The following is a 57671-nucleotide window of genomic DNA, read 5'->3' as shown; positions in this document are numbered from 1 at the left end:
CGTGTGCTTTTGAATTCTCATTCATGGGCGGCTCAATGGGTTCTGTTGTAGGTGCTCGTTTTGTTAAAGCGGTTGATGCTGCAATTGAAAACAACTGTGGTTTAGTTTGTTTCTCTGCAAGTGGTGGTGCGCGTATGCAAGAGGCATTGATGTCTCTAATGCAAATGGCGAAAACCAGTGCTGCTCTAGAGCGTTTATCTGCGAAAGGCCTACCGTTTGTTTCAGTAATGACTGATCCAACAATGGGTGGTGTTTCTGCAAGTTTGGCGATGCTTGGCGATATCAACATTGGTGAGCCAAAAGCACTTATCGGTTTCGCTGGACGTCGTGTAATTGAACAAACGGTACGTGAAGACCTTCCTGAAGGTTTCCAACGCAGTGAGTTCCTACTAGACCACGGTGCTATCGACATGATTGTTGACCGTCGTGAGATGCGTCAGCGCGTTGCAAGCCTTGTTGCTAAAATGACCAACCAGCCTTCACCATTAGTAGTTTCTGTGAACGATTCACCGAATGAAGCTACTTATGAAGTACCAGAAGCGCCAGAAAAAGGGTAAAGTACCTTCTAACAAACCAACTTAATTATGGTTATGAGTTAGATGAGTCAACAACCTATTCCTCAAGCCACATCCTCTTTGGAGATGTGGCTTGATTATTTATCAAACATCCACACAAGCGCTATTGATCTTGGATTAGACCGAGTTCAGGCCGTCGCCTCTAAGGCAAACCTCACCAAACCTGCTCAACATGTTATTACTGTTGCCGGAACCAATGGCAAAGGCTCAACATGTGCACTGATGGAAGCGATTCTATTGGACGCTGGTTACTCAGTTGGTGTCTACAGCTCTCCTCACTTAATTCGCTATAACGAACGTGTTCGTATCAACGGCCAAGATCTCTCTGATGAAAAGATGGTTCAGTCTTTCGATTTTATTGAGAAAGAGCGTGGCGAAATCAGCCTGAGCTTTTTCGAATATGGCACTTTAGCGGCGTTACGTGCATTTCAAACTGAAGCGGTTGATGTTGTGCTATTAGAAGTTGGTTTAGGCGGACGTCTAGACGCGACCAATATCGTTGAGCATGATGTTTCCGTGATTACTAGTTTGGCTGTCGACCATGTTGACTGGCTAGGTGATGACATCAATGTGATTGGTTTTGAGAAAGCGGGCATTTATCGTAGTGGTAAACCCGCTATTTGTGGTCAACCTAAACCACCGGCAACGGTTGCAGCGCACGCTGATGACATTAAGGCTGAGTTCTATCAAGTTGGTATTCAATACACTTATGATGTTGACGGTGATACGTGGAACTGGCGCAGTGGTGCATTCCAGCTGGAATCGCTACCTATTCCGAGCTTGCCGTTACCTAACGCTGCAACAGCGCTGATGGCATTGGGCACATCAGAGCTTAATATTAGCGACGTGAACGTTGTTAACGGCATGAAGAATGCGAAGCTTCCTGGGCGTATGCAGCAAATTAGTGATCAACCCGTGATTGTGCTTGATGTGGCGCACAACCCGCATTCCGCTGAATACTTTGCGCAGCAAGTTACGAAAAAGTATGCGGGTAAAAATTTACACGTTGTAGTCGCCATGCTTCATGACAAAGATATTCCCGCGACATTGGAAGTATTAGCGCCAATCGCAACTCATTGGTATCCAGCTTCATTGCAAGGGCCACGTGCAGCGACAGCAGCTGAATTGTGTCAAAGCCTGCCTGAAGGTGTAGAGCAGTATCTAAACCCTGTAGCAGCGTTTGAAGCGGCTTTAGCTTCTGTTAAAGGTGATGATGTTGTGTTGGTGGTCGGTTCTTTCCATACCGTAGGCGAAGTCTTGGAGCATTGGCAGAAAAAAGGAAACTAAATGGCAAGTAAATTCCAAAGCCGATTAGTCGGCACCATCATTTTAGTGGCCATTGGCGTGATTGTATTGCCCGATGTGCTAGATGGTAAGAAGCTCCACTATAAAGAAGAGTTTGCAAGCATTCCGATTAAGCCAGAGCTTGATAGTAATGTTGAAGTGTTTGAAGTACTCGATCCCGTTGAAGATCAGATAGCGCTACCGGATTCTCCAGTTGAGCAAGTGGTTGAAAGTGGTCGTACTGATAGTTCAAACACGCAAACCGCGTCTTCTTCCAATAATAAAGAAGCTGACAAAGTGGCAGTAGTAGTTAAGCCAGTACCGGAAAAAAATGAATACCAAGACAGTGCTTGGATTATTCAATTGATGGCTTTGAAGAATGCTGACAACGCAAAAAACGTTGTTGAGGATCTGCAAAAGCGTGGTTATCAGGCTCACACCAAGCAAGAAAAAACTTTTACGCGAGTAATTATTGGCCCGGATGTCTCTAAATCCAAACTTGAGCGACAAATTAAGGAATTAGAAAAAATTACGGGTTCAAAAGGCCAATTGCTCAAATTTAAACCGTTAAATCCATAAGAAAACGTTTGCGTCAGCATTTTTTCTGTTAAAATGCGCGCCAACTTAAGATGAAGAATTCATGAATTGGTTAGATTTTGTCATTTTAGGCGTGATCGGCTTCTCTGCCGTGATCAGTTTAGTTCGTGGTTTCGCTAAAGAAGCCTTGTCACTCGTAATTTGGTTTGGAGCATTTTTTATTGCTAGCCAGTACTACGCTAAATTAGCGATGTACTTCACCAATATCGAAGATGAGATGTTTCGAAACGGAACTGCGATAGCAGCATTGTTTGTTGCAACGTTAGTTGTTGGTGCCTTAGTTAACTATGTCATCGGTCAGCTAGTTCAGAAAACAGGCCTGTCAGGTACAGACAGAATCCTCGGTGTCGTCTTTGGTGGCTTACGTGGTGTTTTGATTGTTTCTGCAGTGTTGTTTTTCATGGATGCGTTTACTGCATTCCCAAGTTCTGAGTGGTGGAAGAATTCGCAATTGGTTCCGGAATTTAGTCGAATCATTGCGCCGTTCTTCGAGCATTTACAAGCAACATCTAGTTTCTTATCTGGCGCGCTCTAGCGCCAGTTAATGTCGAAAAATCGAGGATTAGGACATGTGTGGTATTGTTGGAATCGTGGGTTCAACACCTGTAAACCAGTCTATTTATGACGCTTTAACGGTATTGCAGCATCGTGGCCAAGATGCCGCTGGTATTTGTACCATAGAAAGCAATCGTTTCCGTCTGCGTAAGGCGAACGGTTTAGTAAAAGATGTTTTTGAAGCAAAACACATGCAGCGCCTACAAGGTGAAGTTGGTATTGGCCATGTTCGTTATCCTACAGCGGGTAGTTCAAGTGCGTCTGAAGCTCAGCCTTTCTACGTAAACTCTCCTTTTGGCATTACGTTGGCGCACAACGGTAACCTGACGAACGCAAACGAAGTTCGTGAGAAGTTGTTCGAAAAAGACCGTCGCCATGTAAACACAACCTCTGACTCTGAAGTTCTACTGAACGTATTGGCTCATGAGATCGATACTGTTAAAGGTAACGTGACTTCGGATGATGTTTTCCGCGCTGTGGCAAATGTGCACCGCACAATTCGCGGTGCTTACGCCGTAACTGCGATGATCATCGGCCACGGTATGATCGCATTCCGTGACCCACATGGTATTCGTCCACTGTGTCTTGGTAAGCGTGAAGTTAATGGTAAAACAGAGTACATGGTTGCGTCTGAATCGGTAGCACTCGATGCTGTTGGCTTCGACTTCATGCGCGACGTAGCGCCAGGTGAAGCTATCTACGCAACATTCGACGGTGAGCTTTTCACTAAGCAATGTGCAGACAACCCACAACTAAACCCATGTATCTTTGAGTTTGTATACTTTGCACGCCCAGATTCATTCATCGATAAAATCTCGGTTTACAGCGCACGCGTTGAGATGGGTGAGATGCTTGGTAAGCGTATTAAAGAAGAGTACGCAGACTTAGATATTGATGTGGTTATCCCAATCCCTGAAACATCAAACGATATTGCGCTGCGAATCGCTCAAGCGATCAATAAGCCATACCGTCAAGGTTTCGTAAAAAACCGTTATGTTGGCCGCACGTTCATTATGCCTGGTCAGCAACAGCGTAAGAAGTCGGTTCGCCGTAAGCTGAACGCAATCCGTTCTGAGTTTAAAGGTAAGAACGTTCTATTGGTTGATGACTCTATCGTTCGCGGCACAACATCAGAGCAGATCATTGAAATGGCTCGTGATTCTGGCGCAAACAAAGTGTTCATGGTTTCAGCAGCTCCAGAGGTTCGCTTCCCTAACGTTTACGGTATTGATATGCCGAGCGCGACAGAGCTGATTGCTCATGGTCGTGATAACGAAACGATTTGTAAGCAGATTGGCGCAGATGCCTTGATTTTCCAAACACTACCAGATCTGATTTCGGCAGTGGGCATGGGCAATCAAGACATTTCTCGTTTCGATACTTCTGTATTTAACGGCGAGTATGTAACGGGTGATATCGACCAAGCGTACCTAGATTTCCTAGACTCTTTGCGTAATGACGACTCAAAGGTTCAGCGTGAGATTCAACAAGATCTAGCGAACCTAGAGTTACACAACGAAGGTGCTTAGTTTTCGTTAGTGGCAAGAATATAAAAAACCAGAGCATCGGCTCTGGTTTTTTTGTTTACGGAGAAGGGGATTGACCTTAATGAATGTGGTACGCGATCACAAAATCAATAAACAATCTAACTTTCTCTGGTAGATGGTCTTTGTGGTTATAAAGCATGTAAATATCACGAGGGTTAGCGCTCCAGTCTTCTAAGACTTGGACTAAGCTGCCATCTTCAATGTATTCACGGATCATCACGTCAGGCATTAGGGTTATACCTAGGCCTTCTGAACAGGCTTGTCTCACGACATTAAGCGCATTCGCATTGAAACGGCCTTTCTCGCTATTCACCACCGTCTCTTCATTCGAATTACTCAGCTGCCACTTAATCAGCGGGTAGCCTTTGAGTAGCGAATGGTTCGCTAGCTCTTCAGCATGGCTTGGTGCTGGGTTCTTCGCTAAATACTCAGGGCTCGCGATAAGAATATCTTTTACTTCACTGATTTTTCGAGCGATTAGGCTTGAATCACGTTGTGGGCCGACACGGAAAATCACGTCCCACTCAGTTGGGTCCAGCTGATCCGCTTGGTTGTTCATCATCAGCTCAATATTGATATCAGGGTATTGAGTCATGAAATCGCTGAACATTGGCATCATCATGCGCTTGGTCAGGTTGGAAGGTGCCGTAATACGAATCTTACCGGAAGCTCCTTTGCACACGTCAGTTAACTCTTCAGCAGTAGAAGAGAGACGCTGCAATAACGGAGAGCATTCATTGTAGAAACGTTCGCCAGCCTCTGTTAAAGAAAGTTTACGCGCGTGTCTATTGAGAAGCCTAAGGTTCAAAGAGTCTTCTAAGGCTTGGATGCGTCGTGTGATGGTCGCAACCGGAATCATAGTCTTGCGCGATGTTGCGGTGTAGCTCCCATTTTCAACGACGAGTCGAAAGAGGTTTAAATCATCTAATTTCATAAATCCAGACACATTTGTTTACAATCTCATCTAATTTATACGTAACAGTGAGATCAATGTTTGCGTTACGTCAACTCGTTGCACTATTTACAAGTATTCCAACCCTCGTCACGAATTACCAGCAAAGAGTGCAAATTTGTGTATTTAGCATTTTATTACTAAGTTTTATATTAGTTCTTAGAACAGATAACAATAATAATTCGACTTAGTTTTGTGAGGTTATAGATTATGTACAAAACTCACAGTCAGCCAGTAATGACCTCGGCTCAGGAAGTAATTAACCAAAAATGCGTGATGTTGGTTGATGATGATCCTATTTTTCGCCGGATAACCAGCGCATACCTAGACAAGGTTGGTTATAAAGTGGTTGAGGCTGAAAATGGGCTGGACGCTCTGCAAAAGCTCAGAGACTCAGCGCCAGATTTAATTGTGTGTGACTTATCAATGCCGATACTTGATGGCATCGAGCTTGTGGAAGAGCTCAGTTTAGAGTACCCGTCACTGCCTATGATCGTTGTGTCCGGCACAGATGACATGTCTGATGTGGCGAAAGCATTGCGATTTGGTATTAAAGATTTTTTAGCGAAACCGTTAGAGGATCACGGTCACTTAGGAAGTGCGATTGCGAATACATTGACAGATTCGTTCGATAACATTTCAGACCAACGAGATTTTTCAAGCCAATGGTTCTGCGTTGATGACGGGGGAGAGATCCCTGAAGACCAAGAGCTACATTGGCACCTGAATTACCTGCAAGAGAACCCTAGTGCGGCAAGAGACTTATTGCACGCGTTGCTACCAGAGAAAGACACACGACAAGGCTCATGGCGTTGCAGTTACCGACTACTGCAATCAACAGAGATGATGCCACTCGTCTTTGATTATGCTTGGATGATGAATGGGCAATTTGCTTTTTACCTCGTTGATTCGTCTTCTGCCGATAATGGCAGTTCAGCGTCAACACTTCTGGTGAGAGCCTTATTCCACGATTACATAAGAAATCGAAAAGATTTTAATGTTGATCTCAAAGATATTGCCGAGATTTTAGAGAAGGGGATTGAGTGCTCGAAATGCGCAACGCCCGTTAACGCTTTGTTTGGTGTCGCCAATCTTGCCGAGGGTACTATCTCTATTTTGCCTGCGGGTTTAGATGGACAATGGTCTAATGGTGAATTGAATCAACATATTGCCGCGGGCGAACGCTTAGGTGAGAATTGTAAGAAGAACTTCATTACACGGGATCTGCCGATTGAGCAGGGCTGCCAACTTTCGTTGAGCCTGCTTGGTTCGGCGAGTTTTAGCTTAGACATACATCAAGGGTCTACTGATTAACCCTATATTTCCTCGGTTTTTGTGAATAATTGATTAAGGTATAGTTGCGCAAATGGTGTGGCTATGCCTTTTTTGTTAAATGTCGATTTAGCAAAGCGGGTTTGGTTCGCCAGACACTTACCTTTACTAACAAAAACAAAGAAGCAATCATGGCAGATAACAAAGACTTTCAAGACCCGTTTAATGTATTCTACTTTTTAGGATTTTTAGCCGCATTTTTAATGATTCCATTGCTACCAGCAACACTTACGTTGATCCGTGTATTCAATGGTTACGCAACATTTTAGTGACGTTATCGTCGCCAATTGGCGATAGCTAGCTCAAGGAGGCCACAATTAGCGTTCGAGTTTTAAGCCTCAATATTGCTGGTGGCCTTTGTATATTTCTTGCAGTTTTAGGGATAGTTTTACCCGTTCTGCCCACAACACCTTTCCTCCTTCTTGCTAGCGCATGCTTCATGCGAAGTAACCCTAAAGTTCACAAATGGATGCATGAGCATAAAACGCTCGGTCCGTTACTGAACAATTGGTATCAGTACGGTGCTGTGACTAAACAAGTTAAAACGCGTGGCGTATTCTTTATCTTGTTGAGTTTTGCGTTATCGATCTACTTTGCCCCTATCATTTGGGTCAAGGCTTTCCTAATTTGCGTACTTGTTATTCTTCTCACATGGTTTATGCGACTTCCAACTCATGAGTTGGTTGCTGACAGCAAAGAAAATCACTACCATTAAGCCAGTGTGCCTGCTTGTATAGCGGGCGTTTATTATTTCAGCAACCAGAGTTATGACTCTCGTTGCAATGAATACCAATCGTACCTTTCCTTAATTTCGAACGTTGATGTTTAATTCGTTAACGAGAGTTTGGAAAGCGGCCTAATGAAGTGCATAAGATTATGAACACAGAAAAAATCTCTCTGATCAAAGCAAGCATCAAAAGCATTCCTGATTACCCTAAAGCGGGTATTTTGTTCCGTGACGTAACAAGCTTGATGGAAGATCCAGCAGCTTACAAAGCGACTATCGATCTGCTAGCGGAAACATACAAGGACATGGGCTTTACTAAGATCGTTGGTACTGAAGCTCGTGGTTTCCTATTTGGTGCGCCTTTGGCACTTGAGCTAGGTGTTGGTTTTATCCCTGTTCGTAAACCGGGCAAGCTGCCTCGTGAAACTGTGGCACAATCTTATGAGCTTGAGTACGGCACTGATACGCTAGAAATCCACACTGACGCTATCGTTGAAGGCGATAAAGTGTTGATGGTTGATGATTTGCTAGCAACGGGCGGTACGATTGAAGCAACAACAAAGTTGATTCGTCAGCTAGGTGGTGTGGTAGAACACGCTGCATTTGTTATTAACCTTCCAGAAATCGGTGGTGACAAGCGCTTACAAGGCTTAGGTCTAGAAGTGTTTAGCATCTGCGAATTCGACGGTCACTAATCCTTTTCGGAATTATTCATGAGCTATCTTGCGTTAGCGCGAAAATGGCGACCAACCAAATTTAAAGAAGTGGTTGGTCAAGCCCATGTTTTAACAGCATTAGAGAATGCACTTAGCCAAAACAGGTTGCATCATGCATACTTGTTCAGCGGGACTCGAGGTGTCGGTAAAACGACTATCGGCCGTTTATTTGCTAAGGGTCTAAACTGTGAAACAGGCATTACCTCTACACCTTGTGGTGAATGTGCAACCTGTAAAGAGATCGATGAAGGTCGTTTTGTTGACTTGCTAGAGATCGATGCGGCATCACGTACAAAGGTAGAAGATACCCGCGAGCTTCTGGACAATGTTCAGTACAAGCCGGCGCGTGGTCGCTTCAAAGTTTACCTTATCGATGAAGTACACATGCTTTCTAGGCACAGTTTCAACGCGCTTCTAAAGACGTTAGAAGAGCCGCCTGAGTATGTGAAATTCTTGCTCGCAACGACCGATCCACAAAAGCTTCCTGTGACTATCTTGTCGCGTTGTCTGCAGTTCCATCTTAAGCCGATCAGCGTTGATAATATTCACGAGCAGCTTGACCACATTCTTGAACAAGAGAGTGTGACGTCTGAGTCTCGTGCGCTTGGGATGATTGCTCATGCTGCTGACGGCAGTATGCGTGATGCGCTAAGCCTTACGGACCAAGCTATCGCATTGGGTAATGGCAATGTCGTGACAGACACCGTGGCTCACATGCTTGGCACGCTAGATACCGACCAAGCTATCCACTTGCTTGAAGCGATCAGCAGTAAGCAGCCACAACAAGCGATGGCGTGTATCCAAAGTCTTGCTGAGAATGGCGTAGAGTGGGATGGTTTGTTGAATCAGCTTGCGACTCAACTGCATCGTTTGGCGATGTTCCAAGCTCTGCCGTCAACCTTAGATAAAGCACAGCCGGATGCTGAGAAGCTAGAACTGTTGAGTAAGGCACTAAGCCCTCAAGACATTCAGCTTTACTACCAAATCGTGTTGAAGGGTCGTGAAGACTTACCATTATCGCCAACCGCTCGCGTTGGTATTGAGATGGTGGTTTTACGCATGTTGGCATTTAGACCGGCTGAACAAGCGGTTGCTACGGTAATCTCGACTCAGTCAACAAGTCCAGCGCCAGCAGCTCAAGCTCAGAGCGTTGCTCAGCCTGTTAGCCAATCTGCGCCAATGGCAGCTCCGAGACAGCCTCAGATGCAACAACAGGCGCCTCAACAGCAGCAACCCGTACAACAGGCTCCGCAGCAGAATCAAGCACAGTATTCAGATTCGCAAGGTTACGCTGATCACTCAGGCAACCAAGGTTATCCAGAGCAGGATTACCCGCATAGCCAGTATGACGCGCCTCCTGCTTATGATGAGCGTCCAAGTTACGGTGCAGAGCAGCCTCAGCAGCAACAAACGAATTATCAAAACCAGAGTCCGGTTCAACAGTCAAGCGCTGCACCTTCTGCTCCGCAAGAGCAGCCAGCGCGTGCAACTTCGCCTGTGAGTGGTTTACGCCACCAATTACGTTCTCAACGTAGAGGCAGTTCGGCAACAGAAAACAAAGGCTCGGCGCCAAAAAAGGCTAAAGCGACACCAGCTAAAACTTCAGTTCTTGATCGAGTTGCTCAGCAACACGGTGGTTCTGAGCGGGTGTCGCCAGCTTCTTTATCAGCCTCTTCGACAGAAAATGTGACCAACGATAATGAACCTTATCGCTGGAAACCGTCTAAACCTGTAGTGAAAGAGGTGAGCAAAGAGCTTACACCTACTCAGATCAAGCGTGCGTTAGAGCATATTAAGACACCAGAAATGGTCGATAAATTGCTTCAAGAGTCGATTGCTCAAGATGAATGGTCCGCTACGATTCAAAAGCTAGAGACAGCCAAGCTTGTTGAACAGTTAGCATTGAACTCAGTGTTTGCTAAAAACGACACATCAATCACTTTAACGTTAAGGGCGAGCCAAGCTCACTTGAATACGGACCGTGCACAGAGTGAGCTATTGCAGTCTCTCAATACAGTGCTCGGAGAAGAGTGTCATTTGAGTGTTGAAATCGGTGATGGTGGAGAAACACCACTAGAATTACGAGAAAGGTTGTACCAAGGCAAGTTGAAAGACGCGTTTACCAGTTTGGAAAACGATGCCAACGTACAGTTTATCGAAAGACGTTTTGCTGCAGAACTCGACAGAGACAGCGTTCGTCCTATCTAGAACATTTTCTCGTTTAGTGACTTGCATATCATCCCAGATAAGCAAATCTGAGAACTGAACATCGAGGGGTTGAATCGCACTGGCTTAACCCCCATTTAAGCACGTATAGCTTAATTAATTTTAATAAACCAATTAGACCAGAGAGTATTAACATGTTTGGTAAAGGCGGTATGGGCAACATGATGAAGCAAGCCCAGCAAATGCAAGAGCGCATGCAAAAGCTTCAAGAAGAAATCGCAAATATGGAAGTTACAGGTGAGTCAGGTGCTGGCCTTGTAAAAGTAACGATCACTGGTAGCCACAGCGTTCGCCGTGTTGATATCGATGAAAGCCTAATGGAAGACGATAAAGAGATGCTTGAAGATCTTATCGCTGCTGCTTTCAACGATGCGGCTCGTCGCGTTGAAGAAACTCAAAAAGAGAAAATGGCTAGCGTAACTGGCGGAATGCAACTTCCACCAGGTATGAAGATGCCTTTCTAAGAAACTATTTCTAAAGGTTTATTCAAGCTGCGGTTTATCTTGAGTAAATCGTTACTTGAAAATTAGAACGGTTAAATATGCGTACCAGTCATATGCTGGAGCATTTGATGGAGGCCTTACGTTGTCTACCTGGGGTTGGCCCCAAGTCGGCGCAGCGTATGGCCTTTCATTTGTTACAGCGCGATAGAAAAGGCGGCCTACAGTTGGCTGAAGCTCTTAGCCAAGCAATGACCGAAATTGGTCACTGTAATGAGTGCCGTACTTTTACTGAAGAAGATACTTGCCACATTTGTACCAATCCTAAACGTCAGGAAAATGGTCAAATCTGTGTAGTAGAGAGCCCTGCAGACATTGCAGCTATCGAAGCAACTGGCCAATACTCTGGTCGTTACTTTGTTCTTATGGGTCACCTTTCACCACTTGATGGTATTGGTCCAAGTGATATCGGTCTCGATGTGCTGGACTACCGCTTACGACGTGGTGATATCTCTGAAGTAATCCTAGCGACCAACCCGACAGTTGAAGGGGAAGCGACAGCGCACTACATTGCTGAGCTATGTAATGCCCATGAAGTGAACGCAAGCCGTATCGCTCATGGTGTTCCCGTTGGTGGTGAGCTAGAGCTGGTGGATGGCACCACGCTTTCGCACTCCTTACTCGGTCGTCATAAGATCTAAAAAAGCCGCTTGGTGAATTATCACTGAGCGGCTTTTTCTTTATTAAGGCAGTCTGAATATCTTCCCTATATTCACTTTAGCTGAATATCACTATCTAATTAGAAGCGGTAATCGACAGACACAGTAAACTCGCTGTTGTTTGGTACAGATAGTTCAATTAAATTGCCTTCAGAATATGATTCGAACATATGACGGTATTGGAAATCGGCAGAAACGTTTTTCATGATCTTGTATTGAACACCGGCTTGTAAACCGTACACAAAGTCAGTTTCTTTAGATTTAGCTGAACCATTCTCTGAAGAGTCAATTAGATCAATATACTCGCCTTTAAAAGTGTTTTGTGTCATACCAACCGTCGCGCCACCAAATACGGAGAACTGAGAGTTAATGGCGTGAATATAGTCATAAGATAAAAGGAACTCTGTCTGAGCTAAATCTAGATTAATTTCGTCCTGATCCCCACGGCTATGCCATAGTTCATTGTCACCAGTAAAGTTAATCGTACCAGTAATTCTGTGGTTTTCTTGAATGTAAGCACCGCCACGAATATGGAAAGCAGCGCCTTTGGCTGTTTTACTTTCTTTAAAGCCAGGTCCAGAGATTTGAGCTTTAGCTGAGTGGTAACCCAAACCACCACCAACAAAAAACTCGGTTTTAATTGGTTCTGGCATTAATTCAGGGGTTGGTGCCGATTCGTTAGCGAAAGCTGTTGTTGCCGTTAAAGAAGAAAGAGCTAGTACAAGTAGTGTTTTTTTCATTGTTATGTCCATCGGTATAGGGAATGGGGTGCATTATGCGCAGCACTGACAACTGCGGCTAATGATTCAATGGAATAGCCCTGTTAACCAAAAGTTATTAAGCTAGAGGTGACCGATGTGATAGGAAGATACAGGTAGAGCTTTATAAGTAACTAAACGACATAAAACACAAAGCCGCTAATTTAACGGCCTTGCATTTATTTAACGTAGGTTTTTATTGAGTTATAGGACTTAATCTGAACCTCTCACTGCTTTGTAGATCATTGCGCCAATCACGGCACCAATAATCGGTGCAACCCAGAATAGCCATAATTGCGATACAGCCCAATCACCGACAAACACAGCTACGCCAGTACTTCGAGCGGGGTTCACTGAGGTGTTGGTTACAGGAATGCTGATAAGGTGAATTAGGGTTAAACATAGACCGATAGCGATAGGTGCGAATCCAGCAGGTGCTTTTGAATCGGTTGCGCCCATAATCACGAACAGGAACACCATGGTCATGACTACTTCACAAACGAGAGCTGCTGTGAGCGAGTAGCCGCCCGGTGAGTGTTCGCCATAACCATTGGAAGCAAAGCCAGATGCAGCAGCATCAAAACCAGCTTGGCCTGAAGCAATAACGAATAAAACGCCACCCGCAATAATACCGCCAATTACTTGGGCAATAATGTAGGGTGCAACATCTTTAGCATCAAAGCGACCACCACTCCACAGCCCGATAGTAACAGCAGGGTTGAGGTGGCAACCGGATATATGGCCAATAGCGAAAGCCATGGTGAGAACGGTTAAACCGAAGGCGAGGGAGACCCCGAGTAAGCCGATACCTACATCTGGAAAAGCAGCGGCCAACACGGCACTACCACAACCCCCTAATACCAACCAAAACGTACCGAACATTTCTGCGATATACCTATTCATAACTATCCTTATTAATCTTTACCAGTATCAATAAGATAGTTTAGATCTATCAAAGTTGTGAAATCTTGGGCATATATAAAAAGAAAAGTATTGTTAGGTTATTGCTTCGAGTTCAATCAGGTTATCAAGCGCTTCTTGATCTGTTTTACCACAGATGACAGGGCAAGCTTTAAATTGGTGACACACCTTAGGGCGTGAAGGTTGACCAAATAACTTACACAGATCTTGCTCATTTAATTGGATGCAGCGTACGCCAGCAGGCTTACCATTAGGCATTCCAGGAATTGCAGATGTAATACTTGGAGCGATACAACATGCTCCACAACCTAGGCGACATTCCATCAAATTAAACTCACTAAATAACAGGGTGCGCGATAGTAGCAAAAAATGATGAGAGTGACAGCTGTTGATTGAATCAAAGAATGAACAATTATTATCCTTGAACTTTTTATGGGCTAGCGGTATAACACGCACCCCAGTAAAAGAGTAAGAAGTAATCCTATGACGAATCCATTTTGGCAAGAAAAGACACTAGAGCAGATGACCGAGAACGAGTGGGAATCACTGTGTGACGGTTGTGGTAAGTGTTGCCTACATAAATTAATGGATGAAGATAGCGATGAAGTTTACTACACCAATGTGGCGTGTAGCTGGTTAAACGACAAAACATGTTCGTGTAAAGATTACCCGAACCGCTTCACTTCAGGTGAAGAGTGTTTAAAGCTGACTCGTGACAAGATCGATGAGTTTCACTGGCTACCAGACACTTGTGCTTACCGCCTTCTATCAGAATCTAAGCCGATCCCTGAGTGGCATCCATTGATCACCGGATCAAAAACGGAGATGCATGCAGCAGGTGAAAGCGTTCGTAATAAAGTGGTATACGAAATTGATGTTGTCGATTGGGAAGACCGACTCCTGAATCACCCGAATCGCTAATTATTTTAAAACAGCCGCTCTTGAGCGGCTGTTTTGCTATTTGGCGTCACCTAAATTTAAACTTACTTAGTTTAAAGGTTTAAAGGTTTAAAGACTTAAAAAATTAAAACAAAAAACGCCCCGAAGGGCGCTAAGTGAAACGAGCAAAAGAGATTCAGGCTAGTTTACTTGTTGTTTAATGTACTCACCCAGTTCTGAGTGGTGCATGATTTTTGAAACTGGCAATATTTTCTCGGCAGGGCCCCAAGCAAACACGTTCACTGGTGTGTGAGTATGTGTACCTGTACCCCAAACGATGTTTTGGCCTGTTGCTTGTTCGCGAGCAAGCAAGTTGCCACGGTCGTTATATGGGAAGAAAGCATCGAAATCGTTGATAGCAGGCACTTCTTCTGCTGATAAATATTTGTGTTGAGCCAATCGGTATGGGTTCGGCTTACTTGCTAACACGTTTTTCGCTTGTTCCGCTGTGATAGGGAACTCACTACTTTTGTTAACGATTTCAGCGAGCTTTTCAGGTGTTTGCTGCGCTTTATCCAGCTTCTGAAATTCACTGATCATGCCGTAGTAGCTTTGCTTCTGATTATATAAACCATCAAGAATATTGAATGCGCCAAAGTTAAAGTTAGGTGCATAGTCGCGGTCGGCGAAGGCTTCACCAGAGCGTTTCTGTGGTTTTGGTAGGTCGTTAGAAGAGTAGCTGAAGCCAAAAGATCCTGTTTCGTGGTCTGCGGTCACAATCACGAGCGTGTCTTCACGATCTTTCGCCCATTCATACACAGTTTGGATCGCTTCATCGAACTTTAGTAATTCATGCAGCATCGTACCTGCATCGTTACTGTGGCCTGCCCAGTCTATTTGGCCACCTTCGACCATTAGGAAAAAGCCATCTTCATCTTTGGATAGGATGTTGAGCGCTTTTTGTGTCATCTCTTTCAAGCTTGGCTGAGTTCGTTCGCCACTCTTTTTCTTATTGCTATAAGCGATGCCATCGTCCATGCCTGAGTAGGCAAACAGACCAAGTAACTTTTCGTCTTTAGCGTCGTCTAGCATGTTGCGGTTAAACGCTAATTGGTAGCCGTCTTTCTCTGCTTCGGTAAGAAGGTTACGGTCGTCTTTACGCTTTGATTTTAGGTAAATGTCACCTTGAGTCAGTTGCTCAAGTTGCTTATAAGTTTCACCTTTGTCGTTGGTCGATTTAGGAATCCAATGACGTAGCCCTCCAGATAGCATCACATCGGCGCCCGTTGCTAGCATATCGGATGCGATTTGATTCTCTAAAGATCGGTGAGGTTGGTGAGCGGCAAAAGAAGCTGGAGTCGCGTGAGTTAAGCGCGTGTCGGAAACTAAGCCAGTCGCTTTGCCTGCTTTTTTCGCTTTCTCAAGTACTGTCTCAACATGGTTACCTTGGGAATCGATACCGATTACTTCTGAACCGCTGTAAATACCCGTTGCAAGCATGGTCGCAGAGCAAGCTGAATCCACTACGATTGCGTCTTCCGGATGTGTTAGGGATGAACCAATAACCCCTTCTTGAGCAAGTTGATAAAGGGCCGTTTTTTTCCCTTTATAGATGGAGTTTGGCGCTTGGTTTGCGTAGGTTTCCAATAAACCAACTTGCTGAGGTCCCATACCATCGCCAATCATCAGAATGACATTTTTGATTTCTGCTGAAAGTACGTTGAATGAGAGTGTAGAGGTTACCACTGCGGTAACAATTGGTTTGATAAAGTGCTTCATTAGTTATCCCTTTTTATATAAGCGGGATGATTAGAACACCGATTTGTGTCAAAGTCGTTTCATATTTATTTCATCAATATGAAATTGAGCATTAACTCAAGTTTTTAGAAAAGCATAAAAAAAGGCTCACATTTCTGTGAGCCTTTGTCGTATTTAGGAGGGTCCAAATCAATGGACAGCGTCATGGCTAATGTCAAGCAAGCGGTAAGTCTGCAACCACCTGATTGAACGTGATACGAGCATTCTGAGCTTGCTCAGATAACTCGATCTTTTTCGCTTGTGCGGCACTAAGATTATTCTCGGCCTGCTCAAGTGCTTGTTGTAGGTTCTCTGGTAACTCGTGAGTTTCCATTTGTGAACCTTGATCTAACACATAAGCGCGAATTTCTTTCTTCACTGCGGCAAGTTCTGTGTAAGCAACACGCTCAAGTTCGGCAGCTTCTTGCGCTGCATCTCTCTCTTTCTCAAACTGAGCCAACGCCATACCTTCTGCAGACCATGGATCCATGTCTGGCAGTTCTTCGATGTTAATCGTTGGTTCGATGTATGCGTCTTGATGGCGCAGGTCGAGGTTAGTTGCACGAACTGCAGAGATCATCAGCATCACAGAGATAGCCAATAGCGGTAAACCACCAACAATTGCTGCGGTTTGTAGCGTACTTAGGCCACCTAAGAACATCAGAATCGTTGGTAAGAACGACAGCGTAAATGCCCAGAACATACGGTTCCAACGCATTGGTTCTTCTGTCACATTGTTTTGAACCACAGACGCAAGGATGTATGAGATAGAGTCAAACGTCGTTGCTGTAAAAATAATACAAAGCAAAGTGAATACTGCGATAACTAGAGTGCTCATTGGCAACTGCGCTAGCATTGAGAAGATTGCTTTGGTTGCGCCTTCTGCATTCAGGATAGCAACCACATCTAGCTCACCAGAAAGCTGTAGTGATAAGCCGTAGTTACCTAGAATCATGAAGAATAAGAAACAACCCAGTGAACCGAAGAAGATAGAACCTGACACCATTTGTTTAATGGTTCTGCCGCGAGAAATACGCGCAACAAACAGACCCATACTCGGTGCAAATACTAGCCACCATGCCCAGTAGAAAATCGTCCAATCTTGTGGGAAGTGGGTGTTTTCAAATGTACCGTAGCCACCAAATGGTTCAGCCCATGTCGCCATCACGAAGAAGTTAGACAGTAGACGACCAATTGAATCTAGGCCGGTTTCAAGCATGAAAATAGTTGGACCCGCAATCAGTACGAAAACCAACAGACCCATCGCACCCCAGAAATTGATATTACTTAGAATCTTGATGCCTTTTTCCAATCCAGCATAAGAAGAGTAAGCAAAAATCGCGGTACAAACTAAAAGCACCATCACTTGCGTTAGGTTGTTTTTAGGTAGACCGAATAGGTGGTTCAAACCTTCAGTAATAAGAGGAGCGGCTAAACCTAATGTTGTTGCTGCACCGCCAAGTAGACCGAAAATGAATAGGATATCGACGATTTTTCCAGGTACGCCTTTACTGCGGTGCTCACCAAGAACTGGCATTAACGCGCTAGAGATCTTTAGAACAGGCTGTTTACGTACGTAGAAAAAGTAAGCAATAGGAATTGCAGGGATCAGGTAGATAGACCAAGCAATTGGCCCCCAGTGGAACAAACCGTAAGTAGCTGCCCAACGAACCGCTTCTTCACTGCCCGGTTCTAGTTGGAAAGGAGGTGATTGGTAGTAGTAAGCCCACTCAATACAGCCCCAGTACAGGATACTTGCACCGATACCGCCACAAAATAGCATTGCTGCCCATGATGCAGTTTTGAATTCAGGCTCTTCATCAGCTTCGCCTAGTTTAATTTGTCCCATATCACTGAACACAACGTAAACCATAAATGCACAGGCAGCGAGGCCTAGCGCAAGATATAAAAATCCAAGTTGGTCCGTCATGAATGTTTTCGCAACCGCAATCCAGTCTGCGCCCTGTGCAGGGAACAAAATGAGCGGGAAAACTATCGTGAGTAGGAGTGCAATCGCACCAAAGAAGGTAGGCTTATCAATAAGCTCAAAAGTGTTTTTCACGAGTATTATTCCATTAAAATGAGAGCGGAATTATGGAATGAACTCGTTTTTTAGACCAAATCTGGTCTGTTGTCGTGACGACAAATCGCTTTAATGCAGAGAGGAAGGTGCAGTAACAGAGGGGAAAGTTAGATTAAGGCAAGTAGAATGCCACCCACGGTTGCCGCTGCGGATAAGTATTGCCCAGCTGAATAAGAACCATCGTCCTCTTCTTCAATCTTATCTGGGTGATCCATACCTAAAGCGCCATGAGCAAATGACTCAACCTTATCGGTAACGGTCGCGTTTTCAGCTTCGACTTTCTTGGCTTCTTTATCGATTTCTTTAAGGGCAGATAATAGGGCTTTGCCTTCATCAGAAAGCTTGACGGTATTTTGCTCAACCTTTAGCGGTGCAGGCTTTTCAGCTTCAGTGCTTTTAGCTTGTGCATTCATTTGCGAAGGTGAATACAGCTGAGTATTACTCGTTCCTACTGGCGTCATATCGCTCTCCTTACCTATCCTTAAATATAGTATCGGCAGAGGTGTGAAAAACTTGTGCAATTAATCATCGGTAGTGATGTTTTTTATGCGCACATTACATTTTCATCTGCTTGGTTAAATCGTCTATTTACTAAGCAAATCTTGTGCCGATAAGAATGTTTGATTTTAGATAGAGTTAGGATGAATGATGGGAACGTGATCAAGTTGTGACGATGGACTAATTATCTAGGATTAGCCCACCGACTTTTCAGCTTAGAAGAGTGGTTTAGTCGCATTCTAGGCTAGCGCTGCGTTTTGATAGGTGCTTGTATGCCTTCATTCGGTTCTCTTTCTTAACAAAGCGAGCCGGTGGCGAAAGCACTTCAAGCTGATAATCGCTGCTATCTGATGAGATCTCTTCAACTGGGCTGATGATGGCGATTTTCAAATCAGGGTTACGACGTAGAATTGATGCCGCCGTCCCTAAACCACCTTCTGTGTGGAATTTACCGGCTACATGAATCACTTGTTTCTCTGGGGTTGATGCTAGGTAATCCACAATCGATTCGGCCATGGTCTCGTCCCATGTGACCTGAGCGGCAAACTGCTTTTCCGTTTGTTCTGGTGTACCGTGATGCATGGAAGCCATAAACTTTTCTTTGTAAGGGCTATCACCCGTATCGACTTCTGCGGCAATCCATTGGCGTTGCTCGGTCGATAACTGATCTAAGTAAGGTAACCCTTTACGGCCAATACACTGAACGAAAGGCTTTGGTGCGTTTGCTGCAATAACATCGATGTCGTTGGTTTTGGCGAACTCAACGAGCGCACGGTAATCACTTTCGTAGTTTGGCCACGCTGCCGCTTGAGACAGGAGAATTTGTTCGCCAATTTCACCGTTTAAGTATTGGTCGAGTGTGGCTTGGTGCTCTCGAGTGAATTGTTCCATTGAAAGCGCAATGTTTGATGTCGCGTTAAAGCGCGCTTTTAAAAAATCGGTTTGGAAGCGGTGAATAGCAGAATGAGTGTGCCATTCGCCAATAAGAATTACATCAGCGTCAATTAGCTGTTTAGGTAATGCATCGAGAGAAAGCGTTTCGCCTTGTGGAGAAGCGAACTGGTAGTCATAGAATGTGGAAACAGATTCCTTTTGAGTCACTTTTTGAGAAGTGTCTTTTGCTGGTTGACTAGCACAAGCCGTGAGAAGAGTCGCTAATCCGATAAGAATAATACGTTGCATGAAATGCCTCCTTGAAGAACACGCATACTAAAGGAGGCAAGATAAGAATTCAATGCAAACGATAATCAATATCAATTAATTTTGTTTGCGATACACCCGCAGCATAAAGTCAGCTTCACAGTTGAATTGCTCGGCTTCGGTGAGTTGTTGTTTAAACTCTTCACTCGCCTTCCAAGCAAACGGCGTCATCTGTAGTAGGTCGAATGCATCTGACCCCGATAGTTCCATCATATAGTTTAGTTGCTCTTGATGCTCAAGCATAAAACCTTCGATCATCTCTGGATCTTCATCGTGCAAACGAACGCCATCATAAATCGCATCACGCAGCTGATAAAGGTGTCGGCTAGCGGGTGTTACGGTGATCACCACACCATTATCTTTGATGGTGCGTTGTAACTCTTCAGCCTTGCAAGGTGCGTAAATGCGTAGAATGCCGTCTAAGCTATTTTCCGCAAAGGGAAGACGATGGCTTGATGCAACTGAGAAGTCGACAGCAGGGTAGCGCTTAGCGGCGTATTTGATAGCAATTTTAGAAATGTCTAGGCCAAAAGTAGCACCATTCTTTTCTTGAAGATTCACAGCAATTTCGTTGGTGTAATACCCTTCGCCACAACCAATATCCAATAGGCTAGGCGCCTCTTCTGGTAGGTAGCGAGAACACAACGTCACCACCGCTTGGCGCATTGGGTCATAGTGGTTACCTTCAAGGAAGCGACGACGTGCCTGCATCATCTCTTTGTTGTCACCTGGATCTTTTGAGCGTTTGTGGTGCGCAGGCATCAAATTGACATAGCCTTCTTTCGCTAGGTCGAACTGATGGTTCTTTTCACACTTAAACGTACGATCGTTTTGAGATAAAGGTTGGTGACACAAAGGGCATTGGTAAGTCATTGCGAACTCGAGGTAGAAATTTCAAGTCCAAAATTTTAACAGGAAGCATAGTGGGGCGCTAGAATAAACGCAGCTGTGTTGATTAACGGCAATCCTAGAGTCGATAGAGCCATCCGAGAATAGATAGAGCCAACGCATGGTTGGCTCTATTGGTATTAGCGAGTCACTGATAAAACAGAGAGTTCAGCTTCTAACTAAAGAAGTTAACTTGATTCTTCAACGATTCCGCTTGTTTTTGAAGTTCATCAGCACTGTGAGAGGTCTTAGCGCTGGTTTCACGGCTCTGCTGGTTCAAATCACTGATCGCATGCGCGTTAGCTGCTATCTCTTGAGAAACCTGAGCTTGCTCTTCGGATGTCGCAGCAATGGTTTCAGCTTGAGAAGCAATAGATTCAACTTGAGAGGCAATCGACTCTAGTGCGGTGCCTGCTTCTTGCGCTTTATCGAGTACTTGGTTGGCATTCGATTGGCTTTGCGTCATCAGGTTTACGGCATTGTGGGTTGACGATTTCAGCTTTTCGATGATGCTTACCACGTCTTGGACTGACGTTTGTGTACGATGAGCCAATGTTCTTACTTCATCAGCTACCACGGCAAAGCCACGACCTTGCTCGCCCGCACGCGCCGCTTCTATTGCAGCGTTTAATGCAAGCAAGTTGGTTTGCTCTGCGATGTCATCAATCATCTTGGTGACGGTTTGAATACTTTCGCTATCAGAGCTCACTTGTTCAATGGCCGATGCCGATCTGTCTAATTGATCGTTGAGTTGGGCAACATCAATACACACACCTTCAACGACTTCTAAACCTTTCTGGCTGTCTTCATTGGCAAGGCGAACATTTTCAGCAATGCTGTTTACTTGCTGCGCCACTGATTCAGCAGAGGTGGCCATCTCTTCTATGGCTGTAACGACTTGTTCAACCTGTGCTTGCTGGCGGTCAGATTGGCTTAAGTTGTGGCTTGCATCTTGTGACACACTGCTCGAGCTATTCTGGACTTGGTCACTGGTCGCACGAATCTCGCCCACGAGTGTATTCAACTGGGCTGCCATGTTGGCAACGCCGGTATTTAGGTTACTGATTTCGTTCTTAGTCTGCTGACCATTGTTTGGAATATGTAGGCTTACTTCGCCTTTTCCTAAACGCAGCATGTACTCGTTTAACGTGGTTAGTGGTGTCAGTGTGCGGTTTAACACGAAGGTTAACGCTACGATTGTCGCGGCGGCAATCAAGGCCGAGATGATCGCGATAAGTTTTAGTAGATCGTCACTGCCTTTGGTCACTTCTTTAATGAATGTACCGCCAAGCAGTTTCCAATCCCAACCTGGAACTTCTGTGTATACCAGGTATTTCTCTCCAACCGTTTCTTGATACTGATATGGGTATCGAATTAGCCCCGATGGCTGTTCAAAGATTTGATAGAAAGGTTTGTTACCGTCGTAGTCAGCCACGTCAACAATCGATTTACCACCGCCAACGTTAGTCGGGTGCAATAAGTATTGGCCTTGGTGTTCTTTCTCGTTATCAACAATGATGGTATAGCCAGTATCACCCCATGATACAGAGCGTAAAGATTCAAATAGGCTTTGTGTTGCTTCCTCAACCGGTAAGCCGATGAAAGAAACACCGTTTACTTTACCCTGTGCATTCGTTAAAGGTGCATAGTAGGTAATGTAGCGTTGCCCGAAGAGCTTCACTTGAGCGTAGTAGGGTTGGCCATTTTTGAGCTTGTTATAGCCCGGATGGTTTTGCCCTAGTGTGGTTGCAACAACTCGCTCACCAGAAGGTTTCTTAAGAGAGGTAGACACACGAATAAAGTCATCGCCAAATGGAGCAAATAGGGTTGCTACGGCGCCGGTGTCACGGGTAAAGCTATCAACCAGTTTGGTGTCGTTGATTAGGCTCTCACCGTATTGAGTCATGTTAGGAATAGAATGACCGTTGAACTCAACGTCATAACTTTCAACATAAACACCTGCTAGGTAACCGTTACGAAAAGTGGACTCTAAAACTTTGGCGGTATGCAAGTAGGCATCGAACTGACCAGAGATGGTTTTGGCCATCGCTTCAACTTTGGATTGGTGTTCTTTTAACGTGTTGTCTAATAACACCTGAGAGGCATTTCTATACACGAGTGTCGCAATGGAGCCAAAAGCGATAAGCAAGCACAGCAAAATGACCAACTTAAGTTGGAAGCCAACACTTTGATTTTTGTATTTCTCGAACATGAATTCACTATCCTGTCTTCATTGAGGTGTTGTTAAGTGGTTTTAAGGAAGTTTGTTATTGAGCTTTCTATCATAGGTACTTATTTATCGGCAGTAATTGATAATAATTAATGAATTGATGGTTATATTTATAAATTTGAGTGATGAGAGCTAAATGGTGCGGGGTTGAACAAAGAGGTGATGGACTAATAGGCTTGTGCTAAAGCATTGATTACTAAGCGGTGCGTGTGAGGTTAGGGGCAATAAAAAATGCAGCTCAATGAGCTGCATTTTTGTTTTTAATTAAACTCGCTAGAGGTCTAGTTTGAGGAAATCACTGTAATCAGCTGGTGGTTTTCGCCAGGCTGCAATGTTTTGCCTGCTTCTAGGCTTGGTGCGTGCAGCGTTGATTCAACACATAACATGGTTAGGTAACCGTCGTCTTGCATATCACCCATACCAGCAGCACCTTCGGCCCACGGGTTCCACAGTACTGCAGAGTTATGACCGTGGTTTTCAACTGTTAGCGTGCGATCCAGCTTCTTGTCAGCAACAAAAATTTGCGTTTCTGGTTGCGTGTAAACACGGTCAATCGTGTCGGTTAGTACCAGTTCATCACCGCCTTGGCAGATCTTGCCACCTTGCAGGCTATCGATGTACTCAGCGCCCATACCTGTGGTGGTGGTGTTATGAATGTCAGCAACGTTTAGGTAAGTGTGCAGCGCACCAGAGAAAGTCCATGGTTGTGAATCTGTGTTCTTCACGTCCAGGGTTACTTTTAGTTGCTCACCGATCTCAACATTCAAACGTGCATCGAACTGATGAGGCCATACTGCTAGCGTCTCTTCGCTTGGCTTCAGACCTAAGCTAACAATCACGCCAGCTTCGCTTTCACGGTGCTCAACCAACTGCCATTCACTTGAACGAGCAAAACCATGTGCAGGTGCTGCAATGCGACCAAACCAAGGCCAGCATACTGGAATACCACCACGCAGAGCCGTTTTACCATCGAATTTAGCTTGTTGGCTCATCCAAATCAGGTCTTCTTGACCTTGCGGTTGGAATGACACCACATGGCCGCCAAACAGTGAAATCGCTGCGTTTGCTTTATCGTGGATAACGCGAACCAGTTTTACACCTTCGTGTTCAACGATAGTGACGTTGTCAGAAAGTACCGCCAGTGCAGGTAGAGTAGATAAATCCATTACATGATCCTTCTAAGGAAATTGAATTCAAATGCTGACTAGAGTGATGCTTGTGTTTTCATAAGTAACAAGCAGAGCCAGTATTAGAATTGAATTTTGCATTTGGGCTATCTTGATGAGCTTAGATAGACGCGGTTTAAAAGATAGCAGGTATTAAAAAGGCGACACTAAGGTCGCCTTTTTCAAAGTCTGCTCAAAACAGTCTTCGCTAATGCTTATCTAAAGCTATTTCTAAAAAGAAATTACTTAGAGATGTGAGCGATTAGGTCTAGAACTTTGTTTGAGTAACCGATTTCGTTGTCGTACCAAGATACAACTTTAACGAATTTGTCAGTTAGAGCAACACCAGCTTTAGCATCGAATACTGAAGTTTGAACTTCACCGATGAAATCTTGTGATACTACTTGGTCTTCAGTGTAACCAAGAACGCCAGCCATTTCGCCTTCAGAAGCTTCTTTCATTGCAGCACAAATTTCTTCGTAAGATGCAGCTTCTTTTAGGTTAACTGTTAGGTCAACTACAGATACGTTAGCAGTTGGTACACGGAAAGCCATACCAGTTAGAAGGCCGTTTAGTTCTGGAAGAACAACGCCTACAGCTTTAGCAGCACCAGTTGAAGATGGGATGATGTTTTGAGAAGCACCACGGCCACCGCGCCAGTCTTTAGCAGAAGGGCCATCTACAGTTTTTTGAGTTGCTGTAGTAGCGTGAACTGTAGTCATAAGACCAGACTCAATGCCCCACTTATCGTTAAGTACTTTAGCGATAGGTGCAAGACAGTTAGTAGTACAAGAAGCGTTAGAAACGATGTCTTGACCAGCGTAAGATGCTTGGTTAACGCCCATTACGAACATTGGAGTTGCATCTTTAGAAGGACCAGTAAGAACTACTTTCTTAGCGCCAGCAGTGATGTGCTTACGTGCAGTCTCGTCAGTTAGGAAAAGACCAGTTGCTTCAGCAACTACGTCTACGTCGATAGCATCCCACTTAAGATCTTCTGGGTTACGCTCAGCTGTAACACGTACAGTTTTACCGTTAACGATTAGGTTACCGCCTTCAACTTCAACAGTACCGTTGAAACGGCCGTGAGTTGAGTCGTACTTAAGCATGTATGCCATGTACTCTACGTCGATTAGATCGTTAATACCTACTACTTCGATGTCTGCACGCTCTTGAGCTGCGCGGAATACGAAACGGCCGATACGGCCAAAACCGTTAATACCTACTTTGATAGTCATTGTAGTTGCTCCACAACTTAATTTCTGATTAAAGATAACTGGTAGTAAAATTACAGAATCCAGTATACATCTGCAATAGATAATCCGACTTAACTTGTTTAATGTCAAAAAAAAGCGACGCTTTTCTTAACAATTGGGTGTAAGTGGTTGAAAATTGACCATTGCAAGTGGCTCTGTACCCTTCCAGTTGGGTAAAATACCCCTAAATGATGATTCACTTATGAGTGTATATGTACAATGTTTCCTGGTGAGAAAGTATGTGCTACAAAACGACTGATATGCAAGCCTTTATAGAAAAAAGTAAATATAATAACTGAGAATGTGGAGAAATATTAACGTGATTCAAAAGGGAGGAAATATGATAAAGCCTGATGAATACTGGCGTGAGCGCCTAACAGACGACGAATTTGCAGTGTGTCGTGAACGTGGTACTGAAGCCCCATATAGCGGTAAGCTACTGCACAACCATAAGACTGGCGTCTATAGCTGCACATGCTGTGAAAGCCCTTTGTTTCTGTCGGATAACAAATACGACTCTGGGTGTGGTTGGCCAAGTTTTGATGCCCCAGTGAATGATGAAGCAGTACGCTATATAGAAGATCTAAGTCACGGAATGAAGCGTGTAGAGATCCGTTGTAACGCCTGTGATAGCCATTTAGGTCACGTTTTTCCTGATGGTCCGAAGACCACAGGTGAACGATTCTGTGTTAATTCGGTGTCGTTAATTTTCAACAAAAATGACGAAAGTACGAAATAACTTGTAACTATTGTCTAATCCTTACAGGTCACATTTGCCGATTTAGGAATGCTGAACGTCCCAAGATTTCAGAATTAACTTTAGTACAAATAAAAACAGCTACCAGAAAGGTAGCTGTTTTTTTTGAAAGCGGGTGAATGAATCGGAAGCTTAGGTTAGAACACACTAAATGGTGCGCTCAGTAATTCGGGACGATTGAAGGGCTGTAAACTCCATCCTCAATAGCTTCGACGATGTTGTCTGCGTCTTTATTTAGCTTCTTATAGGTTGCCTTGTCGAAACGGTACAGCACAGTTAGCTCTGCTTCAGAAGCAATCGGCACGTCAAAGTCTTTGGCAACCATCGCCCAAACGTACGCTTTTTCCATATGGCCAAGGCTATGGTTGATACTTGCCATCGACTTGAAGATTTCAGTGTTGGCTACTGAGCCATTAGAAAGCGTTAGCGCATTATTGAGTAACTTAAGTGTCTTTGCATGATCGCGGGTGGTGTAGAAGGTTGCCAAGGCATATTGCATCTCTGCTGTATTTAATGCTTCTTTTCCTTCTAGCTGTAGGAAACTGCGTCTGGCGTTGGTGTCCCCAGTTTGTGACCACAAGAAGTAAAGCGTTTCTGGTGTATCGGATTTCGATAGCTCGTCAACAATACGCTCAGACTCTTCGATGCTGTGCATTAAAGAAGTAAAGCGGCGCTCTTGCAGTTTAGATTGATCAATAGTCTCAATTTGTGCTGCAAGCTCTAAGCACTTTTTGTAGGCAGTGACTAATTCAAATTCTTTGATCTTGTTGATTTCGGAAGGTTGCTTCTGAACTTCAAATCGATGCCAGATAAGATCGGTACGTGCGACACGACATTGCCCATCGTTCATGTTCAATTGTTCACACTGAAGGCCCGGGTTGCTTTGGCACAGTTGATCGGTATTTTTGTTCCCTTCAAGACACCCAACCAGAGTGAAAGGCAATAGGCTAATCGCCAACCATTTCATAATTTTCATATTCCTTCACTTGTGATCAAATGCACTTATTATCGGTCAGGTTCTTGACTCAATTCTGTTACGGGTTATTTTCTGGTGAAAATTGTTAAAACTAAGGCTTTACCATGGATGCAGAACAACTTCTTAGCGCAATGACCCCCGAGGTCTACGAACGTTTAACCTACGCAGTTGAAACGGGTAAATGGCCAGAAGGTACGGCGCTCTCAAAAGAACAGCGTGACTCGTGTATGCAAGCGGTTATGTTATATCAATCTAAACATAACTCTGAAGCTCAACATATGACAATTGCAGCTGGTGGTGAAATTAGCTTTAAATCTAAGTCTGAACTAAAGAAACAGTTTAAGTCAGATCAAGAAGACATTGTTAGGGTTAACCCGAATCATTAAGCTTAAATTACAACAAAGGGGTGGCAATGTGCCACCCCTTTTAGTTTAACTCGTTTATTTATAAGCAATAAAACGATTTAGTTCACGTTAAGCCGCCGTTGCTATCATCGAATAACTGGGTTTAACATGAATCTGTGAACTGGTTATAAACTCATCTCGCCACGCAACACTTGTTGCATTTGAGCCTTCACTTCTTCGTAGCCTAGGTTTTGGCTTAGTAGATAATGTAACTTCGCCAGTGCCGCTTCCGGTGTCATATCATAACCGCTGACAACGCCAGCTTCTGCCAGTGCACAACCTGTCGCGTAACCCCCCATATTCACTTTACCCGCTAAACACTGAGTAAGGTTCACCACGATAACACCACGCTCTGATGCGTCTTTAAGGTGTTGAAGCAGTTCTGGGTTTTGTGGTGCATTACCAACACCAAAAGTAAGCAGAATCATTGCGTTCACAGGCTGCAATAACGTGTTGCGAATCACTTCGTGTGAGATGCCAGGGTACATTGTGATTACGCCAATAGGTTGCGGAGTAATGTTATGAACCTTGAAAGCGCCTTCAGGTTGTTCGTTTACCTTTACGTTATTGCTAAGTTGGATATTGATACCCGCTTCTAGCAAAGGATTCAGGTTTGGAGAAGTAAACGCATTGAAGCCATCTGCGTGTGATTTTGTGCTGCGGTTACCACGCATCAACTTGTTGTTGAAGAACAGTGTCACTTCGTTGATAGGGTGGTTTGCTGCAATGTGCAGTGCATTCAGCAGGTTTGCTTGTCCGTCTGAACGAAGCTCTGCTAGGGGGATCTGAGAGCCCGTAACAATCACAGGTTTGCCGAGGTTTTCAAGCATGAAAGACAGTGCAGAGGCGGTGTATGCCATAGTGTCTGTACCATGCAGGATAACGAAACCATCGTACTTATCGTAGTTCGCGCGAATGTCATCAGCGATGGTCTGCCAATCAAGTGGCGTCATATCTGAAGAGTCCATTAATGGAGAGTATTCGTGAATGGTGTACTCAGGCATCTCTGGGCGATGGAATTCAGGCATGCCAGCTAGCTGCTTATCCATGAAACCTGCGACAGGAACATAGCCGTGGTCAATAGACTTCTGCATGCCAATTGTGCCGCCGGTGTACGCGATATAGATGTGTTTTCTTTCCATGGCGATTAATACTTAGTGTGATATAGGGAACAGGGGGGCGATTATAGCGAATTATCATGCAATAAAAAGAGGCGCCTCACACAGAGGTGCCTCTTGATAATAAAGCGTTGAGCTTATCTTATTGAACTTGGCAGTTTAAGCAGAAAGCGTATCGGCCTTGTGGGTCGTTAAAGTTGCCTAACAGCTGGCTATCTTGAGCTAACTGTTGAGTAACGGGCTGTAAACTGCTTGGAATCATTGACTGAATATCAAGGCCTATCGACATCTGAATTTGGTTCATAAATTCTTGAATAAATTGCTCAGTCGCCGAAAGTGGTTCTTCTACCCAGTAGATGTTGTAACTTTCAAGCTCTGCAAGTGAAGCCGCCGCTGCAACCGCATCATCGAAATCACCAATCTCATCGACTAAGCCTTTCTGAATCGCATCTTGACCTGTCCAAACTCGACCTTGAGCAATCTTGTCGACCGCATCGACTTCCATGCCGCGATTTTCTCCAACTAGGCTGATGAATCGACGGTATCCGTTTTCAATGCCCATTTGGAACGCGTCTTTCGCGCCATCGCTAAGTCCAGTTGTAATACCAAGACCTGAGAAAGGTGACGTACCAACGCCATCCGTGTAAACACCAATATCATTCAGCCCTTTTTCGAAGGTAGTGATAACACTGAAGATACCAATCGAACCCGTTAGTGTGGTTGGCTGAGCTAGGATCTTATCTGCGCCCATCGAGATCCAGTAACCACCTGAAGCAGCAAGACTCGACATCGACACAACAACTGGCTTACCCGCTTGCTTGATCGCTTCTATTTCATTACGAATAACTTCTGAAGCAAAGGCACTGCCACCTGGGCTATCTACACGAAGTACAACGGCTTTCACTTTATCGTCGTTACGTGCTTGGCGAAGTAGGGCTGCAGTGGTATCTCCGCCAACTGTCCCACGTGGCTGCTTGCCATCCATAATTGCGCCGCTGGCAACAATCACGGCAACGTCGTGTGATTCACTGGTCATGTCGGGAAGCATGGTTGCACGGTATTCGTAGTAACCAAACGCGTTGTAGCTGTCTTGACCGTCACTGCCGAAAACATCTGCAAGCTCTAGTCGAACTTGTTGGCGTGTCGCTAACTCATCCACTAAGCCAAGTTTCTCAGCCAGTTTTGCAATGTCACCATCGACAGACTCAAGTTCTTTCAAGAAGGTGTCCATGCTTGGGTTCAGTGTTTTAGCGTCGATCTGACGGTTGTTACTGACGTCATCAACGTACGCACCCCATAGTTGGCTTAACCAACGAGAAGCGGACTCTTTCGCTGCATCTGACATGTCGTCACGAATGAATGGCTCAATAGCTGATTTGTAAGTACCCACACGGAACACGTGTGTGCTTACGTCTAGCTTCTCTAATAAGGTTTTGTAGTAAAGCGAATAAGCGCTGTAACCTTTAAGAAGAACACCGCCATCTGGTGATAGGAAGACTTTAGTTGCGTAGCTTGCTAGGTAGTATTGGCTTTGGTTGTAAAAGTCACCCACCGCATAAATAGGTTTGCCTGCCGCTTTGAACTCATTCAACGCTTTAGCGATGTAGCGCAGCTTGGTTAGGTTGGTTTCTGGCAACTCTTTGAGTGCTAAAACGATACCTGTAACCTTGTCATCGTCTTTTGCGTAGCGAATCGTTTCAACGATATCAAACAGGATGTTCTCTTTTGGAAGGTCTTTGCCAAGCAGCGAACCCGTGACCGAATCCATCGGATTGATATAGCGACTTTGTTCTACAATAGGACCAGACAGGTTAAGCACCAGAGCTGAATCCTGTGGAACCGTCGGTTGAGCCGTATCTGAATGGAAGTACACAAAGTAGATGATGGCGATACTGAGTAAAAAGACTAGGTTAACCAGCGCAAGACGTACAAACGTAATGAGCTTCCAAATCCCTTTAAAGATCATACCTATAAATTTGAATATTTTTTTCATTCTGTCTCCGCAGTGAGATCACGTCGCTTTAACAAGCCGTAGTACCATTAATCTCAATAATATGAACTGCTTAGTATCCTACGATAATTCCCAAGCTCAAACTACACCAAGAATTGTTAATCGATATATATTCTCATTAAGTGTAGTCAAATTAAGGGGTTCTGAACGATTAATACCTTCAGCATTATGATCGGTGTTACAAAAATGTAAACGGTTGTTTGAACTTTTGGTGATTGAACTATACTGTGGTCTGACCACAAGGATAAAATAATAGAAGTGATGTCTGCCATGTACCCACATTTACTTGAACCACTCGATCTTGGATTTACTCAGTTACGTAACCGTGTATTGATGGGATCAATGCACACAGGTTTAGAAGAAAATAAAGAAGGCCTACACAAACTTGCCGCGTTTTATGAAGAGCGAGCAAAAGGAGGCGTTGGTCTTATTGTTACCGGTGGTTTCTCTCCTAATTTACGTGGCAGATTAACCCCATTTAGTGCTGAATTCAGTAAAGTAAAGCACGCCAAAGCGCACCAAGTTGTTACCGAAGCCGTCCACAAGCACGGCGGTAAAATTGCGCTTCAACTATTGCATGCCGGTCGTTATGCGATGCACCCATTCGCGCAAAGTGCTTCTGGCATTAAAGCGCCAATCGCTAAGTTCGCACCCAGTGAGATGAGCCCTCGTCAGATCAAAAAGACCATCGGTGCTTTTGCCAACAGTGCCGAGCTCGCTCAAGTCGCGGGTTACGACGGCATTGAGATCATGGGCTCGGAAGGTTACTTGATTAACCAATTCATCTGTAAGCGCACCAACATGCGTTACGACGAGTGGGGCGGCTCTTACGAGAAGCGTATGCGTTTCCCGTTAGAGATCGTTAAATCGATTCGTGAAGCGGTGGGTAAAGATTTCATTATTATTTTCCGACTGTCGATGCTGGATTTGGTTGAGCAAGGCAGCACCTTTGAAGATGTTGTTCTTTTGGCTCAGAAGCTAGAAGAAGCAGGTGTGACTATCATCAATACCGGTATTGGTTGGCATGAAGCTCGTGTTCCGACTATCGCGACGCAAGTACCACGAGGCGCATTCTCTTGGGTAACCGAGAAAGTGAAACCATACGTGTCGATCCCAGTGGTGACATGTAACCGAATCAACACGCCAGAAGAGGCCGAACGTATCCTCAGTTCAGGACAGGCCGACATGGTTTCAATGGCGCGTCCATTCTTGGCAGATCCGGACTTTGTTAATAAAGCCGCTCAAGACCAAGCGCAGTTCATCAATACCTGTATCGGCTGTAACCAAGCTTGTCTTGATAACGTGTTTAAGGGTAAGCGAGCGAGCTGTTTGGTGAACCCACGAGCTTGTTACGAGACTGAAATTGTTGTTCAGCCAGCGCAAGCGACTAAGACCATTGCGGTTGTCGGCGCAGGCCCAGCCGGTTTAGCCTGTGCAACGACTTTAGCGCAGCGTGGACACAAGGTTGACTTGATTGAAAAAAATGACCGTATCGGCGGCCAGTTCAGATTGGCAATGCAGATCCCGGGCAAAGAAGAGTTCAGAGAAACGATTCGTTACTTTGCTAACCAAATCGATGCATCCGGCGTGAATCTGAAACTGGATACCGAAGCAACGTTTGAGATGTTGTTGAAGTACGATGAAGTAGTGATGGCTGCTGGCGTAGAGCCAAGAAAGCTCGATATTGAGGGCATTGACCAAGAAAACGTGGTCGATTACCAAACCTTGATTCGCGAAAAGACACCAGTAGGCGAAAAGGTCGCGATTGTTGGTGCTGGTGGTATCGGTGTCGATGTGGCAACTATGCTGACAGAGCCGACTTCACACAGCCTAGACGATTGGCTGCATGAGTGGGGAATTGATAAGAACATGGAACACCCAGGTGGTTTGTATCCTTACCCGGATTCATTCAGCGACAAAACGGTTTGGGTGATGCAGCGTAAAGCGGGGCGCGTTGGTAAAGGCCCGGGTAAAACCACAGGTTGGATTCATAAACGTACGCTAGAAAAGCGCGGCGTGAATCTACTGGGTGGCGTGAGCTACAACAAGATTGATGACCAAGGTCTGCATATCAGTATTGGCAAGAAAGAACAGGTCCTCGATGCCGATTCCGTTATCGTGTGTGCAGGTCAGGTGTCAGTTCGTCCATTTGAAGATATGTGGCAAGAGTTTGGTGGCAAACTGCACGTGATAGGCGGTGCCGATTATGCCGGTGAGCTGGATGCAGTACGTGCTATCCGTCAAGGTGTTGAGTTAGCTATTAAGTTATAGAATCAGCCATCAAACTGTAATCTTATCGGTAGATATTGTTACTTAATTTGCTGAGCTAGATTTTGAACAAGGCTCCTAAGTCATAGATTTAGGGGCCTTTATTGTTTCTAATCTAGCCCAAATGGACAGCCGTTGAGATTTATTATCGTTTGTATTCTGTGCTAAAGTTCAACTATACAAACAATAAAAATTAGTAAGGACTTCAAATGGATGCTTTGGATCTATTGCTCAACAGACGCTCAATCGCAAAACTCTCTGATCCAGCACCTGAAGGTGTGGCGTTAGAAAACATCATTAAAGCAGGGCTGCGCGCTCCAGACCACGGTGCACTAACACCTTGGCGCTTTGTTATCGCGCAAGGTTCTGGTCTACAAAAGCTTTCAGACATCTTGGTGCGTGCCGCTGAAGCGGATGCAAGCGAAGAAGCGGTTATCGAGAAAGTAAAAAAAGCGCCGTTCCGAGCTCCGATGGTGATCACCGTGATTGCTAAAGTAACCGAGCATGAAAAAGTACCAGCGATTGAACAACATCTTTCTGCAGGTTGCGCTGCTCAAGCGATGCAAATGGCTGCAGTCGCACAAGGTTTCCAAGGCTTTTGGCGCTCAGGTAAATGGATGTTCCACCCAGAAGTACACCAAGCATTTGGCCTCGAAGGCGATGACGAAATTGTTGGCTTCTTATACCTAGGTACTCCGGGCTGTACGCCAATGAAAGTGCCAGAGCGTGACTTCTCAAAGTTCGTCGAGTTCTTATAAAGAAAGCTGAAGCTTGAATAGTGGAATGCTAACTGTATAAACAACCAGTTTTTCTTGATTTATTAGGGCCACATTAGATAATGTGGCCCTAATTGTTTGTAGCATCTGGAAAAACATGTCTCGCCTTATTATTGCTGAAAAACCAAGCCTCGGCCGCGCGATTGCCGCCGCACTCCCTAATCCACAAAAGAAAGACCAAGGGTTTATCAAATGTGGTAATGGAGATGTGGTGACTTGGTGTATTGGACATTTATTGGAGCAGGTTGAGCCAGATGCTTATGATGATCGTTATAAGAAGTGGAATTTAGCCGATCTTCCTATTGTGCCAGAGCAATGGCAACTAAGACCGCGTAAGACGTCGAGCAAACAGCTCACGGTGATCCGAAAGCTATTGAAGGACGCCACCCAAATTGTCCATGCGGGAGACCCAGATAGAGAAGGACAGTTGCTGGTGGATGAAGTGATCGATTACTGCAAAGTGTCCAAGGCCAAAAAAGAGTCGATGGACAGGCTGCTTATCAGCGACTTGAACTTACCTGCTGTGAAGCGTGCGCTTTCTCAAATGCGCAGTAACCGTGACTTTATTCCACTGTCTATTTCTGCATTGGCACGCTCTAGAGCCGATTGGCTGTATGGCATGAACATGACCCGAGCTTATACCTTGCTTGGTCAAAAGGCTGGCTACCAAGGCGTGTTGTCGGTAGGGCGAGTACAAACACCTGTACTTGGTTTAGTGGTGAGGCGTGATGAAGAGATCGAAAACTTCATTCCAAAGGATTACTTCACTTTGCATGCTTTGATCCCTTACCAAAACAACGGTCAGAGTTTTGATATTCGTGCTCGTTGGAAACCAAGTGAAGCGTGTAAGCCGTGGCAAGATGAAGAAGGACGCGTGCTCAATCGAAAGCTGGTTGAGAACGTTGCTCAGCGAATTGCGAATCAACCCGCGACGGTGACGGAATCAGAGCAAAAGCAAAGTAAACAAGCTGCGCCACTGCCTTACTCGCTGTCAGCTTTGCAGATTGATGCGTCTAAGCGTTTTGGTATGAGTGCTCAGCAGGTGTTAGACACTTGTCAGTCTTTGTACGAGAAACACAAACTCATCACTTACCCGCGTTCTGATAGCCGCTATCTACCTAAAGAGCACTACTCGCAGCGAGAATCGATCGTTGATGCTATCGCTAACAATGCGAAAGAGCTGCAAAGTGGCGCTCAAGGTGCGGACCTTTCTCTTAAATCAAAAGCATGGAACGACAGTAAGGTGGATGCTCACCACGCAATAATCCCAACACCGAAGAAGTCATCGGTGAATGGTTTATCTGCCAATGAGATGAAAATCTATCAGCAAATCGCTCGTCAGTATCTAATGCAGTTCTACCCACCTGCGGTTTTTGCCGATGCTAAGCTAGTCTTTGATATCGCTGGTGGCGTGTTCATTGCGAAAGGACGTCAGCTTATCAACCCAGGTTGGAAAGTGTTGATGGGCAAAACGGACACCGAAGAGAAAGGTGATGGCACGGATACGGTTCCTCCATTGGATAAAGGGACTGTGTTGACGTGTCGTGAAGGCGTGACTGGTGATAAAAAAACTGAGCCACCAAAACATTTTACTGAAGCGACCTTGCTTCAAGCGATGACAGGTATCGCGCGTTTTGTTGCGAACAAAGACCTCAAAGCCATTTTGAAAGAGACCGATGGCCTTGGCACAGAAGCAACCCGGGCAGGCATTCTAGATACCCTTTTCAAAAGACAACTGCTAACGCGTCAAGGTAAGAGTATACATAGTAGCCCTGCGGGTAGAGGCTTGATTCATGCTCTACCGGAGGACTCTACCTTTCCTGACATGACGGCACACTGGGAGCATCAGTTACAAGGCATGGCTGAACGAAATCAAGCGTACCAACCTTTCATGCAAGCGCTAGAAAGCAAGATTGATGGCTTAATGGGGACAGTGAAAACAGGGGAAGTGCCTGAATCACTCCGCTACCTTCCTAAAGTCGAAAGACCAGCGTTTAAACGTCGTAAAGGTGGCGGTGCTAAGAAGTCTTATGCCAACAAAGGTACGTATGCTAAGAAAGGCTCTTCCGCTAAAAAGGGCACTAAAAGCTAAGACTTATTGAGGTTAGGATTAACGTCCGACTTTACGCCCACAACGTTTAAACAGTTGCTGCCAATAGTCCACATGGCGGCGAGTTGATGTGCGAAAGGCTTGGTGCGTATCTTTGATGGGAAAATAATAGCTGTGAAGTTCTGGCTGAGCATCAAACATAACAAGCTGCGATGCTAACTGCTGATAGTAGCCATCCAGCTGAGCCATGTAAGGCTGAACCTTGCCAATATACTGTTGTTCGAAGACGTTGTTGAGATAACGAAATTTAGTGGTGTCTCGTTGCTTACCACAGATGATATTGGCATCAAAGGTGGTGAGTTGCTTAGTAATGGTATCCAATTCTGCCGAAGCACGAGCGAGCGAGTAGTACAAATCTCCAAGCGTAGAACTCTTCTCCAGTACTTCTTGCACCTCAATGGTTTTACCCGAAACGAGCGACGTGTTTAACGCTTGATTAATATGTTTTAGGGCGTCGCTTGTCTGTCTTACTTGATCGCCAATATCCGCACGCAACCACTGACTCCCCCGCATTTGCGACTGCATGGCATCACTGGCATAGATGAGATTCCATTGATGTAGCGGAAACTGTGCGAGTTTCTGTTGCTCAATTTCTTTTAGTAATTCTACGATCTCTGGGTCTAGCTTGTGATTAGCTAAACATTGCCCCACACCTTCCAGTAGAGCGCCCTGATAATCATAATTTCGGAACTCGTCCGCGACTTTTCCGAGTACTGAATTTCTCTCGGCAATTAGATTAAATAACCCACACTGACGAAGCTGGTAGCTGTCGATGAGTCCGATAGAGAGCGAAGGTATATCCAGTAACAGCTCTCGCTTTCTTGGTAACGCCTCAAACTCCCAGTTCTCTTTGATCTCATCAGCGTCTTGTACCCTGGCTATTTTAGTTTGATAGTCGTCAAATAAGTCTCCAGGGCCTTCCCCAAAACACCCACCGAGCACCACGGTTAACAAAACCAGTGGCGAACGTCGCAGTAAATTTGCAAGAAGGCGATGATTCATGGGGAGCCTACCAGTCTATCTCGGTGCCATCGAAATTGAAGAAGTGACCACTTACTTCGGTATTGGCAGGTTCGATGACTTTGATAAGGCCTGATGCCGAAGTGTCTGTATCGATTAGAGCATTGGGCCCGCCCATTTCAGTCTGTACCCAGCCTGGGTGCAGCGCTAACACAGTAAAGCCACCATCGGTTAGGTCGTTGCTTAAACTCTTCACAACGGAGTTAAGAGCCGCTTTAGAGGAACGATAGATGTAGCCACCACCAGAGGTGTTCTCTGTCATGCTGCCTACTCGAGAAGACAAGCAAGCTACCTTTTTCACGTCACTGTTTTCTAGAACAGGTAATAGCGTTTCGACAAGCTTCAATGGCGCAATCGTATTGACTTCAAAAACACGTCGCCACTCTTCGACATCGGTGTTACCCAGTCCGTAGCCTTTAGGACCATAGTAGCCAGCGTTGTTAATCAAGATATCAATCGACGGAATTTGAGAGGGAAGTTGGCTCACCGCTTGGTAATCGGTTATTTCTAACTGAATGCAGGTTAGGTTGCTGTTGTGGTCTGCGAGTGAGAGCAGTTCTTTTGCTGATGAGGCGTCACGGTAAGTTGCGTACACCTTGTGATTACCTTTCAAGTATTGTTGAGTCAAACTTAAGCCAATGCCGCGGTTCGCTCCAGTAATAAAAATAACGCTCATGGTGATTCCTTTTCAGTTCAATTAGTTAAGTTTGATGGCTTAACACGAGAAAATCAACGGTCCACCAACTGGCCATTAGCATTCCTACAAAAATCATTACTGCAGCCATCGAGCCGCAGATCACCCCAAGGATGAGTATTACGTTTTTCATTGCCGTCTCTTGTTGAAAGTTTTGTAGTGATAATCATTATCATTAATTAAGGTTGTCGCCAAGGCTGAGACTGTTATGATTTTGAGAAAGATACGCAATTAACTTGATTATGATTCCTTTAATTTACCACCCAATCTACTCGCAACTGCCTTTACCTGAAGGTCACCGTTATCCGATTAACAAATATCAGTTGTTACACAGTGCTGTTGAGGCGCTAATGGATAGCGAACCCTTGTGGAAGAGCAGGTTTGAAGTGTTCCAACCAACGCCCGTTTCGGTTGAGCAAGTAAAACAGGTACACAATAGCGAGTATGTGGATTTGCTTGTTTCTGGAAACCTGCCTGCGGCAAAGATGAGGCGTATCGGCTTTCCGTGGAGTGAGCAACTTATTGAAAGAACGCTCTATTCTAGCGGGGGAACTTGCTTGGCCGCAGAAATGGCGATAGAGAGTGGTTTAGCGATTCATTTGAGTGGTGGATACCATCACGCGCATCATGACTTTGGTAGTGGCTTTTGTCTGTTGAATGATCTTGTGCTGGCAGCGAAGCGAGCGTTGACCTTTGAGCACATAGATAAAGTGTTGATTGTCGATAGTGATGTTCACCATGGCGATGGTACAGCGACGCTTTGCCAAGACAGCGATGAGATTATTACTCTGTCTTTCCATTGTGATAAAAACTTCCCTGCACGAAAGCCATTATCGGATTTAGATGTGCCATTAAGCCGTGAAACTGAAGATGAAGAGTTTCTAAGGTGTTTCGAACAAGTGACCAAGCTGGCGATTGCCCATCATCAACCTGATCTCATCATCTATGATGCGGGTATCGACATCCATCAAGACGATGAACTGGGCTATTTGAATGTGTCTACTCAAGGCATATTTGAACGCGACTGCTTGATGATCGGCTTAGCGAAATCAGAATCTATTCCGATGGCGTGTGTTGTTGGTGGCGGCTATCGAACACAGCATGAAGATCTGGTTCCTATTCACATGCAGCTTTTGAAAGCGGCTCATCATGCTTACGATTAACTTCTCAAATTAACCACTGTAACCTCATGGAAAAGGTGATAAAGAAGAAGTATCTGTTGCACCAAAAAAGACACAACTTGCACCACGTTGATGCGCAAAAATTACTTTTTTATTAATTGGTTACGTATTTGTGTGATTAATTCTGGTCTGTAAATTGCTTTACCCTTGTGAATATAAAAACACAAGGGATGTAAATGAACCTGACGGACAAGGAACGCAGTTGGCTTAAGTGGTTTGGCGCAACAGGGAAACTAGCAATGCGTAGAGCCTATTTTCTAAATCGAAGTAGGACAGAAGAGCTCGAGCAAACATTTGAAAGTATCGCCCATACTCGAGTTCAACTTCTTCATAATTGGGTGAAGAACCAATGGGACTTTTTAGAAGACTCTGCCGTTTATTTGGCAAGCCGAACGGAAGAGCAGGCGGAAAGTACATTATCAAGTCTTCTTAAACGTGGCACGGATTTCTCTGAGCTGGCGATCGTCGATTCTAAAGGTGTCGCGCAAGCATCGAGTTATCACGACCATATCGGAGCAACTCTTGCAGATAAGAAGGCTTTAGTCGAAGGAGCATCGAAGCGTTATCTACACGGGCCGTATATGGATCCACGCACGTTGAACGTAGGAGCTTCGAGTTCATCGTTTCATGATCAAGTCACGCTGATGTTTTATGTGCCCTTTTCTCGGGACGAAGGGACTCAGCAGTTCTTATGTGGTCGTGTTCCTAATGATGTCATTGGTGACATTATTCAGCGAGAAGCGGGGCATATTTATAGTGAGTCGGGTGATAACTATATCTTTATGGTCGACTCTCTTCATGACCCTCAAATTCAGCCAGGTGTCGCGCTTTCTCGTTCCCGCTTTGAAGATAATACCTTTTCACATGGCGAGAACTTAAAACAAGGGATTCATACTGATTGGGGAACGGTTAAGATCCAACAGCACACTGAATTTGAGATTCGATTTACGGATCCTGCCACGAATCAACTTCATCCCGGTGTCAGAGAAACCATCAAAAATGGCAGCAACCTGTTTATTGGTTACCCGGGGTATTCCGACTATCGCCACATTCCGGTCATCGGTAAAGGTATCACTTTTCAACTGGACGGTTCACCAGACACCTTCGGCATGATGTGTGAGTCTGACTTAGAAGAGGTCTATAGAGATCGAAGCCTAAGTTACACCTTATCTAAACATTTTATCGGCTGCATGTTACTGCCTCTATCTGTTCCATTACTGCTTGCTCACTTTTATACGTTAACCCCTCTTTTGTATAGCGGTGTCATGTTCGTGTGTGCGCTTCTCGCTCTCGGTTTATTCCGTCTAGTGAGTGCTAAACCACTAGCAAATAAAGTCTATGAAATGACAGGGGTGATGCAAACCTTAGCCGAAGGTGATGGCAACCTAAGTCGGAGGCTTGATCCAACCACATTCAGCCATAATGAACTTGGTAATTTGGGGCGTTGGACTAACAGCTTTATCGACAATTTAGATAGTACGGTGAGCGATTTGATTCATGCGAGTCACGAAGTAAGAGAAGTATCGGAATCGATGTTTCGTCGGAGTGTCGTGATGAAGCAAACCAGCGATGATGCGTCACTGGCGCTCAGCAACATGTTGGACCTAAGTCAGTATCAACAGAGTGAAATTACTCATGCGACCGTTTCGGCAACGCAAATGGATACAGTAATGAAGAAAGCCGTTCTTAATGCGGAGAAGGAATACAATCAGTCGGTTGAAGGAATGGAGATTGTGCGGAATATTGTAGAAAGCTCAGCCCACAGCGTAAATGAGGTGAATAATGAAATGACCAAAGTGTCTGACATTATAGACATCATTACCGACATTACAGCGCAGACGAACCTTCTGGCATTGAACGCGGCCATAGAGTCTGCAAGAGCAGGTGAGCACGGAAGAGGGTTTTCTGTGGTTGCCTCAGAAGTAAGAACTTTAGCTGATCGAACTTCACAAGCCGCCAACCATATCAGTGACCTAATGAAAGAGCTGCATACCAAGTCTCGCAGCGCTGTTGAGTCTATGGAGCGAGGCGTTGAGAATGTGAGTAAAGGTAATTTAACCGTTGACTCGAACGCCCGCAGTGAGCAAATTCAAGCAGCAGTAGCTGATCTCTTTACGACCATGTCTAACCTAGATGAGAACAGTCAGAAAAATGGACAAACGGCAGATAAAGCCCAACGTTCTATCTCTGACCTACAACTGTCGACGAAACAACTCGCACGCCGAGTTTCGTTAATGGGTAATGCATTGAGCCGCCTAGACCAATTGATAGGGCGCTTTGAAGTGAGCCGAAAGGTGGCGTAGTGGAAAGGCTGTGTAAGCCCGATACGTAAATTTTAGATACAAAAAAGCCGCTGATTTCTCAGCGGCTTTCTTTAATGTGGTGGAGGGATAGGGATTTGAACCCTAGAACCGCTATTAACGGTTGCCGGTTTTCAAGACCGGTGCTTTCGACCACTCAGCCATCCCTCCAATGGCGCGTATAATATAAGGGTGGCTTTCGCTTGTAAATACCCTTATCAACTGACTGCTTTTTTTATGAACGCTTTTTGGTGTTTTTGTTCTAAATGATTATTTATTGTTCGGTTTATTAAGAAGCCGACAAAATCTAATACTCAATAAGCCAAGTATTCCTAACTTTCGTTATACGCGAAGTGTTTCTGTACCATTAAAAAAAGAAAGTATCTAATTGGCTTGCAGGCAAAGTTATGAGGGGAGTGACTTAGGCATAAGAACTTTCAGCTAGGGACTTTTAACTAGGAACTTGTAGCTTAGAACTCTGAGTTTGGAATTTAAAACTAGGTATAAAGTGAATGAGTTTGAAACTGGGACTGCAGAGAGTTTTGTTCGATGAGCTTTATATTTTAAAAAGCTTCAGATGCAAAAAAGCCGCTGATTTCTCAGCGGCTTTCTTTAATGTGGTGGAGGGATAGGGATTTGAACCCTAGAACCGCTATTAACGGTTGCCGGTTTTCAAGACCGGTGCTTTCGACCACTCAGCCATCCCTCCAGTGGCGTGAATAATATAAGGGGCAGAGGATCTTGTAAACCCTTAATTTTCATAATTTTGTTTTGTTGCTTGTTTTCTAATCACTCACGGCAATAAAAAAGGGAAGCCATTGGCTTCCCTTTTCTGTGTGCTGATTATTTAGTCATTTTTTGTGTAGAAACGCTGTAGCTCAGTCAGGCCTTGCATCAACACAGGTAAGCGAGGGCTTACGTTTTTCAAGCGTTTGTAATTCTGGTCGTACAATTTGTAGTTGCCAAATTTATCTAATACCGTTGTTTGTTTGTCAGTAACAAGAGCAAGTTCACGAGAGTCGCCCGCGAGGATCCACTTTCTCTTACGCTCATTAAACAGGCTGCGACCACTACTGAAGTCCGTTGGGTTCGAAGATACGCCCAATAGCTCTTGCATCAGTGTTACTGATACGTCTAGATGACTAGAACGGTGGGTGTATTCAGAAGCAGACTTACCTGGCCAGCTGATAAACAGTGGTACTTGTAACTGATAACGACTGTAGTTGGAGTTTGCACCCCAGCTGTTGGTTTTGGTTTCGTTAAACTCAGTACCGTGGTTAGAGGTAATGATAACTACTGTGTTGTCGGCGAGCTCTAAGCGTTCCAGTTCAGCGTAGATAGTTGCTAACTGAGCATCGGCCGCTGTTGCTGACTTTTGATAATCTGCAGCAAAACGTTCTGCTGTTGTTAACGTTGAGTCCGACTCTGAACTGGAATCGTAGCTGGCGAAGTTATCCAGTGTAGTCAGTTCAATAAAGTTAAACCAAGGGCGCTTAGCTTGCGGTGATTGAATCCAGTCAGACCAAGCTTTGATTGCACTCTGATCATCATAAGTTGCTTGCTCTGGCATCACATCACGGCCTCGGAAGATAATATCCGAGTAAAGTGAATCGCTAAAGTTGTCGCCACTGAAAGCAGCAAACTTATAATCGTGATTATCTAATACATCCAACAATACTGCGCTTGACCCTTGAGCTTCTATGCTGCTTGCGTAGCTGCTCGGCAGGCCGTAGAACAAGCCGAAAATACCAAACATATCGTTACTTGAACTGTAGTGGTTGGTGAAGTTGATCGACTGTTGTGCGTAAGCATAGCTGTTTGGCATCGCTGTCGCATTTAGTGCGTCAGCGCGAAGGTTGTTCACACTCACCATCAGGATATTAAGATCATCACTGCGGCGGTTGTATTGAATTTTTTCTAGCGGATAGCTAACTAGGTTTACGTTCTCTTTGTTCGCTTCTAAACGCTCAAGGTACTCTTCACGATCTAATAGGCCATGTTTTTCCATAAAGCTTTTCGCTGTCATTGGGTAAGACAGTGGGAAGTTCGCTTTCTGGCTAGTAATTGGGTTATAGAAATACGCATCAGCCCACATGTAGGTCAAGTGGCTGCTGATGAAACACAAGAAGAAGACGGCAGTAATCGGACGGCCAATGTGTTTATGAGACAGTTTACGCTGCTTACGCCAAACCCACTCAGACAGACCAAGCTGTAGTAAGAAGATAAATGGCATAACAATGAAGAGGTGCTGCAAATCAGATGTGAATGCAGATTCCTCTCCACTGAATAAAACCTCCCACACGACAGGTGTCAGGTGGAGGTTTATATTTTGATACGTTTGGGTATCAATCAGTAGGACAGTTAAACCTATGGTCGCAAAACAAACCGCAACCAAACGTAATAACTTCCTCGACGGAAGAATAAAAGTGAGCGGGAACAGCACTAATAGATAGAGCGCGAACACTAAAAAGCCAAAATGACCAACCCACGATGCAGCCAAATAAAATTGACCTAGCAAGGTTTCTGGCCAAGCAGATTGAGTAATATAACGAGTACCAATCAACATCGCAGCAATGATGTTGAAAAATGCAAACCAGTGACCCCAACCAACCAGTCGAGATACACGATCGCTATATGAGTTTGCGCTGTCTACCATTTATAATTCTTTTATCCGTCAATCAAATTTAGTGAGACTTTTTATCTTCAAGAGAAGAAATTAAAGCCTCGGCAAATTTTTCAGCAATTCCTTTGCGTTGTGAAGCAGCAACATTCTGATTTAAGACATTGGTTGCGATATTTCCAGCGATCATCAGTGAAAGTTCTGGCGAAGCTTTGTGCTTAGATAGTACAGCACCTACTTCAGCTAGGATTTTTTCAACTTGATCATCTGTGTATTTAGATATAATCGGCATAAGGACTCTAATAATGATAGTAAAAGCGGCTTATGATAACCTACTATGCACGACAACTGAAACCTGAACGGTAATATTTTCACTATGAGCCTTCACCTTTCCAACGTAATTTTACACCAGCTGAGTAAGAACGATCAGGATGAGCTGATTGTTAACTATCGTGCTGAATCTCTAGAAAACGATGCTTCATCTGAAAGCCTAGTTGCTGAACTTCACCGTGTTTTTAATTCAAAAGCAGGCAAAGGGTTTGGTTCTTTCAAATCTGACAGCGAATTCCAGCAGTGGTTGCATCAACTTCGTGCTGGTGAGACAAACTTTTACGATTTTTCTCAAAAGAGTGCGCAACGTCTAAAAGACGAACTATCAAAGTACCCATTCGCTGACGAAGGTATCTTGGTAATGGCCGAATATCAGTCACTTGCAACAGATTACCTTTTCATTGGTTTATTGCCTTCAAACCAAAGCCTAAAGGTAACTGAAGGGCTTGATATTAGTGCGACTGACTACCTTGATATCTCAAAAATGGATATCGCGGCTCGCCTAGACCTTTCTACTTATGAGACTGACAAAGAGTCAAACCGTTACTTAACTTACATTAAAGGACGTGTTGGCCGTAAAGTCGCGGATTTCTTCTTAGATTTCTTACAAGCTGAAGTCGGTTTGGATGCGAAACAACAAAACCAAGTACTGATGCAAGCGGTAGAAGACTTCGTTTCTGACTCTAAATTGGAAAAAGAAGAAGCGATCAGCTACAAAAAGCAGGTTGCGGATTACTGTAACGAGCAGCTTAAAGCCGGTGATGAAGTACAAGTGCGTGAACTTTCTGGAGAATTGCCAGCAAGCACAGATGGTACCAGCTTCTTTGACTATACTAGTGAGCAAGGCTACGAGCTAGAAGACAGCTTCCCAGCCGATCGCGCAACTATGCGTAAACTAACAAAATTTGTTGGTGCTGGTGGCGGTTTGAATGTTAGTTTTGATAGTCTGCTTCTAGGCGAACGTATCTTTTACGATCCGGAGACAGACACGCTTACGATTAAAGGCACTCCACCGAACTTACGTGACCAACTGACTCGCAATAAATCATAGTCCGAAGTTAACGGATAAAAGCGGCAGCAGGATGTTGTCGCTTATTTTGTGCTCAATCTTTTAGTAAGTGTCATGGCTTCAAGTTAACACGCACAAGGAATATAGATGGAACAATCAGTAGCAAAGCCCAAACGCTTTAAAAAACCAGCGACCTTCTTGGTTGTGCTCTTGGCTCTGTGGCTACTTCCTTCATTGGCTCTTCTTAATCTAAGCCGTTCCTACACCAATTCTCTTGCTCAAATCGAAGAGCTCGGTATTCGAGTCAACGAATTGAGGCAATCGCTCTATTTCTCAGAACCGCTTCGAGTCTCTCGTATCAATGATCTCGCACTCGACGCTCAGTTGGTTTATTCGATCCGACTGCAGATTGAATCTGATTTCCAACACGCCTTGTTTCGTCCTGATGTGAACCAACTGTTGTACGTAGCCGATCAGTTCCTAGAAAAGTTCGATGAGTTCATTCCGATCGAAAGCCAAGTTCAAGATATTGTTGATAACATTAAGATGTTGCGTGCTGATAAAGAGCTTTCCCCTAAGCTAAAGCCACTACTAAATGAATTCGGAGTTGTGGTATTTGAAGCAATGTACTCTGACAATCAAAGTTCGTCAGCGACTTATCGAGCCTTTGATTCCATTCTAGAAAAATCTTATTCATTAGAAACCGAAGAACAAGATGCACTCCAACAACTACTGGCAGATGCGTCAGCATTGTTGAGTGATTATGCTCAGCTTAACTATTTGGTCGATAAGATTAAGAAAAACTCAGTGAATGAACAGATCATTAAACTCGAAGCTGAGTTCCACGATCGTCAGTTCAACTTATTGTTGGTGATGCTAGGTCTAAGCTTAGTGGCAATGAGCGGGATAGTGTTGTGGGGCGTTAGATCCAAAAAAACGATTACAGAAGCCGGTCACGAACTCAGTTCTGAGCCTGAAATTGATTCCAGTAAAGAAAAGGCTTCTTCAAGCGACGTGTTTTCCTCAGCCGTGAAACAAGCAGATAATGACGCTTATGTGCCTGAGAACACGTCAACGAACCAGTATTCCGACTCTCAACCTCCGCAGAGCGTTAGCGTCACAAGGCATGTTCAGCAACACTCTGTTGAGCAAGCCCGTGAACCGACGCCAGTAGAAGAAAAGCACATTGCCAGTGTGACAGATTCAAAGCCTGCAATTGATATTGAAGACATGCTAGAAACACTCGATGGTGATGCTGAATCTGTCGAACTGTTGCTTGGTGTGTTTGTACAAGATCATGCAGGTGACTACGAGAAGTTTAAATCTTTGCTGACCAAAGATGAAACCTCTGCCGCACGCATTGTACATAGCTTAAAAGGTGTGGCTGGCAGTATTAAAGCGTCTCGGTTGGCGATTATTGCCGCGAGTATTGAAATGACAATGAAGCAGTCCAGAGCCATCAGCGAACACGACCTAGAAGAACTAGAGCAGGCAATAAAAGCCTCTGTGGATTCTGCTCATGAATATTTAGACAGTCAGCGTTAACTTTTACAGGAATTTTGACAATACTCTGACGAAGCGCTCATACAATCCGCGCCCTTAGTCTTTGTCAGAGGTTTATATGTTACGAGTTTCGATTCGAAGTTGGATGGTGTTGGTGCTTAGCATTGTGCTAAGTGGTTGTTCTCTCTTAGAAGTTAAGTTAGATAGTCAAACGACGCCTCTCACTCAACAAGAGTTAAATGCTCGGCTCATGACGCGTGAATACGCCAAGATGTTTTTTACACGAGTAGAAGACTCGGCTGATTTAATCGCGCAATTTTATCCTGCTGATGACACTTTACATCAATCTTATGTGTTGCTTTGGAAGATCCATGCAGAGCAGGGATTACAACAAGCGGCTTACCAAACTTCCCCAATGTCTGCGTTAATTGACTCGTGGGTTTTCACTGCCCAAATGAATCAGTTTTATAGCCAAGGCGATGGCGCGGACCTGTTCGCGACGGATGATGCGGTAGAGGCTGCTCGTTTTCTTGACCAAGAAGCAGAGAAATTGGCAAAGGGTGTATTGAACTCCAGTGATTTCAAAAAAAGCAAAGCGTTCGTTGCTCAGTTTGCCGCTAGCCACCCATTTAAAGATCTCACATTCAGAAGCACGCCTGCTTACCGTGAATGGCTAAGTTACCTTGGTAAAGACGAGTCGCAAATCGTCCAGAGCTTAGGCACCATGCCAGAAGCAATGAGCGATGCATCAGACCGCTTAAGCTTAATGGCTGACCAGACACCGAAACTGATGACGTGGAAAGCCGAGTTGGTTGCATTGAATAGCTCGCTAACGGGTGAAGACCTATCGATGACGCTAGAAAGCCTTCGTCAAACATCAGCAAGCATGCAAGACTTTATTGAGAACAACCCAGAATACATGCAAACGCTAGCCTCTATTATGTCGACAGAAATGCAGCCATTGCTCAATGATCTTAGTGACAAAACAGACCAAAAACTGGCGATGTTGAGCGATGAACGTGTGGCACTGGAAAAGATGGTGACGCGTGAGAGAGAAGCCCTGGTTGAGATGATTGCGCAAGAGCGCATCGAGATTGCGGGTATTGTGACTTCAGAGAGAGAACTGTTCACACAAGACCTTGATCGCGTCTCTCAAGAGGTGGTGGTACTTGCGATTGATAAACTGATGGAGTTAATCAAAGGTGTGATTATCTACTTCATCCTGTTTATCTTAGTGGTGTTCTTTGCTCCGTTAGGTATCGGTTACTGGTTGGGTAAACGAACCGCCAACAAATAAGTAAATCAGCAGATCAAAAAAGAGCGCTCTAGGGCGCTCTTTTTGCATTTAACCATTAAGTTTTGAGTTACGTTCGAAAGCGTTAGCTCCTGAACTTAAGCTTGTTGCTTGCTTAACTCTGTTGCTTCTTCAGCTTCAAACGCTGGTGCTGTTGGTTCACACTTATCAACGAACCAACCCATGTAAGATGTCACGATAGTCACGATGATACAGATGAAGCTTAACCACATGAACGGTGCGTAAGACAGCGTCGCAACACCAAGAATGCTCGCCATGTAGATACCGTTATCACTCCACGGAACCATACCCGACGTTAGCGTGCCACCAAACTCAGCATTACGAGATAGATTCTTACGCTTGTAGCCTAAACGGTCGTAGTTTTTCGCACAGATTTTTGGCGTAAGGATTAACGATACGTACATTGCAGAACCGAACACGTTACCCATGAAGGCCGTACCAATTGTGCTAGTCGCTAGTGAACCTGCGCTGTTTACGCGGCGCTCAAACACCTTAGCGATTGTCTCTAGTACGCCCACTTTATCCAGTAAGCCACCAAAACCTAGACCAAATACGATAACCGCAACTGAACCCAGCATTGAAGACATGCCGCCACGGTTAAGAATCGAATCAATAAACTCTACGCCAGATGAGATTGAGAACGGTGCCCAAGCCGTGTTGAATGCCGTTAGGAAGTCGATATCTTGGATCATGACCGCCCAGATAATACCCAGCAGAGAACCGAAGCTGATTACCGGGAATGAAGGCATACGGAAAGCCAACAGACCAAGCACGATAAGTACCGGAACGAATGAGTAAGGCGTGATGTAGAACTGAACTTCCATTGCTTTGATTACAGAGTCTACTTGGCTCATGTCCACGTTACCCGCATAGTGGAAACCAAACGCAGTAAACATGATGCCTGTAATCACGTAGCTGATTAATGCAACTGGAAGCATTCCCTTGATGTGTTCAACTACTTCAACACCAGACATTGAAGAAGCCAGAATCACTGAATCAGAAAGCGGAGACATCTTGTCACCGAAGTAACAACCTGACAGCACTGCACCTGCAGTAATCGGTGCTGGAACACCTAGGCCTTGGCCGATACCCATCATCGCGATACCTGCTGTACCCGCAGCGCCCCAAGAAGTACCGGTCGCCAATGCGGTTAGAGAACAGATAATCATGGTCGCTAAAAGGAAGATAGAAGGGTGGATAGCTTTCAGACCATAGTAAATGATAGTAGGTACGATCCCGCCTGAGATCCAAGTACCAACAAGAGCGCCAACGGCTAAAAGTATTAAAACCGCGCCTAAGCCATTGGATATTCCTTTGAGTGCTGCTTTTTCTAAGTCTTTGTATTGGTGTCCAAGACGAATACCAAGAACCATGATAATGAACCAGCCAATATACAAGGCAAGTTGAATTGGAAGGTCAAGCTTTGCAGTAAAGGAAAAAGCAAGGGATAGAAATAGTCCTAACGCGATGAATACCTGTAATAGGTTCGGTAGGCGAGTTTTACTCTGCTTCATAAAAGCCTCTTGTAATTTCGAGCATTTATAGTGCTTCGTTATAGTGTGTGGTGCAGAACGGACACTACAGTAATTAGTTTATTATATCGAAAAAATACGCCCAAGTTGTGATATTTGACTATTAACCCAATCAATTGTGGTTTCATAATCTAAAATATTGTTAAATTCATGATTGTTACATGTTGAAATCTGTCGCACGTTGTTTTCGTTTTGTAAAATAAAACTCTGATTAACCTTGGTTTGAAAGAGGGATTTACTGTTTGTGATGAGCGTCGACTCAAGCGGTTTTGGCGTTGTAAATGTTTGAATTTGTCGATAATGAGCGCTTAATCAATGAGGTGGAGATGGAATGCCGATACAGAGATAACTGCACGATTCATTACGTTCACTTAAAAGAAACGAAAAAGTTACACTTTTTGACAAAAAGCACTTGAGTTCTGTTTCTGAAAAACTTATAGATGGGGGAGAGCAATTTTTAATTTATACATGGAGAGTGAGCGATGAGAGTAGGTCTAGTTGGTTGGCGTGGTATGGTTGGTTCTGTACTGATGCAACGTATGGTTGAAGAGAAAGACTTCGACTTGATTGAGCCTGTTTATTACAGCACATCTCAGATTGGTATTCCTGCCCCTGTTCTAGGCGGCAAAGATGCGGGTCTACTTCAAGACGCTTTTGATATTGATAGCCTAAAACAGCTTGATGCTGTGATTACCTGTCAAGGTGGCGATTACACATCAAAAGTATACCCAGCGCTGCGTCAAGCTGGTTGGAAAGGTTACTGGATTGATGCGGCTTCTACCTTACGTATGGATGCTGATTCAATCATCACTCTTGATCCTGTTAACTTGGCTCAAATCCAGCAAGGCATTCACAGCGGCACCAACACTTTCGTTGGCGGTAACTGTACTGTGAGCTTGATGCTTATGGCACTAGGCGGCCTATATGAAAAAGGCATGGTCGAGTGGATGAGTGCGATGACTTACCAAGCGGCATCGGGTGCTGGCGCTAAGAATATGCGTGAGCTGATCTCACAAATGGGTGTGATCAACGACAGCGTAAGCTCTGAGTTAGCAAATCCTTCAAGCTCGATTCTTGATATTGATAAGAAGGTTGCGGATACGATTCGTTCATCTTCATTCCCAACAGACCAATTTGGTGCTCCTCTTGCTGGCTCATTGATTCCTTGGATCGATGTGAAGCGTGAAAACGGCCAAAGCAAGGAAGAATGGAAAGCGGGCGTTGAAGCGAACAAGATTCTTGGCCTAGATGGTCAGCCAATCCCTATCGATGGTACTTGTGTACGTATCGGTGCAATGCGTTGTCACGCTCAAGCACTGACGATCAAGCTTAAGCAAGACGTTCCAATGGATGAGATTGAAGAGATCATCGCGACACACAATGATTGGGTTAAAGTGATTCCTAATGACCGCGACATCACAGCACAGGAGCTAACACCAGCGAAAGTAACAGGCACTATGTCTGTACCAGTCGGTCGTCTGCGTAAGATGTCGATGGGTAACGACTTCCTAAACGCGTTTACTGTTGGTGACCAATTACTTTGGGGTGCTGCAGAACCACTACGTCGTACTTTACGCATTATCTTAGCTGAGAAGGCGTAATCGAAAGCTCTTTCTATTCAGAAGTTAAAGCAGGCGCCACTCTTTGTGAATGCTTAGCTTCGTGAGAGACAAAGGCCGGTGTTAATACATCGGCTTTTTTGTTCGCGTAAGGTTGATTAATTTCACTCGCGACTTCACTTAAATCTTCTCATTGGAATGGGACAAGGAAGAGATCCCCAACTCGTTCGTTCCTCACTCTTGAGGATGACGTTTTTCTCCTAACTTAAATTGCGTCATTCCCGATAGCGACGAAGGAGCGTAGTCGGGAATCTCGTTTTGGCTCAGTGAACCAACATCAAAAAAGGTGACGATAAACGCCACCCTTTCAGTATTTTTGTGTCACATACTCAAATCACGAAACTGCTATTAAATCTTTTTCGCATCTCGCTACCCGAATCTCGCATCTGCTTTTATTTCTCTTCAGTGACGACACGCTTGTCTGGATCTGCCAATTCGCTTGCACAGTGTTTGCAATACATGGCGTCAGAATCATGACCCGCTCGGTTGCAGTTAGGACACTTAACCAACTCTTTGTGTGAGTTCATTTCATTACTGAGTTCTGCAGTAATAATTCCTGTCGGCACCGCCAAAATTGAGTAACCCAATAGCATGGTCAGTGATGCTATGGCTTTGCCAAGCGCGGTCTGCGGCACCATGTCACCATACCCCACTGTCGTGATAGTTACGATTGCCCAATAGATGCTGTGAGGAATACTGGTGAAGCCATTTTCTGGGCCTTCAATAACAAAGATCAGAGCACCAAAGATAACGACTAAGATCCCAACTGTGCTGAAGAAGATAAGTATCTTTCGTCTTGCCATTAACAGTGAGCGCAACAGAATATTGGAATCTTGCAGGTAGCGAACCAGTTTTAGGATTCGGAAGATACGCATCACACGAAGCAGCCTCACCACACCCATAAACGAAGCACCAGGGAAGATGATCGCTAAGTAGGTTGGAAGAATCGCTAATAGGTCAACGACACCGTAAAAGCTGGTGGCGTAGGATTTTGGTTTTGGAGAGCAATAAAGCCTTAACAAATACTCAAGAGTGAAGAGTGCAGTAAAGGTGTATTCGATATAACGCAGCTGTTGTGACCATTCGCTCATTACATTAGGGATGGACTCTAAAATCAGAACTAACAGCGAAGCCAAGATTGCAACGATCAGAGAGATATCAAATGCACGTCCGGCAGGCGTGTGAGTACCAAAGATAATGACGTACAAATGATGCTTGAGTGGCTTGCGTGACATAAGGAGAGATTCATCTTCTGTTAAATGCATTAACAGTCATTATACTAGCTTCATAATAACGAGGCGAGTGAAAGCCCAATCGCTTTACTCGCCTCATCTATATTTCAATATTGTTGCCCTTTATAGAGCAACCGAAATGCCGTTAAACGTTATGCCAAACCTGGGAACAAATTACGTAAGCCATTGGCGATGAACTCGATGCCCAATGCGCCAAGAATCAAACCCATGATACGAGTGATCACGTTGATACCCGTTTGACCTAGGAAACGAACGATAACTGGCGCTGAACGGAACAAAAGCCAAGAGCATGTTGCGAATGCGATGATGCTAATGCCGATTCCTACCGTATCAATAGCAGCAGGGTAGCGAGACCCGTAAACAATGGTCGAGCTGATTGCTCCCGGACCTGCCATTAGCGGCATAGCAAGTGGAACAACACCGATTTGCTCTTTGCTGATGTATTCAGATTTTTCTTGTTTGTTCTGCTTATCTTCACCGAGCTTACCGCTCATCATCGAAAATGCGATGCTCAGTAATAGTAAACCACCTGCAACACGAAATGAGTCCAGCGAGATACTAAACATATCAAGCAGCATTTGCCCCGCAACAAGAGAGACAATGAGGATCACGGCAACAGCAATGTTTGCTTGTAAGGCTGTCCTGTTCCTCTCTTCTGGCGGCATATGAGCAGTAAGAGAAACAAAAACAGGCATGATGCCGATTGGGTTTACGGCAGCAACAAGCCCAAGGAAGAATTGCATAAAAATTGCGAGTTCTAAGCCTTGCATGAGAGCGATCTCCAGTTAGCGTACTTAAGGTTGAAGGTTTGATCTGTGAATAGTCTAGGCGCGTAATGTAAGGGACAAACTCAATTTACACGAATGAAAAAAACTAACTTGAAATGGGTGTTTTTTTGTAGAAAAACTAATTGAATCTCACTTTTGTATCTTCCTTGTTGTAAGCTCGCTGCTGTTGTTTCATTTTGTAATTTTTTATTGAGTAACTGTTAACTATCGCACGAATTTAATAAAAATTATGTCAGAATCTAGCCCGTGCAACGGTATGGATATACTCTCAGTAGCACGAATATAGCTGTATACATGTAATTTAACAGACTAAAAATGAAACTTTTTTACAGTTTATGACGCAATGTAGAAAAAAGTCGTCTGGTTGCTTGTTTTTTGTGCTGATGGAAAATGTGATTTTAATCTATTTAAATCAGCCTCTTAGGTTCATTTTTGCGATTGCCTTACTACTTTTTGGTTAATTCTTTTTGGGTAACTGATCTGGGTCAATTTTTTTCATACAGTGAAATAATATACTCAGTCCTGAAAGCAATTTACTAAGAACGTTGTTGTTTGAGGTTAAAAGCAAGCAGCGAAATTAATAAAAAGTTTTTAATATTTATTATTTTAGGAGATCCACCATGCCTGTAACTAACTTAGCGGAACTTGATGCTCTAGTAGCTCGCGTTAAAGCAGCACAAGAAGAGTTTGCAACATTCTCTCAAGAGAAAGTAGACGCAATCTTCCGTGCAGCTTCTCTTGCTGCTAACCACGCTCGTATTCCACTAGCACAACAAGCAGTTGCTGAATCTGGAATGGGTATTGTTGAAGATAAGGTTATCAAAAACCACTTTGCATCTGAATTTATCTACAACAAATACAAAGACGAAAAAACATGTGGCATCTTAGAAGAAGATGACAACCTAGGCACAATGACTATCGCCGAGCCTGTAGGTATCATCTGTGGTATCGTTCCAACAACGAACCCAACTTCTACAGCAATCTTCAAATCTCTAATCTCTCTTAAGACACGTAACGGCATCATCTTCTCGCCACACCCACGTGCAAAGAACTCAACTAACGACGCAGCGAAACTGGTTCTAGACGCAGCTGTTGCAGCCGGTGCTCCAAAAGACATCATCGGTTGGATCGATCAACCATCTGTAGAGCTTTCTAACGCGCTTATGAAGCACGACGGTATCGCACTTATCCTTGCTACTGGTGGTCCAGGCATGGTTAAAGCAGCATACTCTTCTGGTAAGCCTGCAATCGGTGTTGGTGCTGGTAACGTTCCTGTAGTTATCGATGAAACAGCTGACATCAAACGTGCTGTAGCATCTATCCTAATGTCTAAAACATTCGATAACGGCGTTGTATGTGCTTCTGAGCAAGCAGCAATCGTTGTTGGTGAAGTATATGACGAAGTTAAAGAGCGTTTCGCTTCTCACAAAGCTCACGTTCTATCTAAAGCTGACGCTGATAAAGTACGTAAAGTGCTTCTTATCGACGGCAACCTAAACGCTAAAATCGTAGGTCAACCTGCTCCAGCAATCGCTGAAATGGCTGGTGTTAAAGTTCCTGCTGATACAAAAGTACTTGTAGGTGAAGGTCTTGGTAAAGTTTCTTACGATGACGAATTCGCTCACGAGAAACTATCTCCAACTCTAGGTCTATTCCGCGCAGACGACTTCGAAGACGCTGTTGCTCAAGCGGTAACTATGGTTGAAATCGGTGGTATCGGTCACACATCTGGTCTTTACACTAACCAAGATACTAACGCAGACCGCATCCGTTACTTCGGTGACAAGATGAAGACTGCTCGTATCCTAATCAACATCCCTACTACTCACGGTGGTATCGGTGACCTGTACAACTTCAACGTTGCACCTTCTCTAACTCTAGGTTGTGGTTCATGGGGTGGTAACTCTATCTCTGAGAACGTAGGTCCTAAGCACCTTATCAACAAGAAAACTGTAGCGAAGCGAGCTGAAAACATGTTGTGGCACAAACTACCTAAGTCTATCTACTTCCGTCGTGGTAGCCTTCCAATCGCAATGAGCGACCTAGAAGGTAAGAAACGCGCATTCCTAGTAACTGACCGTTTCCTATTCAACAACGGTTACGCTGATGACGTAGTTAGCCTGCTTAAAGCACAAGGCATCGAAGTTCAAACTTTCTTCGACGTAGAAGCAGATCCAACGCTATCTGTTGTTGAGAAAGGTGCTGAAGCAATGAAGAGCTTCCAACCTGACGTAATCCTTGCTCTAGGTGGCGGTTCTCCAATGGATGCTGCTAAGATCATGTGGGTTATGTACGAGCACCCAGAAACTCACTTCGAAGAACTAGCAATGCGCTTTATGGATATCCGTAAACGTATCTACAAGTTCCCTAAAATGGGTCAAAAAGCTGAGCTAGTATGTATTACTACTACTTCAGGTACGGGTTCAGAGGTTACTCCATTCGCTGTTGTTACAGACGACAAGACTGGTGCTAAGTACCCACTAGCTGACTACGAAATCACGCCAAACATGGCTATCGTTGATGCGAACCTAGTAATGAACATGCCTAAGTCTCTAACAGCGTTCGGTGGTTACGATGCAGTAACTCACGCTCTTGAAGCTTACGTATCTGTTCTAGCGAACGAATACTCAGACGGTCAAGCTCTTCAAGCTCTTAAGATGCTTAAAGAATACCTACCATCAAGCTACAAAAATGGTGCGGCTGACCCAATCGCTCGTGAGAAAGTACACAACGCAGCAACTATCGCTGGTGTAGCATTTGCGAATGCATTCCTAGGTGTGTGTCACTCAATGGCTCACAAAATTGGTGCTGAGTTCCACCTACCACACGGTCTTGCTAACGCACTACTTATCTCAAACGTTGTACGTTACAACGCGAACGATAACCCAACTAAGCAGACTGCATTCTCTCAGTACGACCGTCCACAAGCACGTCGTCGTTACGCTGAAGTTGCTGACCACCTAGGCCTAAGCCAAGCTGGTGACCGTACTGCTCAGAAGATTGAACGTCTACTGACTTGGTTAGAAGAGCTTAAGAAAGACCTAGACATCCCACTATCTATCCAAGCTGCGGGTGTTAACGAGTCTGACTTCATCGCTAAACTAGACGAGCTAGCTGTTGAAGCGTTCGATGACCAGTGTACAGGTGCTAACCCACGTTACCCTCTAATCACTGAGCTAAAAGAAGTGCTAACAACTTCTTACTTCGGCCAACCATACGTTGAAGGCGAAACTTTCGAAGGTACTACAGTTATCCTTAAGAAAGCAGACCAAAAGCCAGCTGAAGCGAAAGCGCCAAAAGCTAAAAAAGAAAAAGCTAACGCATAATAAGTAAGCATTAGTTTTGAGATAAGTTTTCGCTAGCACGATACTTATCTATCGGGAAAAGATGAAAGCCCCAGTCGAGAGACTGGGGCTTTTTTTATGTTTGGTTCGTTTATAAAACAGATTGAAAGGCGATAGCTCTTGTACTCAATATGAGCTGTGTTCGTCACTATATATTTTGGAGTCGGGAACGGGTTAAACCTCTGCCGCCACAACTCGCCCACTGAAGTAGTCGTTCGAGACAATGTATTCGGTTGTTCTAGTAAGTTCATCTTGCAGCTGCGCCCAATGGCATCGGTTGAGTTTGCCATCAGAGTTATGAACAGCGGGGACAACACCCCCGACTCGAATACCATATGGAGTCAGTTCTTTAGCCCAACTATGGGTAAAGCCAGTGATCATAGAGTTTGCGCTCTCTAAACCGGACATATCGTGAAAGTCATCATGAGATATCACATTCACAATCACGCCTTCCTTATCTTCCTCTCGCAACCTCTCGGCACTAATTTGCCCAAATGCGAAAAGGGTCGATGCCATCGATGAGAGATCATTAATAAAGCTGCTGACAGGCTGATCACCAATTAGGCTTGGCATTGGGGAGCTTATCCAATTGTTGACCAGCACATCCGGTGTAGTGTTGAAGGTCGATTGAATAAAATCATATACGCTGATAATCGCTTGGTTGTCATTGCCTTTGAGCGGGTAATGGTAAACAGAGTCAGAAAATCGGGCACACTGTAAATAAGTTGCCTGAAGTGCTTCTGAGTCCTTATCACAAAGGATGACTGTGGCTCCAAGGTTAACAAAGTGGTTCGCAATCGTCCCTCCCAGCCGCGAGCCAGCAGATGTCACCAATATGATTGAGCTTTTTATTTTCATCCCAGTACCTAAACAAATCGTCCATGTCGAACAAGGATGGGTTAAATTTCATACAATGGGTGTGAATTGGTTCAAACTAAGCTGTACCCATTAATAAGTTTTTATGAACTTAGTGGCACGTCACATTTTGCAGTAACTTCAAGCGGTAACCGACATCTAGTGTTTTTAGCTTGCCTAAGGCTAGTGGTTCATATCACTCGCATGAATGCTTTAATGTGCGCGAGTTAATTCAAGAATAGCGGTGGATAGACAGCGAAAAAGGGAAAGTTAGGTGACCGCTATACTTGAGCTTGAATTTGATACTTACGTTGCGCGGTAGTTAGATCATTGTAGAGCGTGGCATGTGGCAAATCAGGTGATTCCTTGCTTGCTAGTTTGCGTCGGTCATGACCAGAAAGATTTTGATAAACCTCTTCGGGTAAGTCGCCCGTATCTTCAGGCATGAAGGCAAGCGCTTCAGGCTTTAAGTAATGGCTGAGCTTGGCGCTGGCAAGGCTGGCTTGATGAAAATGATTAGATTGTTGAGCTGAAATTTCATA

General features: G+C 44.6%; 49 protein-coding genes and 2 tRNA genes (2 of these 51 cut by a window edge). 25 read left to right on the top strand and 26 right to left on the bottom strand.

What is annotated here, in order from left to right:
• The 5 genes from accD to purF form a co-directional block, all read left to right on the top strand.
• On the top strand, positions 1-557 hold the 3' portion of the coding sequence (gene accD, locus OC193_RS11220; RefSeq protein ID WP_010436898.1) for an acetyl-CoA carboxylase, carboxyltransferase subunit beta. The gene continues 370 nt to the left of window position 1, outside the view; only the last 557 of its 927 coding nucleotides appear in the window; the start codon falls outside the window, past its left edge; its stop codon occupies positions 555-557.
• A 42-nt stretch (positions 558-599) separates the two neighbouring features.
• Positions 600-1862, top strand: coding sequence for a bifunctional tetrahydrofolate synthase/dihydrofolate synthase (gene folC / locus OC193_RS11215; RefSeq protein ID WP_048662024.1), 1263 nt, complete (start codon positions 600-602; stop codon positions 1860-1862).
• The gene (locus tag OC193_RS11210) at positions 1863-2438 is read left to right on the top strand and encodes an SPOR domain-containing protein (protein ID WP_048662025.1); all 576 of its coding nucleotides are present in this window, start codon (positions 1863-1865) and stop codon (positions 2436-2438) included.
• Between the two features lie 61 nt (positions 2439-2499).
• Entirely contained in the window at positions 2500-2991 is a 492-nt protein-coding gene (locus OC193_RS11205; protein ID WP_009848678.1) for a CvpA family protein, read from the top strand.
• A 34-nt stretch (positions 2992-3025) separates the two neighbouring features.
• Positions 3026-4540 carry an amidophosphoribosyltransferase gene (purF, locus tag OC193_RS11200; RefSeq protein ID WP_048660823.1) on the top strand — a complete coding sequence of 505 codons (1515 nt, stop codon included), beginning with the start codon at positions 3026-3028 and terminating at the stop codon, positions 4538-4540.
• 76 nt (positions 4541-4616) lie between these two features.
• Here the strand turns inward: purF and OC193_RS11195 are convergent, their stop codons facing one another.
• On the bottom strand, positions 4617-5492 hold the full coding sequence (locus tag OC193_RS11195) for a LysR family transcriptional regulator (RefSeq protein ID WP_048660822.1): 876 nt from the start codon (positions 5490-5492) through the stop codon (positions 4617-4619).
• A 228-nt stretch (positions 5493-5720) separates the two neighbouring features.
• Here OC193_RS11195 and OC193_RS11190 point away from each other — a divergent pair, with 228 nt between their 5' ends.
• From OC193_RS11190 to recR, 7 genes are all read left to right on the top strand, one after another.
• The gene (locus OC193_RS11190; RefSeq protein WP_048660821.1) at positions 5721-6824 is read left to right on the top strand and encodes a response regulator; all 1104 of its coding nucleotides are present in this window, start codon (positions 5721-5723) and stop codon (positions 6822-6824) included.
• 44 nt (positions 6825-6868) lie between these two features.
• A complete protein-coding gene (locus tag OC193_RS11185; protein ID WP_053083639.1) occupies positions 6869-7111 on the top strand; it encodes a hypothetical protein in 243 nt (80 codons plus the stop codon).
• A 74-nt stretch (positions 7112-7185) separates the two neighbouring features.
• A complete protein-coding gene (locus OC193_RS11180; protein WP_029189203.1) occupies positions 7186-7557 on the top strand; it encodes a YbaN family protein in 372 nt (123 codons plus the stop codon).
• Between the two features lie 161 nt (positions 7558-7718).
• Complete coding sequence (apt, locus tag OC193_RS11175) at positions 7719-8264, top strand: adenine phosphoribosyltransferase (protein ID WP_019823185.1); 546 nt, start codon at positions 7719-7721, stop codon at positions 8262-8264.
• Positions 8265-8282: 18 nt separating this feature from the next.
• Complete coding sequence (dnaX, locus tag OC193_RS11170) at positions 8283-10493, top strand: DNA polymerase III subunit gamma/tau (protein WP_048662026.1); 2211 nt, start codon at positions 8283-8285, stop codon at positions 10491-10493.
• Positions 10494-10645: 152 nt separating this feature from the next.
• Positions 10646-10975 (top strand): YbaB/EbfC family nucleoid-associated protein, encoded by a 330-nt coding sequence (locus OC193_RS11165; RefSeq protein ID WP_017062338.1) that lies wholly within the window; start codon positions 10646-10648, stop codon positions 10973-10975.
• 77 nt (positions 10976-11052) lie between these two features.
• The gene (gene recR, locus OC193_RS11160; protein ID WP_019823189.1) at positions 11053-11652 is read left to right on the top strand and encodes a recombination mediator RecR; all 600 of its coding nucleotides are present in this window, start codon (positions 11053-11055) and stop codon (positions 11650-11652) included.
• A 98-nt stretch (positions 11653-11750) separates the two neighbouring features.
• On the opposite strand, the gene OC193_RS11155 is transcribed toward recR, so the two are convergent.
• The 3 genes from OC193_RS11155 to OC193_RS11145 form a co-directional block, all read right to left on the bottom strand.
• Positions 11751-12410 (bottom strand): porin family protein, encoded by a 660-nt coding sequence (locus tag OC193_RS11155; RefSeq protein ID WP_048662027.1) that lies wholly within the window; start codon positions 12408-12410, stop codon positions 11751-11753.
• A gap of 231 nt (positions 12411-12641) precedes the next feature.
• Positions 12642-13331 (bottom strand): aquaporin Z, encoded by a 690-nt coding sequence (gene aqpZ / locus OC193_RS11150; protein ID WP_048610468.1) that lies wholly within the window; start codon positions 13329-13331, stop codon positions 12642-12644.
• Positions 13332-13424: 93 nt separating this feature from the next.
• Positions 13425-13673 carry a YkgJ family cysteine cluster protein gene (locus tag OC193_RS11145; protein ID WP_017059389.1) on the bottom strand — a complete coding sequence of 83 codons (249 nt, stop codon included), beginning with the start codon at positions 13671-13673 and terminating at the stop codon, positions 13425-13427.
• A gap of 159 nt (positions 13674-13832) precedes the next feature.
• Here OC193_RS11145 and OC193_RS11140 point away from each other — a divergent pair, with 159 nt between their 5' ends.
• Positions 13833-14270: a YcgN family cysteine cluster protein gene (locus tag OC193_RS11140; protein WP_048666362.1), complete on the top strand. Its 438-nt coding sequence runs from the start codon at positions 13833-13835 to the stop codon at positions 14268-14270.
• A 159-nt stretch (positions 14271-14429) separates the two neighbouring features.
• Here the strand turns inward: OC193_RS11140 and OC193_RS11135 are convergent, their stop codons facing one another.
• From OC193_RS11135 to gap, 8 genes are all read right to left on the bottom strand, one after another.
• Entirely contained in the window at positions 14430-16007 is a 1578-nt protein-coding gene (locus OC193_RS11135; RefSeq protein WP_048666361.1) for an alkaline phosphatase, read from the bottom strand.
• Between the two features lie 193 nt (positions 16008-16200).
• Positions 16201-18087 carry a BCCT family transporter gene (locus OC193_RS11130; protein ID WP_048662043.1) on the bottom strand — a complete coding sequence of 629 codons (1887 nt, stop codon included), beginning with the start codon at positions 18085-18087 and terminating at the stop codon, positions 16201-16203.
• 128 nt (positions 18088-18215) lie between these two features.
• On the bottom strand, positions 18216-18569 hold the full coding sequence (locus OC193_RS11125; protein ID WP_048611520.1) for a hypothetical protein: 354 nt from the start codon (positions 18567-18569) through the stop codon (positions 18216-18218).
• A 265-nt stretch (positions 18570-18834) separates the two neighbouring features.
• Entirely contained in the window at positions 18835-19788 is a 954-nt protein-coding gene (locus OC193_RS11120) for a ChaN family lipoprotein (protein WP_048660810.1), read from the bottom strand.
• A gap of 75 nt (positions 19789-19863) precedes the next feature.
• A complete protein-coding gene (gene rlmA, locus OC193_RS11115; protein WP_048660809.1) occupies positions 19864-20679 on the bottom strand; it encodes a 23S rRNA (guanine(745)-N(1))-methyltransferase in 816 nt (271 codons plus the stop codon).
• 190 nt (positions 20680-20869) lie between these two features.
• Positions 20870-22906 carry a methyl-accepting chemotaxis protein gene (locus OC193_RS11110; RefSeq protein ID WP_048662045.1) on the bottom strand — a complete coding sequence of 679 codons (2037 nt, stop codon included), beginning with the start codon at positions 22904-22906 and terminating at the stop codon, positions 20870-20872.
• Between the two features lie 299 nt (positions 22907-23205).
• Positions 23206-24090, bottom strand: a complete 885-nt coding sequence (locus OC193_RS11105) for a D-hexose-6-phosphate mutarotase (protein ID WP_048662046.1) — start codon at positions 24088-24090, stop codon at positions 23206-23208.
• Between the two features lie 242 nt (positions 24091-24332).
• The gene (gene gap / locus OC193_RS11100) at positions 24333-25328 is read right to left on the bottom strand and encodes a type I glyceraldehyde-3-phosphate dehydrogenase (RefSeq protein ID WP_017059382.1); all 996 of its coding nucleotides are present in this window, start codon (positions 25326-25328) and stop codon (positions 24333-24335) included.
• 319 nt (positions 25329-25647) lie between these two features.
• Between gap and msrB the strand changes: the two genes are divergently transcribed.
• The gene (gene msrB / locus OC193_RS11095) at positions 25648-26085 is read left to right on the top strand and encodes a peptide-methionine (R)-S-oxide reductase MsrB (protein WP_080967323.1); all 438 of its coding nucleotides are present in this window, start codon (positions 25648-25650) and stop codon (positions 26083-26085) included.
• Positions 26086-26263: 178 nt separating this feature from the next.
• Here the strand turns inward: msrB and OC193_RS11090 are convergent, their stop codons facing one another.
• Entirely contained in the window at positions 26264-27070 is an 807-nt protein-coding gene (locus OC193_RS11090; protein WP_048660805.1) for a DUF2989 domain-containing protein, read from the bottom strand.
• A gap of 113 nt (positions 27071-27183) precedes the next feature.
• Between OC193_RS11090 and OC193_RS11085 the strand changes: the two genes are divergently transcribed.
• The gene (locus tag OC193_RS11085) at positions 27184-27465 is read left to right on the top strand and encodes a YeaC family protein (protein WP_010437067.1); all 282 of its coding nucleotides are present in this window, start codon (positions 27184-27186) and stop codon (positions 27463-27465) included.
• 143 nt (positions 27466-27608) lie between these two features.
• Here OC193_RS11085 and ansA read toward each other — a convergent pair whose 3' ends face one another.
• Entirely contained in the window at positions 27609-28625 is a 1017-nt protein-coding gene (gene ansA, locus OC193_RS11080) for an asparaginase (RefSeq protein WP_048660804.1), read from the bottom strand.
• A gap of 118 nt (positions 28626-28743) precedes the next feature.
• Positions 28744-30594: a signal peptide peptidase SppA gene (gene sppA, locus OC193_RS11075; protein WP_048662047.1), complete on the bottom strand. Its 1851-nt coding sequence runs from the start codon at positions 30592-30594 to the stop codon at positions 28744-28746.
• 279 nt (positions 30595-30873) lie between these two features.
• Here sppA and OC193_RS11070 point away from each other — a divergent pair, with 279 nt between their 5' ends.
• The 3 genes from OC193_RS11070 to OC193_RS11060 all read left to right on the top strand — a co-directional run bounded on the left by OC193_RS11070 (position 30874) and on the right by OC193_RS11060 (position 35748).
• Positions 30874-32883, top strand: a complete 2010-nt coding sequence (locus OC193_RS11070; protein WP_048660802.1) for an NADPH-dependent 2,4-dienoyl-CoA reductase — start codon at positions 30874-30876, stop codon at positions 32881-32883.
• Positions 32884-33089: 206 nt separating this feature from the next.
• The gene (locus OC193_RS11065; RefSeq protein ID WP_048660801.1) at positions 33090-33638 is read left to right on the top strand and encodes an NAD(P)H nitroreductase; all 549 of its coding nucleotides are present in this window, start codon (positions 33090-33092) and stop codon (positions 33636-33638) included.
• Positions 33639-33753: 115 nt separating this feature from the next.
• The gene (locus tag OC193_RS11060) at positions 33754-35748 is read left to right on the top strand and encodes a DNA topoisomerase III (RefSeq protein ID WP_048662048.1); all 1995 of its coding nucleotides are present in this window, start codon (positions 33754-33756) and stop codon (positions 35746-35748) included.
• A gap of 18 nt (positions 35749-35766) precedes the next feature.
• Here the strand turns inward: OC193_RS11060 and OC193_RS11055 are convergent, their stop codons facing one another.
• On the bottom strand, positions 35767-36768 hold the full coding sequence (locus OC193_RS11055) for a DUF3080 domain-containing protein (protein WP_048662049.1): 1002 nt from the start codon (positions 36766-36768) through the stop codon (positions 35767-35769).
• 7 nt (positions 36769-36775) lie between these two features.
• The gene (locus OC193_RS11050; protein WP_048662050.1) at positions 36776-37462 is read right to left on the bottom strand and encodes an SDR family oxidoreductase; all 687 of its coding nucleotides are present in this window, start codon (positions 37460-37462) and stop codon (positions 36776-36778) included.
• A 260-nt stretch (positions 37463-37722) separates the two neighbouring features.
• On the opposite strand from OC193_RS11050, the gene OC193_RS11045 reads away from it, so the two are divergent.
• Both OC193_RS11045 and OC193_RS11040 read left to right on the top strand, forming a co-directional pair.
• Positions 37723-38643, top strand: coding sequence for a histone deacetylase family protein (locus tag OC193_RS11045; RefSeq protein ID WP_048662051.1), 921 nt, complete (start codon positions 37723-37725; stop codon positions 38641-38643).
• Between the two features lie 194 nt (positions 38644-38837).
• Entirely contained in the window at positions 38838-40964 is a 2127-nt protein-coding gene (locus tag OC193_RS11040; RefSeq protein WP_048662052.1) for a methyl-accepting chemotaxis protein, read from the top strand.
• Between the two features lie 77 nt (positions 40965-41041).
• Here OC193_RS11040 and OC193_RS11035 read toward each other — a convergent pair.
• The 4 genes from OC193_RS11035 to OC193_RS11020 form a co-directional block, all read right to left on the bottom strand.
• Positions 41042-41132: transfer RNA gene (locus tag OC193_RS11035), tRNA-Ser, on the bottom strand.
• A gap of 447 nt (positions 41133-41579) precedes the next feature.
• Positions 41580-41670, bottom strand: a tRNA-Ser gene (locus OC193_RS11030).
• A gap of 138 nt (positions 41671-41808) precedes the next feature.
• Positions 41809-43617, bottom strand: a complete 1809-nt coding sequence (locus OC193_RS11025) for a DUF3413 domain-containing protein (RefSeq protein WP_048659760.1) — start codon at positions 43615-43617, stop codon at positions 41809-41811.
• A gap of 28 nt (positions 43618-43645) precedes the next feature.
• Positions 43646-43873: a YejL family protein gene (locus tag OC193_RS11020; RefSeq protein WP_017068253.1), complete on the bottom strand. Its 228-nt coding sequence runs from the start codon at positions 43871-43873 to the stop codon at positions 43646-43648.
• Between the two features lie 84 nt (positions 43874-43957).
• Here OC193_RS11020 and yejK point away from each other — a divergent pair, with 84 nt between their 5' ends.
• The 3 genes from yejK (at position 43958) to OC193_RS11005 (ending at position 47720) form a co-directional block, all read left to right on the top strand.
• A complete protein-coding gene (yejK, locus tag OC193_RS11015) occupies positions 43958-44962 on the top strand; it encodes a nucleoid-associated protein YejK (RefSeq protein WP_017061190.1) in 1005 nt (334 codons plus the stop codon).
• A gap of 105 nt (positions 44963-45067) precedes the next feature.
• Positions 45068-46465 carry an Hpt domain-containing protein gene (locus tag OC193_RS11010; RefSeq protein ID WP_048662053.1) on the top strand — a complete coding sequence of 466 codons (1398 nt, stop codon included), beginning with the start codon at positions 45068-45070 and terminating at the stop codon, positions 46463-46465.
• A gap of 76 nt (positions 46466-46541) precedes the next feature.
• Positions 46542-47720 (top strand): hypothetical protein, encoded by a 1179-nt coding sequence (locus OC193_RS11005; protein ID WP_048662054.1) that lies wholly within the window; start codon positions 46542-46544, stop codon positions 47718-47720.
• Between the two features lie 95 nt (positions 47721-47815).
• On the opposite strand, the gene nhaC is transcribed toward OC193_RS11005, so the two are convergent.
• On the bottom strand, positions 47816-49252 hold the full coding sequence (nhaC, locus tag OC193_RS11000) for a Na+/H+ antiporter NhaC (RefSeq protein WP_017063453.1): 1437 nt from the start codon (positions 49250-49252) through the stop codon (positions 47816-47818).
• Positions 49253-49752: 500 nt separating this feature from the next.
• Here nhaC and asd point away from each other — a divergent pair, with 500 nt between their 5' ends.
• Positions 49753-50871, top strand: coding sequence for an aspartate-semialdehyde dehydrogenase (asd, locus tag OC193_RS10995; protein ID WP_017629874.1), 1119 nt, complete (start codon positions 49753-49755; stop codon positions 50869-50871).
• 410 nt (positions 50872-51281) lie between these two features.
• Here the strand turns inward: asd and OC193_RS10990 are convergent, their stop codons facing one another.
• Positions 51282-52124: an ion transporter gene (locus tag OC193_RS10990; RefSeq protein ID WP_048659774.1), complete on the bottom strand. Its 843-nt coding sequence runs from the start codon at positions 52122-52124 to the stop codon at positions 51282-51284.
• 149 nt (positions 52125-52273) lie between these two features.
• Positions 52274-52912: a YchE family NAAT transporter gene (locus OC193_RS10985; RefSeq protein WP_004734056.1), complete on the bottom strand. Its 639-nt coding sequence runs from the start codon at positions 52910-52912 to the stop codon at positions 52274-52276.
• A gap of 638 nt (positions 52913-53550) precedes the next feature.
• On the opposite strand from OC193_RS10985, the gene adhE reads away from it, so the two are divergent.
• Positions 53551-56256 (top strand): bifunctional acetaldehyde-CoA/alcohol dehydrogenase, encoded by a 2706-nt coding sequence (gene adhE, locus OC193_RS10980; protein WP_048659757.1) that lies wholly within the window; start codon positions 53551-53553, stop codon positions 56254-56256.
• Between the two features lie 192 nt (positions 56257-56448).
• On the opposite strand, the gene OC193_RS10975 is transcribed toward adhE, so the two are convergent.
• The gene (locus tag OC193_RS10975) at positions 56449-57132 is read right to left on the bottom strand and encodes an SDR family oxidoreductase (RefSeq protein ID WP_048659756.1); all 684 of its coding nucleotides are present in this window, start codon (positions 57130-57132) and stop codon (positions 56449-56451) included.
• Positions 57133-57410: 278 nt separating this feature from the next.
• A protein-coding gene (locus OC193_RS10970) for a VC2046/SO_2500 family protein (protein WP_261377961.1) crosses the window boundary here: on the bottom strand, positions 57411-57671 show its 3' portion. It continues 243 nt past the right edge of the window; 261 of the gene's 504 nt are visible here — the last part of the coding sequence; its start codon lies off the right edge, out of view; it ends in the stop codon at positions 57411-57413.

The sequence above is a fragment of the Vibrio crassostreae genome, from assembly GCF_024347415.1.
Classification (GTDB): domain Bacteria; phylum Pseudomonadota; class Gammaproteobacteria; order Enterobacterales; family Vibrionaceae; genus Vibrio; species Vibrio crassostreae.
The sequence above is the reverse complement of the archived record's forward strand: the minus strand, read 5'-3'. Positions and strand labels throughout refer to the sequence as shown.

Coding starts and splice junctions, on each gene's coding strand:
- folC (WP_048662024.1), top strand. CDS start 600: ATGAGTCAACAACCTATTCCTCAAGCCACATCCTCTTTGGAGATGTGG.
- OC193_RS11210 (WP_048662025.1), top strand. CDS start 1,863: ATGGCAAGTAAATTCCAAAGCCGATTAGTCGGCACCATCATTTTAGTG.
- OC193_RS11205 (WP_009848678.1), top strand. CDS start 2,500: ATGAATTGGTTAGATTTTGTCATTTTAGGCGTGATCGGCTTCTCTGCC.
- purF (WP_048660823.1), top strand. CDS start 3,026: ATGTGTGGTATTGTTGGAATCGTGGGTTCAACACCTGTAAACCAGTCT.
- OC193_RS11195 (WP_048660822.1), bottom strand. CDS start 5,492: ATGAAATTAGATGATTTAAACCTCTTTCGACTCGTCGTTGAAAATGGG.
- OC193_RS11190 (WP_048660821.1), top strand. CDS start 5,721: ATGTACAAAACTCACAGTCAGCCAGTAATGACCTCGGCTCAGGAAGTA.
- apt (WP_019823185.1), top strand. CDS start 7,719: ATGAACACAGAAAAAATCTCTCTGATCAAAGCAAGCATCAAAAGCATT.
- dnaX (WP_048662026.1), top strand. CDS start 8,283: ATGAGCTATCTTGCGTTAGCGCGAAAATGGCGACCAACCAAATTTAAA.
- OC193_RS11165 (WP_017062338.1), top strand. CDS start 10,646: ATGTTTGGTAAAGGCGGTATGGGCAACATGATGAAGCAAGCCCAGCAA.
- recR (WP_019823189.1), top strand. CDS start 11,053: ATGCGTACCAGTCATATGCTGGAGCATTTGATGGAGGCCTTACGTTGT.
- OC193_RS11155 (WP_048662027.1), bottom strand. CDS start 12,410: ATGAAAAAAACACTACTTGTACTAGCTCTTTCTTCTTTAACGGCAACA.
- aqpZ (WP_048610468.1), bottom strand. CDS start 13,331: ATGAATAGGTATATCGCAGAAATGTTCGGTACGTTTTGGTTGGTATTA.
- OC193_RS11145 (WP_017059389.1), bottom strand. CDS start 13,673: ATGGAATGTCGCCTAGGTTGTGGAGCATGTTGTATCGCTCCAAGTATT.
- OC193_RS11140 (WP_048666362.1), top strand. CDS start 13,833: ATGACGAATCCATTTTGGCAAGAAAAGACACTAGAGCAGATGACCGAG.
- OC193_RS11135 (WP_048666361.1), bottom strand. CDS start 16,007: ATGAAGCACTTTATCAAACCAATTGTTACCGCAGTGGTAACCTCTACA.
- OC193_RS11125 (WP_048611520.1), bottom strand. CDS start 18,569: ATGACGCCAGTAGGAACGAGTAATACTCAGCTGTATTCACCTTCGCAA.
- OC193_RS11120 (WP_048660810.1), bottom strand. CDS start 19,788: ATGCAACGTATTATTCTTATCGGATTAGCGACTCTTCTCACGGCTTGT.
- rlmA (WP_048660809.1), bottom strand. CDS start 20,679: ATGACTTACCAATGCCCTTTGTGTCACCAACCTTTATCTCAAAACGAT.
- OC193_RS11110 (WP_048662045.1), bottom strand. CDS start 22,906: ATGTTCGAGAAATACAAAAATCAAAGTGTTGGCTTCCAACTTAAGTTG.
- OC193_RS11105 (WP_048662046.1), bottom strand. CDS start 24,090: ATGGATTTATCTACTCTACCTGCACTGGCGGTACTTTCTGACAACGTC.
- gap (WP_017059382.1), bottom strand. CDS start 25,328: ATGACTATCAAAGTAGGTATTAACGGTTTTGGCCGTATCGGCCGTTTC.
- msrB (WP_080967323.1), top strand. CDS start 25,648: ATGTGGAGAAATATTAACGTGATTCAAAAGGGAGGAAATATGATAAAG.
- OC193_RS11090 (WP_048660805.1), bottom strand. CDS start 27,070: ATGAAATGGTTGGCGATTAGCCTATTGCCTTTCACTCTGGTTGGGTGT.
- OC193_RS11085 (WP_010437067.1), top strand. CDS start 27,184: ATGGATGCAGAACAACTTCTTAGCGCAATGACCCCCGAGGTCTACGAA.
- ansA (WP_048660804.1), bottom strand. CDS start 28,625: ATGGAAAGAAAACACATCTATATCGCGTACACCGGCGGCACAATTGGC.
- sppA (WP_048662047.1), bottom strand. CDS start 30,594: ATGAAAAAAATATTCAAATTTATAGGTATGATCTTTAAAGGGATTTGG.
- OC193_RS11070 (WP_048660802.1), top strand. CDS start 30,874: ATGTCTGCCATGTACCCACATTTACTTGAACCACTCGATCTTGGATTT.
- OC193_RS11065 (WP_048660801.1), top strand. CDS start 33,090: ATGGATGCTTTGGATCTATTGCTCAACAGACGCTCAATCGCAAAACTC.
- OC193_RS11060 (WP_048662048.1), top strand. CDS start 33,754: ATGTCTCGCCTTATTATTGCTGAAAAACCAAGCCTCGGCCGCGCGATT.
- OC193_RS11055 (WP_048662049.1), bottom strand. CDS start 36,768: ATGAATCATCGCCTTCTTGCAAATTTACTGCGACGTTCGCCACTGGTT.
- OC193_RS11050 (WP_048662050.1), bottom strand. CDS start 37,462: ATGAGCGTTATTTTTATTACTGGAGCGAACCGCGGCATTGGCTTAAGT.
- OC193_RS11045 (WP_048662051.1), top strand. CDS start 37,723: ATGATTCCTTTAATTTACCACCCAATCTACTCGCAACTGCCTTTACCT.
- OC193_RS11040 (WP_048662052.1), top strand. CDS start 38,838: ATGAACCTGACGGACAAGGAACGCAGTTGGCTTAAGTGGTTTGGCGCA.
- OC193_RS11025 (WP_048659760.1), bottom strand. CDS start 43,617: ATGGTAGACAGCGCAAACTCATATAGCGATCGTGTATCTCGACTGGTT.
- OC193_RS11020 (WP_017068253.1), bottom strand. CDS start 43,873: ATGCCGATTATATCTAAATACACAGATGATCAAGTTGAAAAAATCCTA.
- yejK (WP_017061190.1), top strand. CDS start 43,958: ATGAGCCTTCACCTTTCCAACGTAATTTTACACCAGCTGAGTAAGAAC.
- OC193_RS11010 (WP_048662053.1), top strand. CDS start 45,068: ATGGAACAATCAGTAGCAAAGCCCAAACGCTTTAAAAAACCAGCGACC.
- OC193_RS11005 (WP_048662054.1), top strand. CDS start 46,542: ATGTTACGAGTTTCGATTCGAAGTTGGATGGTGTTGGTGCTTAGCATT.
- nhaC (WP_017063453.1), bottom strand. CDS start 49,252: ATGAAGCAGAGTAAAACTCGCCTACCGAACCTATTACAGGTATTCATC.
- asd (WP_017629874.1), top strand. CDS start 49,753: ATGAGAGTAGGTCTAGTTGGTTGGCGTGGTATGGTTGGTTCTGTACTG.
- OC193_RS10990 (WP_048659774.1), bottom strand. CDS start 52,124: ATGTCACGCAAGCCACTCAAGCATCATTTGTACGTCATTATCTTTGGT.
- OC193_RS10985 (WP_004734056.1), bottom strand. CDS start 52,912: ATGCAAGGCTTAGAACTCGCAATTTTTATGCAATTCTTCCTTGGGCTT.
- adhE (WP_048659757.1), top strand. CDS start 53,551: ATGCCTGTAACTAACTTAGCGGAACTTGATGCTCTAGTAGCTCGCGTT.
- OC193_RS10975 (WP_048659756.1), bottom strand. CDS start 57,132: ATGAAAATAAAAAGCTCAATCATATTGGTGACATCTGCTGGCTCGCGG.